Source organism: Sphingomonas sp. BE123, from assembly GCF_031456015.1.
In the GTDB taxonomy this organism is placed as follows: Bacteria; Pseudomonadota; Alphaproteobacteria; order Sphingomonadales; family Sphingomonadaceae; genus Sphingomonas.
The window spans coordinates 612,066-667,399 of the sequence record NZ_JAVDTW010000002.1; the positions used below are offsets into that span (position 1 = coordinate 612,066).

Genomic DNA, 55,334 nt, shown 5'->3' on the forward strand with positions numbered 1-55,334 from the left:
GCGCGCGCGGTCGCGGTCTATGAGGAGATCGAAGGCTGGAGCGAGTCGACTGCGGGTGCGCGCAGCTGGGCGCAGCTGCCGGCACAGGCGATCAAATATATCCGCCGGATCGAGGAACTGATCGGGTGCCCGGTCGCGCTGGTTTCGACCAGCCCGGAGCGTGAGGACACGATCCTGGTCCGCGACCCGTTCGCGGACTGAGCGTAACCGGACGCGGCACGCCGCCTCCGGTCATCTGAAGCGTCAGTAGTAAGTTGCGTTGGGCTCGGGGGCGGTATCGCTCCCGTTCTGGGTCGGGTCGCCCGGTTCTGCGCTCGGTTCGATATCGGTCGCATTGGACAGCGTGTCGGGCGCGGTCGTGTCGTCAGGCGCGACCTGGTTGGTCATGTCATTCTGCAGCGGCGGTTCGATCTGCGGCGTGCCGATCGCGGCGATGGCGGCGGACGATCCGCACAGGGCGATGAGGCTGAACAGCGTCTTGTGGCGCATGGGATACTCCTGGTTACACAGCGCGGATTGAACGCGCCTTGCTCGGCAGAAGTCGCACGCCGGTTCCTCGGCCCGTCGGCGATGACGCCCGGCTCGCCCCTCAGCTGCGCTGCCAGAGCGGCGGACCGATCAGCCGCACTGCGCGCGGTGCAGCAGCTTCTGGTCGGCCAGCACCAACGCCATCATCGCCTCCACCACCGGGACGCCGCGAATGCCGACGCACGGGTCGTGCCGGCCCTTGGTGCGGATCTCGGTGGCTTCGCCATCGCGGGTGATGGTTTCGACTGGGGTGAGGATCGAGCTGGTCGGCTTGAACGCGACGCGCACGCGCACCGGCTGACCGGTCGAGATGCCGCCCGCAATGCCGCCGGCGTGATTGGCGAGGAATTCCGGACCGTCTGCGCCCGGCCGCATGGCGTCGGCGTTCGCCTCCCCGGACAATGCGGCCGCCGCGAAGCCGTCGCCGATCTCGACGCCCTTGACCGCATTGATGCTCATCATCGCGCTCGCCAGTTCGCTGTCGAGCTTGGCATAAAGCGGCGCGCCCCAGCCCGGCGGAACCCCGGTCGCCTCGCACGCAATCACCGCGCCGAGCGACGACCCCGCCTTGCGCGCAGCGTCGACCAGTATTTCCCAGCGCGCCGCCGCATCGGGGTCGGGGCAGAAGAACGGGTTGTTGCCGATCTCCGCCGCGTCGAACTTCGCATAGTCGATCGCGTCGCCGCCGATCGCCTCGACCCAGGCGGTGATCGTGACCTCCGGAATCACCTTGCGCGCAACCGCGCCCGCCGCGACGCGCATCGCCGTTTCGCGCGCCGAAGAGCGCCCGCCGCCGCGATAGTCGCGAAAGCCATATTTGGCGTCATAGGCATAGTCGGCATGGCCGGGGCGATAGGCGCTCGCGACCTCCGAATAATCCTTTGAGCGCTGGTCGACATTGTCGATCAGCAGGCCGATCGGGGTGCCGGTGGTGCGCCCCTCGAACACGCCGGACAGGATGCGCACCTGATCCGGTTCCTGCCGCTGCGTCGTGAATCGCGACTGGCCGGGGCGGCGCTTGTCGAGGAAGGGCTGGATATCAGCTTCGCTGAGGTCGAGGCGCGGCGGGCAGCCATCGACCACCGCACCGATCGCGGGGCCGTGGCTCTCGCCGAAAGTGGTGAAGCGCAGGACGCGGCCAAAGGTGTTGAAGCTCATGGCGTCACCTCCTCGCTCAAAGCCACACGATTTGGAAGCAAGAAGGATCGCGGGTCGGGCAAAGCCGCTATGGTGTCATGCGTCCCGCGCGAGCGCTGCAAAGGCGCCCGCATGGGCGGCGACACCGCGCACGCCGCACGGAACCTTCCCGTCCTGCAGCGCGAGCGCCATCAGGTTGTCGCCGGCATAGGGCGAGTCGAACCCGCGCGCGAGGTCGGCGGCATAGCCGAAGCGGCCATAATATGCCGGATCGCCGAGCACGAAGCTGAGCAGGTAGCCGGCATCGCCGAGATGCCGGTGCCCAGCGGCGATCAGCGCCTCGGCCACGCCCTGCTGCCGATACGCCGCCGCGACCGCGACCGGTGCGAGCGCGACGGCGGCAAGGGCGACGTCGTTGACGCGCACATCCATCCGGCTGAACGCGACCATGCCTGCGAGCGCGCCGGTCTCCTCGTCATCCGCGACCAAGGTCAGCACCATGTCGCCATCGATGCACAGTCGCTGGACCAGCAACGCCTCATCCGCCGCAGGAAAACTGCGCCGGAGCAACGCATCGATCGCAGCGACGTCACCGCCGGTGGCGGGGCGGATGGCAATGGTCATTTGGTCCTCACCGGTCGATCCCAAACCAACGTCTGCTCGCAGCATCCTCCTCGCTTTTGTTCGGCCTGAGCCAGCGGTCTGTCAGGAAAAGCACAAGGCAACCGCCCAGCATCACCCCAAAAAACCAGTTTCCGTTGCGGGTCAGGAACGTCGCAACAACCGCCACGGTGAAAAGCCCCGTCACGATGCAGCCGGACCGGACGAGCGGTCGCACGATGCCGTTGTGGAAGTCGTCGGAGCGACTCACCGCTAGGCCAGCGCGATGTCCGGCGCGTCTTCGGCCTTCATGCCGATGACATGGTAGCCGGCGTCGACATGGTGGGTTTCGCCCGTGGTGCCGCTCGACAGGTCGGACAGGAAATAGAGGCCGGCGCCGCCGACATCCTCGATCGTCACGTTGCGCTTGAGCGGGGCGTTGAGTTCGTTCCACTTGAGGATCAGGCGGAAGTCGCCGATGCCGCTCGCCGCCAGCGTCTTGATCGGGCCGGCGCTGATCGCGTTGACGCGGATATTCTGCTTGCCGAGGTCGACCGCGAGGTACTGGACGCTGGTCTCCAGCGCCGCCTTGGCCACGCCCATCACGTTATAGTGCGGGATCACCTTTTCCGCGCCGTAGTAGCTGAGCGTCAGCAGCGATCCGCCGTTCGGCATCATCGCCTGCGCGCGCTTGGCCACCGCGACGAACGAATAGACGCTGATGTTCATCGTCATCAGGAAATTGTCGAGGCTGGTGTCGACATAGCCGCCGCGCAGCTCGTTCTTGTCCGAAAAGCCGATCGCGTGGACCACGAAGTCGATCGTCGGCCAGCGTTCCGCCAGCGTCGCGAAGGTCTTGTCGAGCTCCGTCATGTCGCTGACATCGCAGTCGATCAGGAAATCGCTGCCCAGTTCCGCCGCGAGCGGGCGCACGCGCCGCTCCAGCGCCTCGCCCTGATAGCTGAACGCCAGTTCCGCGCCATGTTCGCGCAGCTTCTTGGCGATGCCCCATGCCAGCGAACGATCGTTGGCGAGCCCCATGATCAGCCCGCGTTTACCCTGCATCAATCCGGTCACGTCTTAACCTCCGGTCCCTTCTTGCGGCTTCTCTAGCCCGTTCTCGGGCGTTTCCGCCAGCGCCGCGTTAAGCTCGGCGCCGATAACGACGCCAAAGCCGATGAGAAAGAAGAAGATGAGCGCGACCATCACCCCGGCAAGGCTGCCATAGGTCAGGCCATAGCCGCCGAACGCGCCGATCACCTTGGGCAATGCCGCGGTGCAGCTCATCCACCAGATCGTGACGAACGCCGGGCCGGGCCATTTGGGGCAGCGTGCCTTGCGATAACGGGTCGGGGTCAGCGTGTAGAACAGGATGTACATCGCACCGAACAGCGCGATGCCCGGGGCGACCTTGGTCAGCGAGATTATGCGCGCCGCATCCGACGCGAACGGGATCACGCGCAGAATGAACTGCTCGACGCCGCTCAGCACCAGCTGGAAGCTGAACGCCATCATCGCCAGGATGACCGAGGCGATGACCATGCCGATCGTCGCCAGCTTCAGCCGCCAGAACGGCGTGCCGGACGGGATGCCATAGGCCTGGCGCAGGATCGCGCGCACCGTTTCGACAAAGCCCGACGTGGTCCACAGCCCGACCAGCGCACCCAGCCACAGCAGCGAGCCGGAGCGCGCCTCGAGCACCTCCAGAATCGCGGGGCGCAGCAGGTCGGCAACCTCGGGCGGGACGGTGCGCAGGAATGCGGCAACCGCCTGAAGCCCATCGCCCGTCCGTCCGACCAGCCGCGCGACCGCGGTCGCAACGATGAAGAAGGGGAACAGCGTGACCAGGCTCAGATAGGCAAGGTTGCCGGCATGGGTGAAGCCGTCGTTGAACGCGCCGACCGCCACCCGCTTGGTCACCTCGATCGCCCGGTCGGTAACGCCCAGATCCGACAGCCTTTTGTGAAAGCCGTGGCGCCGTGCCTCGGGCGATTCGGGGGAAACGGGATCGGTCACAATGCCCGTTCAGACGCCCAGCCGGGCGCGCGGGTTCCCCTGATCGGTCCAGCCGGCGACAAACTCGGCAAGCTTCGCGTCGCTTCCCGGAATCTCGATCATCAGCGTGACAAGCAGGTCGCCGCGCGTGCTCTTGCCGTGAAAGCCGCGATCCTTGAGGCGCAGCGTCTTGCCCGAACTCGATCCGGCCGGGACCTTCAGATTCACCGGACCCTCGGGCGTCGGTACGCGCACGCTCGCCCCCGCCACCGCTTCCTTGAGCGTGATCGGCAGGTCGAGGCGGATATGGTCGCCGTCGCGCGTGAAATAGCGGTGCGGCTCGACCTCGATCGTCACGATCGCGTCGCCATTGCCGCCCGGCCCGGCATCGCCCTTGCCCGCAAGGCGCATCTGCGTACCGGTTTCGACGCCCTTGGGCAGTTTCAGGTCGATGGTCGATCCGTCGCGCAGCTGGATCCGCTGTGGCTTGAGCGCGGCGGCATCCTCGAACGGGACGCGCAGGCGATAGGCGACATTGGCACCCTTGGGCGGGGGCGGACGGCGGCCAAAGCCGCTCGAAAACCCGCCCGGCTGGCCGCCGGCGCGGCCGCCGAACAACCCTTCCAGGATATCCTCGAACCCGGCCTCGCCACCGCCGCCGCCGAAATCGAACCCGCTGCCGCCGGGGCGAAACCCGCCCTGCGGGCCGCGTGCGCCACCGAAGCCGGCGCCGCCGAATCCGGCCCCAAAGGGCGATGCGGGATTGCCGTCGCCATCGATCTCGCCGCGGTCATAGCGCGCGCGCTTGTCCTTGTCGGTCAGCAGGTCATAGGCCTGCGTGACCGTGCTGAACTTCTCCGCCGCCTTCGGATTGTCCTTGTTGCGGTCGGGGTGGAGTTCCTTGGCGAGCTTGCGATACGCCTTCTTGATCTCGTCCTCGCTGGCCCCGCGCGAGACTCCCAAGGTTGCGTAAGGATCGGCCACGTGTTTCCCCGGTTGGTCTGGTGTTCGTGTATTGCACCGCTACATCGGTATAAGTGCCGGTGGATGCAAGTCAGCTGCGTGTTTCGAGCGGCGCGACGTCGACCGACACCGTCATATTCTGTGCGCCCGATCCCAGCACGATGCCGTCGATCGGGGCGATGTCGGAATAATCGCGGCCGATCGCGACGACGACATGATCGCTCGCCATCCAGATGCCGTTGGTCGGATCGACCCCGACCCAGCCGCGCTCCGGCCCGCACCACAGCAGCACCCAGGCATGGGTCGCGTCCGCCCCGACCAGCCGCGGCTGGCCGGGCGGGGGGAGCGTGCGCAGATAGCCCGAGGCATAGGCGGCAGGAAGACCGGCGGCGCGCAGGCCGGAAATCATGATCTGCGCGAAGTCCTGACACACGCCGCCGCGCTTCAGGAACGCCTCACGCGGGGGCGTATCGACCAGGGTCGCGGTGGGATCGAAGTCGAATTCATTCTGGATACGACGGGCAAGGCCGATCGCAGCGTCGAGCGCGCCGCGCTGCGGGTCCAGTTCCTGCGCGCACCATTGCGCGATGTCGCGGTCGAGCGGGATCAGCGGCGAGGGGAAAAGATAGGATGCCGGGCTGGCCGGCCCCGCGTCGCGGCTGGCGCGCGCGTCAGCCGCAATCTGTGCCAGCGTCGGGTCGTCGGCGGCAGGCACGGGTACCGGGCGATCTACGGTGATCGTGCAGCAGCTCTCGATCGTCAGGCTCCGCACCGGCTGCGTCACCACCAGCCGTACGACATTGGCGAGGCCCGCCTCGGCCCGCGCCGGGGCGGTGTCGCCGCCCGGCTCGACGCTCAGGTGATAGTCATGGATGGTCTGCCCCGACCAATGGATCGGCCGCAGCCGCAGGTTGCAGCGGGCAAACCCGACCGGCTCGGCATAGTCGAACCGCGTGACATGGCGAATGGCATAGCGCATCAGCCGACCACCAGCCCCTCGGCCCGCAGCGCTTCCGACCCATGGAGGAAATAGCGGCGCGCCACCGCGTCGGACAGCGCCGCCAGCTTGGCGGAGAGGGCAAGCAGCGTGTCCGTGCCGACCTGCGGCGCCGATGCGGTCGTCACCATCGCGGCCAGCGCGCGGGCCAGCGCCTGTTGCGGTTCGTCCAGCCCGTCGTCGGACAGGCGCGGCAGGGCGTCGAGATGCGCGGCGATCGCCGCGACCTGGAACGCCACCCCGCGCGGGTTGCCGGGGTCGAGCGCGACGAGGTCGATGACCGCAACCCGCGCCATTCCGGTCAGATAGCGCTGACGATAGCTGATCTGGCTGTCCGCAAGGTCGAGCAGTGCCGACAGGTCGTCGCTGGTCGCTTCGTCATGCGCCAGCGCCAGCAGCGCATAGACGGTCGCCATGGCGCGTTCGATGCGGCGGCCCAGATCGTGGAAGCGCCAGGCATCGGTGCGGCCCATATGCTCCGACGACAGTCCGGCCAGCGCCGAATAGCGCCGCTGCAGCGACCCCGCCCGGTCGAGCGCGCTGCCGCGCGTCGGATAGGGTGCATCGAGTAGCCGGATCATGTCGGCGGACAGCCGGTCGCGGCTGACCGCGCCGATCGCCCGCGCCTGCCGGTTGATCGCGCGGACGCTGTTCCAGCCATCGGTCGCGTCCATTGCCGCTTCGGCAAAGCGGGACAGGTGGGCGCGTCCCAGTCCGCCTGGCGCGGGCGCGGCACCGGCGTTGACGACCAGTCCGACCAGGCGCTGAACCGTATCGGCCGCGAGTGCGGCACCGCTGTCCGCGCTGATCGAATGGCCGAGCAGCGCGCGGATCACCCCCAGTCGCGCCTCGCCGCGCTCCAGATAGCGGCCGAGCCAGAACAGATTGTCGGCAGCGCGGCTGGGCAGGGTGCCGGGGTTGCGGCGCAGCCGGATGCTGTCCGCCGACTGCAGCAGCGTGACCGGCGCCACCGGGGCGGACCCATGCACCACGACATCGGCGGACCAGGTCCCGGTTCCCATCACCGCGGCGCGGGCATCCGGGGTGTCGCCGATGCGTGCGAACCCGCCTGGCATCACCTGCCAGCGCCCGTCCGCGTCGCGCGCGGCGAACACGCGCAGGGTAAAGGGCCGCGCCTCGAGCCGCCCTGCGCTGACCAGCGGCATGGTCGACAGGTGGATCACTTCCTGCCCGACATAGTCCTGCGGCCGCCGTGCCAGATCCGCCACCAGTTCGGCGCGTTGCGCGGCGGGCATGGCCGATCCCAGCAGCGCGGTACCATCGGCCAGCACATTGGTTGCCACGCCGAACGCGGGGGCGATGACCATATTGTCGAGATCGCCGGCCACTTCGGCGCATTCCTGCGGCTGGCCGCACCACCAGGTCGCGATGTTGGGCAGTTTCAGGCTCTCGCCGGTCAGCCGGGTGCACAGGCGCGGCAGGAATGCGGCAAAGGCAGGTGCCTCCAGCATGCCTGCGCCCGGGGAATTGGCGATCACCACCTCGCCCCGCGCCATTGCATCGATCAGGCCGGGGACGCCGATCGCCGAATGCGAATCGAACGCAAGCGGGTCGATCAGCCGCGGATCGACCCGGCGCCACACCGCATCGACCCGCTTCAGGCCGGCGATGGTGCGCAGATAGACGCGGTCGTCGAGCACGGCGAGGTCGGGCCCCTCGACCAGCACAAAGCCCAGATAGCGCGCAAGGTGCGCCTGTTCGGCATAGCTCGCGTTCAGTCGCCCCGGGGTGAGCAGCGCGATGCGTGGATCGCTGCGCCGGCAGCGCGCGGCAATGCCGTCGCGAAACGCCGCGAAAAACGGCGCATGGCGCTCGATATTGAGCCGCAGCTGAAGCCCGTCGAGCATCCGCGCGATGGCAAGGCGGTTCTCCAGCGCATAGCCGGCGCCGGCCGGCGCACGCAGATGATCGGCAAGAACGCGCCACGTGCCGGTCGGACCGCGGCACAGGTCGAACGCAACGAAATGGAGATGGCAGCCCCCCGGCGGCGCCAGCCCCATCATCGGCCGCAGGAAATAGGGGCTGCCGGTCAGCAGGCTGGCCGGCAGGCTGCCCGTGCGCACCAGCGTCTGGTCGCCATAGCAATCGGCAAGCACTGCTTCGAGCAGGTCGGCGCGTTGCGCGACCCCCTCGGCAATCCCCTGCCACTCGTCCTTTTCGATCAGCAGCGGAACCGGGGAGAGCGGCCATGGCCGTTCCTCGCTTTCGCCCGGGATGCGAAAGCCGGTGCCGATATCCTCGGCATGCCGCTGCGCCTTCTCCCGCGCCGCGATCAGGTCGTCGCCGGCCCGCTCGGCCAGTTCTTCCAGCACTGCGTTCCACGCGGGATCGGCAGGGCCCGCTGCATGCAGCACATCGGTTGCCGGGGTGGCAGCGCGATAGTCGGTCAGCCAGCGCCGCGCGACCGCCGCTGTGTCTTCCCCGGTGTCCGCCGCCGCGCTCGCCATGCTTTGCCCCCTTTGCGGGTCATTCTGTGACGGGCCGCGCCGGTGCGCGCAACACGCTTTCGGTTCTGGCGGCTAAATGTCGGGCAGCACCTGATCCGCCTGCCCCCAACCCGCCAGCGCGCGGCCGGTTGCGCGGTCGAGCAGCGTCGCGGCGTCGCGGACGCTGAACCGTTGCGCGCTGTCGACATCGCGCAGCTCGCTCCAGTTCAGCGGCACCGATACCGGCGCGCCGGCGCGCGCGCGGGCGACATAGGGCATCACCGCCGTGCTGCCGCGCTGGTTGCGCAGATAGTCGATGAAGATGCGGCCCTTGCGCTCGGCTTTCTTGAGGTTCGCCGTGAACCGCTCCGGCTCGGCCTGTGCCAGCGCGCGGGCGAAGCGTTCGGCAAAGCTTTTCGCGGCGGGCCATTCCGCCTGCGGGGTCAGCGGCACGATCACGTGCACGCCCTTGCCGCCGGTCAGCATCGGGAAGCTGGTGAGACCCAGATCGGCGAGATGCCGGTTCAGATCCGCCGCCGCCTTCCTCACCTTGGCGAAGTCGAGCCCTTCATCTGGGTCGAGGTCGAACACCAGCCGGTCGGGCTTTTCGACATCCTCCACCCGGCTGCCCCAGCCGTGAAACTCGATCGTCCCCATCTGGACACAGGCGCGCACGCCATCGGCATCGTCGACCCACAGATAGGGTTCGACCGACCCGTCCTTTTCGCGAATGTCGACATGGTGGACATGGTCGCCGAAGCTGCCCGCGTCATGCTTCTGGAAGAAACATTGCTTGGCGCGCCCCTGCGGGCAACGCACCAGACTGATCGGACGGTGGCCGAGCCAGGGCAGCAGGATCGGCGCAACCGCGGCATAGTAATCGGCGAGCTGGCCCTTGCTGATCCCGGCTTCGGGAAAGATCACGCGGTCGGGGTGGCTGATCGCCACATCGCTGTGCGGCGCAGGGGGCGGGGCCGCGCGTTCGGTCACGACGTCATCGGCAGGCTTGTCGTCGCGCAGCGCAATGAAGCTGGCGTGGCGGACGACCCGTTCCGCAGTAAACTCGGCAAAGGCAACCTCCGCGACCAGCTTGGGCGAGACCCAGTGAGCGCCGCGTGCCGCAACTTTCGGCACATCGGCGGGCGGGGTCTTGCGTGCGATCCGCGCGAGCTTGTCCATCAATGCGGCGGAGTTCGATGCGTTAAACCCCGTACCGACCTTGCCCGCGTAATGCAGCGCGCCGTCTTCGTGCACAGCGAGCAGCAGCGATTTCAGCCCGCGTCCGCGCGCGCTGCTGGGCAGCCAGCCGATAATCACGAATTCCTGCCGCCGCGTGCATTTGATCTTGAGCCAGCTCTTGCTGCGGGTGCCGCGATAGGGGGCGTCGGCGCGCTTCGAGATCACGCCCTCATGCCCCTCGCTGCACATCGCCTCGAACAGTTTCTCACCTGCGCCGAGTATGTGTTCGGAGAAGAGCAGGCGCGGGTCGGCGCCGGCGATGAGTGTACGGAGCCGCTCCTTGCGCTCGATCTGGGGAAGGTCGCTCAGGTCCTCGCCATCCTGTTCGAGCAGGTCAAAGGCGAAGAAGGCGAGCGCGCCGCTGCCGTTCGAGAGTGCGTCCTGCAGGGTCGAGAAATCGGGCTTTCCAGCCTTGAACGCGACCACTTCGCCGTCGATGAGCGCGGAGGATGCCGGGAGGTCGGCGGCTGCCTCGGCGATGCTGGCGAACTTGTCGGTCCAGTCGAGCCCGCTGCGCGTATAGATGCGCGGTCCGCCTTTGCCCGTAGCGACGAGCGCGCGGTAGCCGTCATATTTCATCTCGTGCAGCCAGCCGTTTCCGCCGGGAACGCTGTCGACAAGGGTGGCGAGCTGGGGTGGGCGGAAAGCGGGGGGCTTTATTCCTCCCCGGAACGGGGAGGGGGACCGCCGCGCAGCGGTGTTGGAGGGGGCCCGAGGCAAGGGATTCCGGTGCCTCGGGCCCCCTCCACCAGCCTTCCCGTTCCGGGGCGGATTTTTGCCCTCGGCAATCTCCTGCATCGTGCGACCGGTCGCGACGCTGGTCAGGCCTGTTTCGACCAGTGCATCGGTCGCCCCGGCATAGGCGTCGTCGATCTTGCGCAGCAGCCAGTTTTCGCGCTTTTCCCCGGCCCGCGGCTTGAGGCGGATCAGCAGCCACTCGCCCTTCATCCGCTCGCCATCGAGGGTGAAATGGAGATGGCCTTTCTCCAGATCCTCCGCGCTCTTTCCCGGCACCGGCGCCCAGGTGCCCCGATCCCACAGCATCACCGTGCCGCCGCCATATTCGCCCTTGGGGATCGTCCCTTCGAACGTCGCGTAGGACATCGGGTGATCCTCGGTCCGCACCGCGAGGCGCTTCTCGTCGGGGTCGAGGCTGGGGCCGCGCGTCACTGCCCAGCTCTTGAGCACGCCGTCGATTTCGAGGCGGAAATCCCAGTGGAGGCGGGTTGCGTCATGCTTCTGGACCATGAAGGTCTGACCTTCACCCTTGCCGATTTCACCGCGCGGCTCCGCGGTTTTCGCGAAATCGCGCATCGCATTGTAGCGCGCGAGCGGATCAGTCTTGGCCATTACGCTTCCTGAAGGCGCGCTGCTCGATCCAGCCAAACAGCGTTAGCAGCAGCACCGACCCCAGCGTGCCGATTATCGCGATCGGATAGAGCCCGGCACCAAACGCGATCCCGATCGAGGCCGCGAGCCAGATATGCGCGGCGGTGGTGAGATTTTTGATCTCACCCTTGGCAAACACGATCAGCGCGCCGCCGATCACGCCGGCCATCGCCGCCGTGCCCTCGATCACGCGGAGCGGGTCGGCCTGGGATTCGGTGCCGCCGAGCTGGTAATAGAGGGCGAGCGCGGAGACGGTGATCAGCGCGGCGGAGAAGCACAGGATGGCATGGGTGCGCAGTCCCGCGCCATGGCCGCGTACTTCCCGGTCGAGGCCGAGCAGCAGTCCCGCGATGGCCGCGCCGCCCAGCCGGAGCCATGGGTCCCAGCCGAGCGCGGCGAAGGTGACCGGCGGGTTCAGCTCCATCGCGTCACGCCCGCTTGCGCGCCGGCGCCTTGGCCGCGGACTTGTTCGCCGGGGCCTTTTTCGCGGGCGTCTTGCTCGCCGACTTGGCCGCGCCGCCGGGTTTTTCGAGGCTCTTCTTGAGCGCTGCCATGAGGTCGACGACATTGGACCCGCGCGCATCGTCGCCGGCATCGCTGTCCTCGATGATCTTGCGCTTGCCCTTCTGCTTCTGCTTGCGGGCGATCAGGCCCTTCAGCGCATCGACATAGCGGTCGTGAAACTCCTGCGGGTCGAATTTCGCCGATTTCTTCTCGATCAGCGTCTCGGCGAGGTCCAGCAGATCCGCGTCCGGCTCGGCATCGGAAATGTCGCGGAAATAGCCCTGCGCCTTGTGCACCTCATCGGCATAGCGCAGCGTTTCGAGCACCATGCCGCGCCCGCATGGCTTGAGGCTGACCACATATTCGCGCCCGCGCATCGCCAGCTGGCCGAGTCCGACCTTCTTCGTCCGCCTGAGCGCCTCGCGCAGCACCACGAACGCCTCTTCGGCAAGATCGTCGGCGGGGACGACGAAATAGGGCTTTTCGTAATAGAGCACGTCGATCTCATGTGCGTCGACGAATTGGGTCAGCTCCAGCGTCTTCTTGGACTCGAGCTTGACCGCGTCGATCTCGTCCTGGTCGAGCAGGACATATTCGCCCTTTTCGACCTCGAACCCCTTCATGATCTCGTCGGTGTCGATCGGGCCGATGCCGGGTACGACCTTTTCATATTTGATGCGCTTGCCCGAGGGTTCGTGCACCTGGTGGAACGCCACCTGCGCGCCCGATTTGGTGGCGCTGTAGATTTCGACCGGAATCGAGACCAGCGCGAGACGGATCTGTCCCTGCCAATATGCGCGCGCTGCCATCGGACATCCTTGTTGTTGCGAGGCCGATTCAAAGCGTGAGGCGGGGAGTCGTTCCGTCATGGACAGCGACTTGCCGCGTGACCTCGGCAAAGCCTCTGCTACACCATCGAAATGATGCAGCATTTCGCCGCGCTCGACTGGCTGGTGGTCGGGCTTTACCTTGCCGTGCTGGCCGGGCTGTCCTGGCATTTCAACCGGGTCGAGACGCGCAATGCGGGCGACTATTTTCTCGCGGGGAACAGCGTTCCGGCGTGGCTGGCGGCGGTTTCGGTGCTGGCGACGCAGCAATCGGCCGCGACCTTCATTGGCGCACCCGATTACGGCTATCGCAGCGATTACAGCTATCTGGGCGCAGTGGTCGGCGCGGTGCTGGCGGCGTTCTTCGTCGCGCATGTGCTGATCCCGCGCTTTTACGCGCTGCGCGTCGCCACCGTCTATGAGCTGCTCGAGACGCGGTACGACGCACGGGCGATGCGCTGGGCGGGGGGCATGTATCTGGCCGGCCGAATCCTGTCGGGCGGCGCGCGCGTCTATCTGGCGGCGATCGCGATCGCGATGGTCGGGTTCAACGCGATCGATGCCGGGTCGATCATCCTGTCGGCGGCGGCAGTGATGCTTGCAAGCCTGGCCTTCACGCTGCGCGGGGGCCTCAAGTCCGTCATTTGGAACGATTTCGTCCAGTTCATCGTCTATGCCGGTGCAGCGGTCGCGGTGCTGATCTTCCTGCGCGCGGCAATTCCGCTCGACAATACGGCGCTGATCGATGCGCTGCGCACTGCGCCCGACGGCACCAACAAGCTGCGGCTGTTCGACCTGTCGACCGACCTGTCCAAACCGTTCACTTTGCTCGCTGCGGTCACCGGGCTGTTCCTGCTCAACACCGCCAGTGCCGGCCTCGATCAGGACACCACCCAGCGGCTGCTTGCCAGCCCCGACGCCAGGACCGGCGCGCGCAGCCTGATCCTCTCGGCGCTCGGCAGCGTGCCGATCATCGCGATTTTCGTGACGATCGGGCTCCTGCTGCACATCTTCTACGACCGGCCCGAGCTGATGGGCGCGACCAACAGCGTCTCGGCGAATTTCGCGGGCGAGAAGATCACGGTGTTCGTCCATTATATCCTGACCCAGCTTCCCCCCGGGCTGCGCGGACTGGTGACGATCGGGGTGATCGCGGCGGCGGTGTCGACCGTGACCTCGGCGCTCAATTCGATGGCGTCGGTGGTCGTCAGCGATTTCTATCGCCCGTGGCGCGAGGCGCATGGTGGCGCGGCGGACCGACATTATGTCCATGCCGGGCGCTGGGGAATGGCGGCGGTGGCGGTGGCGATGTTCGCGACCGCAGTGCTGAGCTATTATTGGCAGAAGCATAGCGACATGCCGCTGCTCGAATTTGTGCTGTCGGTGATGGCGTTCGCCTATGCCGGGCTGCTCGGCGTCTATGCCGTGGCATTGTTCACGAACCGGGGCAGTACCGCATCGGTGATCGCCGCATTGCTCACCGGGTTCGTCACGGTGTTCCTGCTCCAGCCCTTCGCGTTCGGATCGACCGCGCTCGCCTTCCCCTATCTGCTGTGCATCGGCACACTCGCCGCTGCCATCGTTGCCGCGATTCCACCCGGCAAAAAATCCGCTTGACGCGTGTCATGCTAACCTGACATATAGTCATTCGTGGATGACATAATGTCATGGAGCAGTGACGGCCTGTGAAAAACCGCCTGAAAGTGCTGCGCGCCGAACGCAACTGGAGCCAGGCGGAGCTTGGCGGCCATCTCGGCGTGTCGCGACAGGCGGTGAACGCGATCGAGACGGGGAAATATGACCCCTCGCTCCCGCTCGCCTTCCGCATCGCGCGACTGTTCGGATTGAGCATCGAGGAGATTTTCGATGACGCGGAGCATGACGATGGCGAATGAAGTGAAGGACGGCCTCGCCGCCGCCCGCGCCCGCACGCGGCGCCAGCGGATCATCCTGTTCACGCTGATGGGCGCCGGCGCGGTGGTCGGCTTTTTCTCGGCGCTGTTCGAGGTCGATGGCGGCGAATTTCTCGAAGGCATTCCCGCCGCCTGGGCGATTGCCGCATCGCTGATCAGCACGGTCGCGCTTGTTTATGGCGGCTGGCGCTACAACCGCGTCACCGACGAGCTGGAGCGGCGCGACAATCTCTGGGCGTCGGCAATCGCGCTCAACTTCTATCTCGCGCTCTACGCCAACTGGTATCTCTGGTGGCGCGGCGGGCTGGTGCGCGAGCCGCAGCATGAGGCGCTCGCGGTGGCGACCTTCGCGGTGATGATGCTCGCTTATGGCTACAAGAAACTACGTCCCTGAACCTGTCTCAACCCGTTAACATCGGAGAGTTTGTGATGATGAAGTACCTGCCTCGCGCAGCGACGGCGCTCGCCCTGTTGTTCGTCGCCCCCGCTGCCCTCGCACAACAGGCCCCGGCGCCCGCCCCGGCCACCCAGGTCAAGGACGCCGATCCGGCCCTGTGGGTGGTCAAGGATGAAGACACGACCATCTACATGTTCGGCACGATCCATGTGTTGCCCGCTGGGCTCAGCTGGTTTGACGAAGCGGTGCGCAAGGCGTTCGACGCCAGCGGCGAGATGGTCACCGAAATCGGCGAGATGCCGGACCCAGCCAGCGTTCAGCCGCTGATCATGAAATATGGGGTGAACCCGACCGGCCCCGCGCTGATCGACCGGCTCCCCGCCGACAAGCGTGCGGCGTTCGCCAAGGCGGTTGCCGATGCCGGCATCCCGGCCGAAAATTTTGCCCGGCTGAAGCCGTGGTTCGCGGCCAATCAGCTCTCGCTCGTCGCGTTGATGAAGGCAGGCTACAACCCGGCATCGGGCGCGGAGTCCGAACTCGCCGCGGCGGCCAAGGCGGCGAACAAGCCAGTGTCGGGCCTGGAAAGCATCGAGATGCAGTTCGGCTTTTTCGACGGCCTGTCCGAAGCCGCGCAGATCCAGTTCCTGACCGAAACGCTGGGGCAGCTCGGCAATGTCGGCCCCGAATTCCAGAAGATGGTCGACGAATGGTCGCAGGGTGATGCCGAAGGGCTGGCGGCGATCATGAACGAAGCGCTGCGCAGCTCGCCGGAGCTCAGCAAGATGCTGCTCGCCGATCGCAACGCGCGCTGGGCCGAATGGATCGATACGCGGCTCGACAAGCCGGGCGTGGTGTTCATGGCGGTCGGTGCTGGCCATCTGTCTGGCGCCGACAGCGTCCAGGCGATGCTGGAAAAGCGCAAGATCAAGAGCACGCGCATCGAATATTGATGCCTGATCCCCCTCTCTCGCGCGGGAGAGGGGGATGCGGAACAGTCTAGAACAGCTGCGGCTGGCGGACCGGCTTATATTCCGGTCCCCGGCCTCGGCGCCGTTCCAGCTCGACCTGTGCGGTGTAGCGAATGTCCTCGTCGCGATCCTGCAGAAAGGCATCGAGCGACTCATCGTCGATCTCGCTCCACTCCTTGCCCCGGTCCGGGCCGTAGCGGACACGCGGGAGCAGGCCGGGCAGCCTCGACCATTCGATCAGCTGGGCGACGCTCGCTTCGTTGAGCATGTCGCGCAGATGATGGGCGGTCACATAGGCATCGGGAAAGGCGCGATGGGCGGGCAGCCCGCGTTCATGCTCCAACCCTGCGGGCATGCGGTAGTAACGCAGGAACTGGTTGGAAAAGCCCGGGCTGTCGCGCCACAGCCGCAGCGCGCATTTATAGGTGCAGATCCAGTCGGCACCGCGTGTCAGCGATGCGGTGCAGAATTGTTCCTCGAAACTCGCCCGGTGTGCCGCCAGCGCCACCCGACGCGGCCACGGGTCCAGGATCGGGCGCGCGACATCGTGCCACCATGGCGCATCGGCAACGTCCTCGTCGCGGATATGGTGGATCGCCATGGTCAGCGGCGGGATCGGCCGCCCGGGATTGACCAGGCGCGCGCCGCCCTCGCCCTCCAGCGCCCAGCGCCCGTCCTTGCCCAGCGCGACGTCCTGCCACCCGATTTCGCACACGCCATGCTGCGGCGGCGCGCTGCCGGTGGTTTCAAGGTCGATGACGCGAATGATCTGGGGCGGGGCGGGAGCCATGCCCCCATGTGGAGGCATACCCGCGATTCCACCACCCCTGGAGTTGTTTTATGTAAGACCGCACCGGCCCGCGCCCCCACTCGGCCACCCAATGGCAGTGTATTTTATGGGTGGCCGGGTGGGGGGGGCGGGCCGGTGCCGCCTTCAAATCAATGCCCCGCCTGCGGCCCGCGCTTCAGCCCGCTGGCAGCAAGCTGCGCGTCGATCATGGCGAGGAGGCGCTCCAGCGCCGCCTCGTCCTTGGCCTCGGCGCGCGCGACCAGCACGTCCTGCGTGTTCGATGCGCGCAGCAGCCACCAGCCATCGGGGGTGTTGACCCGCGCGCCATCGGTATCATTGACGTCCGCGCCCTCGGCCTTGAGCCGTTCCAGCACCTCGTCGATCACCGCGAATTTGCGGCTTTCATCGACCTGAAAGCGCATTTCGGGCGTGTTGACGATCGCCGGCATCGCGCTGCGGATCGCGCTCATCGACTGGCCGATCAGATGGACCGCGTTGATCAGCTGCACCGCGGCATAATGCGCGTCGTCGAACCCGTAATAATCCTGCGCGAAGAAGATGTGCCCGCTCATCTCGCCCGCCAGCGGCGCGCCGGTTTCCTTCATCTTGGTCTTGATCAGGCTGTGGCCGGTCTTCCACATCAGCGGCGCGCCACCCAGTTCGGCAATGCGGTCATACAGCGCCTGGCTGGCCTTCACGTCCGCGATGATCGTCGCGCCCGGATCCTTGCGCAGCACCGGTTCGGCCAGAATGGACAGAAGCTGGTCGCCCCAGATGACGCGGCCCTGACCGTCGATCGCGCCGATCCGGTCGCCATCGCCATCGAACGCCAGCCCGAAGTCGAGATTCTTTTCCGCGACCAGCGCCTTGAGGTGCGCCAGATTCTTCTCTTCGGTCGGGTCGGGATGATGGTTGGGGAAATTGCCATCGACCTCGGTGAACAGCGTGTGATGCTCACCGGGCAGCAGCTTGACCAGCTTATCGATCACCGGTCCCGACGCGCCATTGCCGCAATCCCAGCCGATGCGGAAGCTGCCCCCGGCATAGCCGGCAAGCAGGCGGCCGACATAATCGTCAAGGATGTCGGCATCGCCGACCGTCCCTTCACCCGTGTCCCAGTCACCCTCTGCGGCCATCTTGCCCAGCGTCTGGATGTCCTGACCGAAGAACGGGCGGTGCTGGAACACCATCTTGAACCCGTTGTAATCGCCCGGATTATGGCTGCCGGTGATCTGGATGCCGCCATCCACCTCCAGGATTGCCTCGGCATAATAGAGCATCGGGGTCGAGCTGAGGCCGATCCGGACCACGTCGCACCCGCCTGCGGTCAGTCCCTCGACCAGCGCCGCCTCGAGCATCGGCGAGGAAATGCGCCCGTCGCGGCCCACGGCGACGCGGGTGCCACCGGCGCGGCGCAGCAGCGTGGCAAAGCCGCGCCCGATCGCGCGCGCGTCATCCGGCCCCAGCGTCTTGCCCACGATTCCGCGAATGTCATATTCGCGCAGCGAGGTCGGATCGAAACGATGGGTCATTGGGCCTCCCGGAAAAATCGACGCGCTTCATTTCGCGCGCGTTACGCAAAGTGCAACCGTCAAACGCGGCTAAAGCCAATGCGTTTCAGTTTTTCGGCCCGGGCTTCGGTTTCAGCAGCGTGTCGCGCGCCGCGTTGACCTGCCGCGTCAGCTCGGGCGATCCGCCGCGGTCCGGATGCACGCTGGCGATCAACCGGCGATGCGCTGCGCGGATCTCTTCGGGAGCGGCGCCGGGCGCGACGCCCAGCACGGCGCATGCCTCCGCCTCGGCCGGGTCGGGGCGGGGGGCGGGGGGCGGGATCGGCGTGCCGGGCAGGGGACGCCCCCAGCCATGCCACAGCCGCCAGCCGAGCCAGGCAAGCAGCACACCGATCAGGAATTTGAAGATCATGCGAACAGCGGCATCGTCGCCTCGACCTCGGGCAGCGCGAGGCCTGCCATCATCTCGCGCAATTCCTGCCGCGCGGCGACATGCGCCAGGCCCATTTCACCGAATTCGCGGCTGTCGAGCATGGTCAGGCCCTTGGGGAACAATTCGCGATAGATCACCCGCTCCGACAGGCCGGGGATCACGCGGAACCCGACGCGCTTGGCGAGCTGGTCGATCGCCTCCGACACGCGCTTCATGTTGCGCGCCTCAATATGCTGCATGCGGTTGCGCAGAACCACCCAGTCGATCGTCTGGCCGTCGGCCTTGGCGCGGCGCTTGCGCGAATCCCAGATCAGCTCGGAATAGAAACTGGGTCGGACCACCTTGAACGTGTCCGGATCGACCTGTCCGATCAGGTCGAAATCGACGAAGCTGTCGTTCATCGGCGTGACCAGCGTGTCGGCATTGGTGATCGCGATGCGCCCGAACTTGTCGTCGCGCCCCGGCGTATCGATGATCAGGAAGTCGGCGTCCTGCCCCAATCGCTCAAGGCTTTCGGAAAAGCGGGCGATATTCTCGCCATCATGCGTCTCGTACCGCGGCATCGGCAATGGCCGTCCCGCGCGGTTCATCGTTTCGAGGCGGTTGTCGAGATAGCGGCCCATGGTGCGCTGACGATGATCGAGGTCAAAGCACGAAACGCGCGCCCCCTTCATCGCCAGGGCGATCGCGGTATGCACCGCCGTGGTCGATTTGCCGGTCCCGCCCTTTTCATTCGCGAAGACGATCACGTGCAACGGGTTCGATGCGTCGGTCACTCAACTTCCCTGATTGAACAGCGGGCCTCCCCCCCATAGAAGGCCGCGCTCGTTCCATATCCAAGGCCTTGTACGCGTGCAAACCATCCGTCATCTCCCCGAGCTTCGCGATGCCATTTCGGGATTCCGCACCGCGGGCGAACGCATCGCGTTCGTGCCCACGATGGGCGCACTGCATGCCGGGCACATGGCGCTGGTCGCCGAGGCGAAGCTGGCGGGTCAGCGGGTCGTGGTCTCGATCTTCGTCAATCCCAAGCAGTTCGGCCCGACCGAGGACTTGGCGCGCTATCCGCGCAAGGAGCTGGCCGACTCGCGGATGCTCGCCGAGGCGGGCGTCGACGTGCTGTGGATGCCGCCGGTCGAGGTGATGTATCCCGAGGGGCATTCGACCAATATCGCGGTGTCGGGGGTCAGCGAGCCGCTCGACGGCGCCGCCCGGCCCGGTCATTTCGATGGCGTGGCCACGGTCGTCGCCAAGCTGTTCAACCAGGTGAAGCCCGATGTCGCGCTGTTCGGCGAAAAGGATTTTCAGCAGCTCGCGGTGATCCGGCGGATGGTCGCGGACCTGGATTTCGACATCGACATCCGCGGCGTGCCGACCCAGCGCGACGATGACGGCCTCGCGCTCTCCTCGCGCAACGCCTATCTCGCGCCCGAGGATCGCGCCGCAGCGGTGGCGCTGCCGCGCGCGCTGGGCGTCGCCGCGCGGGCGGTCGAGAAGGGCGACGATGCGCAGGCGGCACTCGCCACCGCGCGCGCGTCGCTGGAGGCGGCTGGATTCGCGGTCGATTATGTCGAGCTGGTCGACGCCGACAGCCTTGGCGCGCCGGTCGCGGGCAAGCCCCGTCGCCTGCTCGCCGCCGCCTGCATTGCCGGCACGCGCCTGATCGACAATATTGCGGTCGCGCCACCGGAATGACCGGATAACGCCGTTAACCTTTTGCTTACCATGAATGCCGCACTCTCGCTCCCATGATGAGAGCGATCAAAAGTGGGGCAAAGTCATGGGCAACAGCATTAAGAGCGCACAGTTCCTGATCGACAGCCGGCTGGCGGATGCGGCGCGCGGTAGCGCCGACGCGGCCTATGAGCTCGGGATGGTCTATTCGAGCGGCGCGTCGGGCGTCGACATGGACCTGATCGAAGCGCACAAATGGTTCAACATCGCCGCGCTCAAGGGCAGCGCGCACGCCCCCTATATGCGGGCCGAGATCGCGGAAGAAATGACCGCGCGCGAAATCATCGAAGCGCAGAAACAGGCGCGTGCCTGGCTGCAGATGACGACCCTGCGCGCGGCCTGACCCGCTACTTCTTTGCCGCTGCCTTTTTCGGCGCGGCCTTCTTTGCCGGCGCCTTCTTGGCCGGAGCCTTGCGTCCGCCCTTTTTCTTGGCGGGGCCGGCGGCAGCCTTGGCATCAATGAGCTGGACCGCCTCGTCGAGCGTCAGCGCGGCCTGATCGACCGCCTTGGGCAGCGTCGCATTGGTCGTGCCGTCGGTGAGATATGGGCCGTAGCGCCCCTCCATCAGCTTGATCTCCGCGCCCGATACCGGGTGCGCGCCCATCACCTTCAACGGTTCGCGCGACCCGCGCTGCGGCCGCCCGCCGCCGGCCGCCGCTTCGGCCAGCTTGACCACCGCGGCGTTCATCCCCGTCTCGAACACCTCGGTCGTCGAGGCCAGCCGCGCATATTTGCCGTCATGCGCCAGATAGGGGCCATAGCGGCCGATCGATGCCGTGATCGGCTTGCCGCTTTCGGGATGGTCGCCGATCGTCCGCGGCAGGTTGAGCAGCTTGACCGCCCAGTCCAGATCCAGCTCCGGAATGTCCTTGGGGATCGACGCGCGCGCCGCTTCCTTGCCCTCGCCGCGCTGGATATACGGCCCGAACCGGCCCGAACGGCGCGAAATATCCTCGCCGGTCTCCGGATCCTGCCCGATCACTTCGGGTCCGCTATCGCCGCCATCCTCGCCGCCCGGCTGGCCAAAGCGGCGGGTGAATTTGCAGTCGGGATAGTTGGAGCAGGCAACGAACGCGCCGAACTTGCCCCCACGCAGCGCCAGCTTGCCGACGCCGCAGGACGGGCACAGCCGCGGATCGGTGCCATCGCCCTTGTCGGGAAACAGATAGGGTTCGAGGAACTTGTCGAGCTCGGCAGTCACTTCGCTCGGCTTCTGCTCCATCACTTCCGCCGTGCGCGGCTGGAAATCGCGCCAGAAGGCGGCGAGCACCGCCTGCCACCCGGCCCGCCCGCCGGACACGTCGTCCAGCTCTTCCTCAAGCCCCGCCGTGAAGTCGTAATTGACGTATTTCTCGAAGAAGCGTTCGAGGAACGCCACCAGCAGCCGCCCGGTTTCCTCGGCAAAGAAGCGGTTTTTCTCGACCCGCACATAGGCGCGGTCCTTGAGCACCTGAATGATCGAGGCATAGGTCGAAGGGCGGCCGATGCCGAGTTCCTCGAGCCGCTTGACCAGCGAGGCTTCGGAGAAGCGCGGCGGCGGCTGGGTGAAATGCTGTTCGGCATCGACCCCCTTCTTCGCCGGGGTGTCGCCCTGACGGATCACCGGCAGGCGGCGCGAATCCTCGTCGCCCTCGTCGTCGCGGCCTTCTTCGTAGAGCGCGAGATAGCCGGGGAACAGCACCACCTGGCCGGTGGCACGCAGCGCGTCCTGGCCGGTCGGCTCCTCCAGCTCGACCGTGGTGCGCTCCATCCGCGCCGATGCCATCTGGCTCGCCAGCGCGCGCTTCCAGATCAGCTCATACAGCTTGGCGTGGTCGCCCGAACCTGCGCGATCCTTGCTGAAATCGGTCGGACGGATTGCCTCATGCGCTTCCTGCGCATTCTTGGCCTTGGTCTGGTACTGGCGCGGCTTGTCGGGGACGTACGCACCCGAATAGCGGTCATGGATCGCCTTGCGCGCGGCGTCGATGGCGCTGCCGTCCATCTGCACGCCATCGGTACGCATATAGGTGATCGCGCCATCCTCGTAGAGCGCCTGCGCGATCCGCATCGTGTGGCTGGCGGAAAAGCCGAGCTTGCGCGCCGCTTCCTGCTGCAGGGTCGAGGTGGTGAAGGGCGGCGGCGGGTTGCGCATCGCCGGCTTGGTCTCGACGCTGGCGACGCTGAAGCGGCCCTGTTCGACCGCGGCCTTGGCGCGCATCGCCACGCCCTCGGTACCGATCGACAGCCGGTCGAGCTTCTTGCCCTCGAACCGCACCAGCCGCGCGTCGAACGCGGTGCCGTCATGCTCGAGATGCGCGACGACCGACCAATATTCCTGCGGCTTGAACAGCTCGATCTCGCGCTCGCGCTCGACGATCAGGCGCAGCGCGACCGACTGGACGCGGCCCGCCGACTTGGCGCCGGGCAGCTTGCGCCACAGCACCGGCGAGAGGGTGAAGCCGACCAGATAGTCGAGCGCCCGACGCGCGCGATAGGCGTCGATCAGGTCGGTATCGAGCTGGCGCGGCGCGGCCATCGCCTGCGTCACCGCCGCCTTGGTGATCGCGTTGAAGGTGACCCGCTCGACCTCCTTGGGCAGCGCCTTCTTCTTCGCCAGCACTTCCTGAACGTGCCAGCTGATCGCCTCCCCCTCGCGATCGGGGTCGGTGGCGAGGATCAGGCGATCGGCCTTCTTGGCCTCGTCGGTGATCGCCTTGAGCTGCTTGGCCTTGTCGGGATAGGTTTCCCACTCCATCGCAAAGCCGTCATCGGGCTGCACCGACCCGTCCTTGGGCGGCAGGTCGCGGATATGGCCGTACGACGCCAGGACGCGATAGTCCTTGCCCAGATATTTCTCGATGGTTTTCGCCTTGGCGGGCGATTCGACGATGACGAGCTGCATGGGGTGTGGCGGTTCCTTACGTGTACGCGCGAGGATGGGGAGGCCCCATAGCCTGCGTCAAGCGCAACGCCACCCCCTCTTAACCTTCCGCCCCTATACAAGTCGCGACAGGAGGCAGCGTGGAATGATTTCGGTCGAGCGGCTGATCGATGAACATGCGCGGATCATGGCGCGCAGCGACGCGCTGCTGCGCGCGGGGAGCAGCGCGACTCCGACGATGCTGCGCACGATGATCGTGGGTCTCGATGCCGAAATCGCGGCGCATCTCGCGACCGAGGATATCGAGGTTTATCCGCATCTTCTGGCCAAGGGCGACATGGCGCAGCGCGAGGCGGCGGAGATCGCGATGGGCGATTTCGACCGGCTGGCCGGCGACTGGCGCGCTTATGTGAACGACTGGACCGCGGACGAAATCGGCGCCGACCGCGAATTGTTCATCGAATCGAGCAAGCAGATGCTGTCGGCGCTCGCGGCGCGCGTGCGGATCGAAAATGAAATCCTGTTTCCGCTGGCGCTGTCGTGCGGCACCGTCACGCTGCGCGAAAGCTATGCGCGGATGATCGCCGCCTGAAGTCCGGTTCCGCGCCCCTGATGGGGCAACCGCCTGTCGCCATCGCTGCCGCCACCAGATCGGTCGCGCTCACCGCAGGCTGACCCGCCCGCCGGCGTGGCGTTCCAGCCGCCCGGCCAGCTCGAGCTCCAGCAGCACGAGCTGGACTGCGGCTGCGGGCAATCCCGACTGGCGGATCAGCTCATCGACCGGCACCGCCACGGGGCCGAGCAGGTCTTCAATCCGGCTTCGTCCCGCCGCGTCGGGTTCGTCCGGGGGTTCGGCGCCGAACCCGGCAACCGGGGCGCGCACTGCCCGCGGGTCGATCGGGCGGATCATCTCGAGGATGTCATGGACATCCTGCACCAGCGTTGCGCCCTCCCGGATCAGCAAATTGCACCCCTGCGCGCGTGGGTCGAGCGGCGAACCGGGTACCGCCATCACCTCGCGCCCGGCTTCGGCGGCGATCCGGGCAGTGATCAGCGATCCCGATCGCGGTGCTGCCTCGACCACCACGGTTCCCTGGGCCAGCCCGGCGATGATGCGGTTGCGCGCGGGGAAATGCCGCGCCAGCGGCTCGGCGCCGACCGGCTGTTCGGCGATCAGCAGGCCCTGGCGCGCGACCGCCTCCTGCAGCTCGGCATTTTCCGGCGGAAAGGCGATGTCGATGCCGCTGGCAATGACCCCGACGGTCCCACTGGCCAGCGACCCGTGATGCGCCGCGGTGTCTATGCCGCGCGCCAGCCCGGACACGATCGTCGCACCCGCCTCGCCCAGCCCCTGGGCCAGCTGCCGGGCAAAGCGGCACGCCGCTGCCGATGCGTTGCGCGCGCCAACCATGGCGACGCACGGCCGCGCCAGCAGCGCGATGTCGCCGCGCACGATCAGGGCTGGCGGCGCATTTTCCAGCTCGGCCAGCAGCGGGGGATAGTCCGGATCGCTCAGAAAGACGTGGCGCGCGCCCAGTCGCGCGACCGCCGCCAGTTCGCGCCGCGCGGTGGCTGCGTCGGCAATGCTCGGTGCCGCGCCGCCGCCGCGCAGGGCGAGCGCGGGCAGGGCATCCAGCGCGGCTGGCGCGCTGCCGAACCGGGCGATCAGCTGGCGATAGGTGACCGGGCCGATCCGCGGCGACCGGATGAGGCGGAGGCTGGCAAGGCGCTCGGCCTCGTCAGCCATGCGACCTGCCGATCCGCGGCTCGGTGCCCGCCATCAGCCGCTCGATATTCTCGCGATGCTTCCACAGCACGATCAGCGCGAGCGCGACGAGCAGCAGGACCAGGTCGAACCGGTCCATCAGCGCGGCGCTGACCGGCGCGCTGATCGCCGCCGTCATGCCCGCGACCGACGAAATCCGCAGCGTCGCGAGCAGGCCGAGCCAGACGATCGCAAACACCAGCCCCGATGGCCAGTTGAGCGCGAGGACAATGCCCATCAGCGTTGCCACGCCCTTGCCGCCCCGGAACTTCAGCCACACCGGATAGCAATGCCCGACAAAGGCTGCCGCCGCCGCAACCAGCTCATGGCCCGGCCACAGCGCCTGGGCGATCCAGACCGCTGCGGCGCCTTTGAGCAGGTCGAGCAGCAGCGTCGCCGCCGCCAGCCCCTTGCGTCCGGTGCGCAGGACATTGGTCGCGCCGATATTGCCCGATCCGATCTGGCGCAGGTCGCCGGCGCCGGCGAGCCGCGTGAGCACGACCCCGAACGGAATCGCGCCGAGAAGATAGCCCAGTGCGATGGCCAGCATCGCGGCGGTTGAGATGAGGTCGGTCTGCATGGGTCCCTTGCTTGGACAAAGGCTAGGGGGTTCGGTAAGCGGGCGCAACAATCTCGATCAGCGGAACTCCCTCATGGCCGATGACCGGCCCCTTCTTTTCTTCGATTCGGGCGTGGGCGGCCTGTCGGTACTGGCTCCGACGCGCGCGCTGCTGCCCCGCGCACCGCTGGTCTACGCCGCCGACAGCGCCGGCTTCCCCTATGGCATCCGCAGCGAGGGGGAGATTGCCGCGCGCGTACCGGCCCTGCTCGGTCGGCTTGCCGAACGCTATCGCCCGCGCCTGATCGTGATCGCGTGCAACACCGCCTCGACCATCGCGCTCGGCCATGTCCGCGCCGCGCTCGACGTGCCGATCGTCGGGACCGTGCCAGCGATCAAGCCCGCGGCCGAACGCTCGCGCAGCCGCACGATCGGCGTGCTCGGGACCGAGGCGACGGTACGCCAGCCCTATGTCGACGATCTCGCCGCGCGCTTTGCCGCCGATTGCACGGTGTTGCGCCATGGCAGTGCCGAGCTGGTGCAGCTGGCGGAAGCGTGCCTGCGCGGTGCGGCGGTCGATCCGGCGCGGTTCGATGCGGTGCTGGCTGGGCTGTTCGACCAGCCCGGCGGGAAGGACATCGACGTCATCGTCAACGCCTGCACCCATTTTCCGCTGGTCGCGGACGCGCTGGGTGCAGCTGCGACGCGCGCGCTGGGCCGGACGGTCGCCTTTGTCGATGGCGGCCCCGGCATTGCCCGGCGAATCGCTGCGTTGACCGAAGGCCAAACCTGGCCGGATCTCGCGCCTCCAGGGACGGCGGTCTTCACCGCGGCGCCCGATCCGGCGCTCGCGCCCGCGCTTGGCCGCTTCGGCCTGACCGCGCTTGAGCAGCTATAGCGCGCGGGACGGATTCAGGGCGACAGCAAGGGGCGGCGACGCGATGCCGCCTTCAGCCGTTCGGCATAGATATCGGCCATCGCCTGATGCGCGTCCCGCACCATCGGGTCGACCGCACGGGCGGCGTTGACGCGCTCGATCTGTTCGCGCTCGGCGTAATAATCATAGTCGCTTTGACGCATCGCAAGGAACTCCATCGACGACAGCGGCAGCATCGCAACCCGTACCGGGGCGGAGTCGCTTCGAGTCTCGGCCCGCGGCATGCCCCGCTTATAACAGGTCCTGCGGCGTCCGCCCTGATCTGGAGCAAGCCGTGTCGTGCATGGCGGGGCGATCAGGCTGATCGAAACTCTGCGTAATTCCCCCCAGTGGCGCACCACGCAAAAACCCGCTAACGGGAGGCGCATGAGCAGCGAGGCAGGCCCGCGCGCGGTGGATTATTCCCGCGTCTTCAACCAGGCGATCGACCGGCTTCATGCCGAAGGCCGATATCGCGTCTTCATCGATATCCTGCGCAACAAGGGCATGTTCCCCAATGCGCGCTGCTTTGCGGGCCATAACGGTCCCAAGCCGATCACCGTCTGGTGCTCCAACGACTATCTCGCCATGGGTCAGCATCCCGCCGTGATCGCCGCGATGGAAGAGGCGCTGCACGATGTCGGCGCCGGATCGGGCGGCACGCGCAATATCGGCGGCAACACCCATTACCATGTCGATCTGGAAGCCGAGCTTGCCGACCTGCACGGCAAGGAAGCGGCACTGCTGTTCACCAGCGGCTATGTCTCGAACGAGGCGACGCTTTCGACCCTCGCCAAGGTGCTCCCCGGCTGCATCATCTATTCGGACGAGCTCAACCACGCCTCGATGATCGCGGGCATCCGCAATTCCGGCTGCGAAAAGCGTGTCTGGCGCCACAATGATCTGGCGCATCTCGAGGAACTGCTTGCCGCGGACGATCCCTCCGTGCCCAAGCTGATCGCGTTCGAAAGCGTCTATTCGATGGACGGCGACGTCGCCCCGCTGCACGCGATCTGCGACCTGGCGGACAAGTATAACGCGCTGACCTATCTCGACGAAGTGCATGCCGTCGGCATGTACGGCGCGCGCGGCGGCGGCATTTCGGAGCGGGATGAGGCAGCTGCGCGCCTGACCATCATCGAAGGCACGCTGGGCAAGGCGTTCGGCGTGATGGGCGGCTATATCGCGGCCGACCGCACGATCGTCGACGTGATCCGCAGCTATGCGCCCGGTTTCATCTTCACCACCTCGCTGTCCCCGGTGCTGGTCGCCGGGGCGCTGGCGTCGGTGCGCCATCTCAAACAGTCGAGCGAAGAGCGCGACGGGCAGCAGGCGGCCGCCGCGCGGCTCAAGACCATGTTCGCCGATGCCGGCCTGCCGGTGATGGACAGCGTCACGCACATCGTCCCGCTGATGGTCGGCGATCCGGTGCGCGCCAAGAAGATCAGCGACATCCTGCTTGCCGAATATGGCGTCTATGTTCAGCCGATCAATTATCCGACGGTCCCGCGCGGGACCGAACGGCTGCGCTTCACGCCGGGCCCTGCCCATGATGAAGCCATGATGGCCGAACTCACCGCGGCATTGGTCGAAATCTGGGGCCGCCTCGACCTGCGCCGCGCTGCCTGATTCCGGTTTCACGGCGGATCGTGGCAGTGCCGGCCGGGTCGCCGGCATTGGCCGTTGCGCCAACCGATGCTAGAGCATGGCCTCAACCGCGCCGCGGGCGGCATGCGCTTGCGCCGTGCGGTCGCACCATGAAGGAGATGGCGGATGCTGCGTGCGGCGACGATCCGGCGCAAACTGGGCGTGGCGTGGCGGCAGCCGCTCAGCGTCCTGCTGTGCCTGTTTCCCGCATGGCTGTTGATCGGGATTGCATCCGCGATGCTCGCGCTCGTCCCGTTCCGTCGCATCGCGCCCCTGCTCGGCGTCAATCTCGGCGCAGTGGCGCACCGCCCGGCCTGCACGGCGCGCCAGGCCATGCGCGCACGGCGTATCGGCGCCAGCGTCACCATCGCCGCACGCTACGCCCCGTTCCGCTCCAACTGCCTGCCCCAGGCGATGGCCGCGCGTGCGTTGTGCTGGCTGTTCGGGGTCCCGTGCGCGGTCTATCTCGGGGTCGATCGCGAAGCGGCGTCGCGCGAACTGCGCGCTCATGCCTGGACCAGCTGCGGCGAAGTGACGCTGACCGGCGCGGCGCGCTCCTTTGCCCATTATGCGCCACTCTCCTGCTTCGTTCCTGCGGCGGAGGCTGCGGCGTGGCACGCAGCGAACGACCAGCGGGTCAGCGCGGATCGCGACGCATCGTGACGAACGCTGCCCAGGGATCGTCCGGATCCGCGATAAAGCCCAGCCGCGCATAGAGCCGGCGCGCCGGATTGTCGGCCTGCACGTCGAGCGTCGCGACACGGCCTGACGCATCGGCGAGTGTCAGCCATGCGGCCAGCACGCTGCTGCCTGCGCCACCGCGCTGGTGTGCGGGCAGGATGGCAAGATCGATCAGATGCGTGCCATGCGCCGACCAGGCGATCCGGACATGGCCGATCGCTGTCCCCGCGCGCAGGATGATCGCATGGCTTGCATCGCGATGCGCGGCGTCATGTGCGCTGCGCTGCAACGCGGCCTGAGCGGCGATCATCGGTGCGGGCAGCGTACCGTGCAGCGGCGAACAGGCGATTGTGCAATCGAGCAGGAACTCTTCATCCTCCGCACGCCGCGCGCGCAGCGTCAGGGGCGGTGCCAACGCCGTCAGCGCTTCGGCGAGCGCGCAATCCCGGTCCTGATCCGGATTGTCCCCCGTACGCATCTTCACTGTCCCGATCCTGCAACAGGCTGGTTGATCCTGCCCCGAAACCTTATAGGATCGCGGTCATGACGACCGAACTCTTGCCTCGCCCGATGGTCATCGACGAATTTCAGCCGCATGTCGGCAAGATGTTTCGTCTCGACTGTGAACCGCGGAATGTCGACATCACGCTGATTTCGGCATCGCCGCTCGTCAACCATCGCCCATCGACGCGGCCGCCCTTTTTGTTGATGTTTCATTCGGCGCCGCAGGTTCAGCTCGCCGCGGGGATTTATACCATGCGGTGCGGGACTGGCTTTGGCCCGGACCTTGTCTATCTCGAACAGACCATGCCTCCGCCGGATTCGGCGCCCGGCAATTATTATCAGGCGATCTTCAACTGAGTTCTGCCGGGGCGCACCCGGCAGATCCCGTTCAGTTGCGCGACGGAAAGATGCCGAACAGGGCGATGCACTGGTTCAGCGTGGTATAGGGCTGCATCGTCGAAAAGGGGACGCTCGACCCGACCGGATCGGTGTTTCCGGCGACGTTGATCCCGGCCAGCGGGACCGACGTGCCCGACCCGCCCGACGCTGCCGGAATATAGATCAGCGGGATCATGTCCGGGTTGACCGCCGAATCGGTGCCCCGCGCCAGATAGCCACCGCTTTGCGGCGACTGTTCTGTGCCGATAACGTCGACCGCGTTCAGATGGCCGCTCTGGCTCATCACGAAATGGACATGTGCCGGCATCGTTGCCGTGTTCAGCGTCTGCTGCTCGGCGCCGCTGGCCTCGCCCATCACGCGCGGCGACAGGCCCGGCCCCTGGCCCTGGCCCATCACCGCGCGCCCACGCAGATCGGGCAGCTTGAAGGTCGTTACCCCATCCCCGCCATAGGTGGTGCCGATCAGCGCGTACAAGGCGTTGTTCTGGGCGATCGACATGGTCTGCCCTGCGCAAAATGCCCAGTCGCGCGGTGCGAAGGTGAACCCGACGGTCATGATCTGGCCAATGAACGGCGTCATACCAATCCCCATAATTGCGCGGACTGCGATCAGTCCGGACGTTAGTCTCGACTTCCGGCGTCACTGCATTCCGGCCCGGCACGCTGCCGGCCCGGAATGCCCCGGATCAGTTGCGCGACGGGAAAACGCCCTGCAGCGCGATGCACTGGTTGAGCACCAGATAGGGCTGCATCGTCGAGAACGGCACATTGCTGCCCGCGACCGACGTGTTGCCGGAAATGTTGACCCCGGCCAGCGGAACCTTGGGCGCGGGATTGCCCGTCGCTGCCGGGACATAGATTTCCGGGATCGAATCGGCGACCGGCGCCGAATCGATCGCACGGGCAAGATAGCCATTGGGCTGCGGCGCCTGTTCGGTGCCCTTGATGTCGACCGCGCTCATCGTGCCGGTCACGCCGGCCAGGCCATGGCTGTGGCTGGGCAGGTTCGCGCTGATGAGCGTCGTCGTCTCGGTTCCGGCCATCTGGCCGAGCATATAGTTGGACAGCCCCGGACCCTGGCCTTCACCCAGCGCGACGCGACCGCGCAGATCGGGAAGGCCGAACGTCGTCTGGCCATTGCCGCCATAGGTGGTGCCCAGCAGCGAGAACAACGCCGAGTTCTGCGCAATCGACATGATCTGTCCGGCGGCAATCGCATAATGCCGGGGTGCGAAGTTGAACCCGACAGTCAGAATCTGGCCAATGAACGGTGACATGCTGATCCCCCACTTCACCTTACGAACGGTCCCAGTGACCTGTCCGGTGCATCGATTGACTGGATCGTCACCGAAGTTGGCGACCCGTCACGATATTATCACTAGATGCGCATGTGTAACGACGTGGATGGGCGAGTCAACCGATGCGTTTTCTGTAATATATAGGATGAATTACTATCCAATATATTTACGGCGGGCCACCTCAATTCTGTCATAGGGGGCGGAAAGGTGGCGCGTGATCGCGGCGGCGATTGCGGGCGTCACGGCGGCACGCTTGCGCGCGCGATCGTCGGCATAGGCCTGATCGGGTGCCTTCGAATAACGCTGGGTCGCGGTCAGCATCGCGGCTCGTTCGGTCGCGCTGGGCGTGAAACCGAAATGCGCCGGGATCCGGCTTTCCATCGCTGCGGTCAGTTCGGCATAGTTGACCAGCATCCCGCTGGGATCCTCGGCCTGGGCGGTCGCGGCGTCGAGATAGCGGGCCAGCACGGCGGCGCCCTGGTCCTCGATCGACGTGATGGCCGGGGTGCTGCCCGGATCGGGCGCGATGCCCGGCGCCATCCCGGCCGAAAAATGCATGCCCGGCATCGCCATGTGCGACACCATCACTTCGCCGGGGTCGCGGTACAGAAAGATCCACGGCGTTGCGGGAAAGGCGGCACGGAACAGCGGCAGCGCGAGGACATGCCACGCATCGAGCTTGAGGAAATAGCGCGTCGCATCGCCAGCGCGCCGGCGCCCGATCGCCGCGACGATCGCCTGCAGCGCGGCGACCTGTTCCGCTGTCGGTACACCGGCGGTCAGCGCCCATTGCACCACCGCATCGACCGGCGCGGCTTCGGACGCGACAATGTGCTGCGGCACGGCGGCAAGCATCTGCGCGACCAGCGTCGATCCGCAGCGCGACATGTGGAACACAAGCCCGTCCGGCGCCGGTAGCTGCGCGTCGGCGGCGCCGGCGATCAGCGCGGCAAGGTCGGTACGGGTGCGCAGGATGCGGCTGAGCGGGCGCGATGCCATGCGGATCACGCTGTCTTCGAACAGTGGCTCGCTCAGCCGGCGATCGCCGAACCATGCCCAGTCGAACGCCGGGCCGGCAGCGCCGGGGACCGCGCGAACCGGCAGCCAGCCGGTGGCGGGCCAGCGATCGAGCGTGACCGGCGCTGCTTCAAACCGCGAGATGCCGAGCGGGTCGGGCCCGGGATCGGCCAGCGTCGTCAGCGCCGCGTCGGGGTCGAGGCCCAGCATGTCCGCGATGCTGCGCACCTCGTGCGCGAATGCTGCCGGATCTTCGTGCTGGCCGAGCCGCGCCTGAAGTGCCGGGCTGGCCAGCACCGCGTCCCGCACGCTGCGCGCGGCCACCGTCCCGCTGTGACTGTGCATCCCGTGTCTCCCCCGCCTGCGCCGCGGTCCGGCGCGATCCCTGTCGCTGTGTGCGGACGGAAACGCGATTCAGCAAGCCGCCGGTGCGGCGGCGGCAGCAGCCAGCTGATCGGCCAGCCAGTCATTGACGGTCGCGTCGATCACCAGATGCACCCGGCTGGCGCTGCCGCGATTGACCACCGCGTGCGGATCGCTCAGCCGCAGATACCAGACTTCGCCCGGCTGCATCGTCACCGGGCGCGCGTTGAGCAGAAAGCTGACATCGGGGTTGGTCGTGATCGGGATATGGATGCGCGCAGTGCCCAGTTCGACGGCAAGGTCGTGGTCGCGATGCGGCTTGATCACCGAACCGGGCGCCAGCCGCATCAGCCGCACTGCGGTCAACGGGCAGCGAAAGGCTGCCAGTACCGCGCGGAAATAGGGCGTTTTCTCCAGCAGCGCGCCGTCGACATAATCGTCGGTGGTTGGATCGGCATAGATCATCATCACCGGGTGCGTCGCCCCGGCCTTGTGCCGCAGCGGCAGCACCGACCAGTCGCCCTCGTAATTCTGGCGGACCAGATGGGCGATCCAGTCGCGGTCGATGTGCGCCAGGTCGGCCGCCAGCCGATCGGGGTCAAAGGCCATTGCCAGCTTGAGCCGGTCGGGGAGCGCAGGTGCCATCGGTGCCATTAAGCCCGGGATCGCCGGGCAAGGCGAGTCGGAACTTGGCCTTTCCGCCGTGCGCCGGTCAGTGAAAGTCGCGCGAGCGCACGGGAATCCGGTCCGCCGGGTCGCGCCAGTGGCTGCTGTCATAGGGCTGCGGCCAGCGCGGTCCGGCCTCGCGCGGGTCGGGGCCGCCGCCATGGCTGGCGCCATCGCCGGGCATGGTCATGCGCGGCAGGTCGATCTCGCCGATCTCGCGCAGCATGCCGGTCAGGTCGGTGATCGCGTCGGCAACGACGTGGATGACGATGCCTTCGCGCTGCACCCGCCCGCGAATGCCCAGCATCGTCGCGGTCATCACGGTGCGGCGATATTGCTCGAACCGGTCGGACCACAACACCGCATTGGCGATGCCGCTTTCATCCTCCAGCGTGATGAACACCACGCCTTTGGCGCTGCCCGGACGCTGGCGCACCAGCACCAGCCCCGCCACCTCGACCCGCGCGCCGTCCTTCATGCCGGTCAGGTCGCCGCACGGGCGGATGCCGCGCGCTGCCAGCGTGCCGCGCAGGAAGGTGAGCGGGTGGGCGCGCAGCGACAATTGCGTCGCGCGATAATCCTCCACCACCTCGCGCCCCGCAGTCAGCGGCACCAGCGCGACCGGCGCCTCGCTACTCTCGGCCCGCGTCCGCCCCTCGCGCAGGTCGGCGGCGGCGAACAGGTCGAGCGGTTTGTTGGCCAGCCCCTTTATCGCCCACAATGCCTGCCGCCGGTTGAGCCCCAGCGCCGCAAATGCATCGGCCCGCGCCAGCCGTTCGAGCGCGGCGGGCCGCACGCCCGATCGCCGCCACAGCTCCTCGATCCCCGTAAACGGCCCGCCGGCTGCCCGCGCCGCCAAGATCGCGCGCGCCTCCGCCTCGGCCAGCCCATGTACCATGCGCATCCCCAGTCGCAGCGGCATGAGCCCCGCCCAGCCCGCATCATCGCCCCAATAGGCCGCATGGCGCGGGCGGCGATTGGGCTGGCCTGTGATCAGCGCGGTATCCCAGTCGCTGGCGTTGATACACACGGGATGCACCTCCACCTCATGCGCGCGCGCATCGCGCACGATCTGCGCCGGAGCGTAAAATCCCATCGGCTGGGAATTGAGCAGCGCCGCGCAGAAGATGTCCGGGTGGTGGCACTTCATCCAGCACGATGCGACCGCGATCTTGGCAAAGCTCGCCGCATGGCTTTCGGGAAAGCCGTAATTGCTGAACCCCTTGATCTGCTCGACCAGCCGTTCGGCAAAGTTGCTGGCAATGCCGTTGGCCAGCATCCCTTCGATCAGCTTCGCCTCGAACGGCCCGATCCCCCCGGTCGATTTGAACGTCGCCATCGCGCGGCGCAGCCGGTCCGCCTCGCTCGGGCTGAACCCCGCGCCGACGATCGCCACCTGCATCGCCTGTTCCTGAAACAGCGGCACGCCCAGCGTCTTTTTCAGCACCGTCTCAAGCGCGGGGGAGGGATATTCGACCAGCGCCGGATTCTGTCGCCGCTTCAGATAGGGGTGGACCATATTCCCCTGGATCGGCCCCGGCCGCACGATCGCGACCTGGATCGCGATGTCATAGAAATTGACCGGCTTCATCCGCGGCAGCATCGACATCTGCGCGCGGCTTTCGATCTGGAACACGCCCAGCGTATCGGCCTGGCGGATCATGCGGAAGGTCGCCGGATCGTCCTCCTGCATCACCGGCGACGCCATCGTCAGGCGCACCCCCTTGTGCGCGGCGAGCAGATCGAAGCTGCGCCGCATGCACCCCAGCATCCCCAGCCCCAATATGTCGACCTTCATGAAGCCGAGATATTCCAGGTCCACCTTCTCCCACTCGATCACCTGTCGGTCGATCATCGCGGCCGGTTCGACCGGGACCAGTTCGTGCAGCGGATCGCGCGTCAGCACGAAGCCGCCCGGATGCTGCGACAGATGGCGCGGCGTCCCGATCAGCTCGCGCGCAAGGCTCAGCGTCAGCGCCAGCCGGTGATCGCCCGGATCCAGCCCCAGCGCGGCGACATGTTCCTCCGGCACCCCGTCGCTCGACCAGCCCCACACCTGGCTCGACAGCGCCCCGGTCAGATCCTCGGGCAGCCCCAGCGCCTTGCCCACCTCGCGCACCGCGCCGCGCGTGCGAAAGCGGCTGACCACTGCGGTCAGCGCGGCATGGTCGCGGCCATAGCTGTCATAGATCCACTGGATCACCTCCTCGCGCCGCTCATGCTCGAAATCGACATCGATATCCGGTGGCTCCTTGCGCTCGGTCGAAATGAACCGCTCGAACAGCAATTGATGCTTCACCGGGTCGATCGACGTGATGCCCAGCGCAAAGCAGATCACCGAATTGGCCGCACTCCCGCGCCCCTGGCACAGGATCTGCTGGCTGATCGCGAACTGCACGATCGAATTGACGGTGAGGAAATAGGGCGCATAGCCCATCTGCTCGACCAGCCCCAGCTCATGCTCGAGCAGGTCGAGATGCGCCTGTGACGGCCTGCCGCCGAAGCGCTGCATCAGTCCGCTGGTGGCCAGGATGCGCAGCGCCTGTTGCGGCGTCTGCCCTGCCAGCACCTCTTCCTGCGGATATTGGTGGCGCAATTCGCGCAGGCTGAAGCTGCACCGCTCGGCAATCGCCGCGCTCGCATGCACCGCATCGGGCCAGCGCGCGAAGCGCCGCGCCATCGCCTCGGGCGATTTGAGATGCCGATCGACGCTGCGTTCGCGCTTCAGACCCAGCGCGTCGATCGTGCAGCCTTCGCGGATCGCCGTCACTACATCCTGCAGCATCCGCCGGTCGGGATGGTGGTACAGCACATCCCCGGTCGCGAGCGGGGTCAGCCCAAAGCGCCGCGCCTCGGCATGCACGTCATTCAGCCGCACCGCCTCGTTCGGGCGGCGCAGTGCGGTCATGCAGACATGGCCGGACGCGCCGAACAGATCGGCCATCCACGCCAGATCACCCTCGACACCACGCGGCACCAGCGCACCGACCAGCCCGTCGCAATATCCGGCGACATCCTCCCAATGCAGGATGCACTGGCCCTTTTCGCCGCGCTGCGCATCGACCCGCGCCTTGCCGAGTGTCAGCAGGCGGGTGAGGCGGCTCCACGCGGCGCGGTCCTGCGGCCATACCAGCAGCGACGCCCCGTCGGCGAGGTCGAGGCGACAGCCATAGACCGGGCGGATCGCGATACCCTGCTGCGCCAGCTGGTCGCACGCGAACAGCGCCTGCACCACCCCGCCCAGCGAATTGCGGTCGGTGATGCCGAGTGTTCGATATCCCATCAGTGCGGCTGCGGCGAACAGCTCCTGCGGCGACGACGCCCCGCGCAGGAACGAGAAATGGGTGGTGACCTGAAGCTCGGTGTAGCTCACCCGAACAGTCCGTGGAGATACCAGCTGAGGTCGCCCGTCACCGCGCGCTCGCCATCGCCGCGGCGGAACAGCCAGTAACGGTGCCCGCCCTCATCCTCGACCCGGAAATAGTCGCGCACGGCATGCGTCTCGGCCGAACGCCGCCACCATTCGCCGGCGATCCGCTCCGGCCCGTCGGCGCGCACCACGCGCACCGTGCGCCCGCGCCAGGTGAAGCGGCGCGGCGGCTGGTCGGGCAGTTCGGCAAGGACATGGTCGAGCCGCTCGGGCCGCGCGAGCAGCCGCGCCGGGCGTGGCCAGTCGGGGCGCCACGGGTCCGGCGGTGCCGACGACTGCAGCTGGCGGACATCGTCCGGCTTCATCCGCATGGCGCCGCGGTCGGGAGGATCGAGGATCGCGTCGCGCCCGACACTGCGTTCGGGCACATCGCTTTCGACCGGACGGCTGCGCCATATCCGGCGCGGGCCGATGCGCGTGGCGAGCGTGTCGGCGAGCGGGGCAAGGTCGGGCTTGGCCTCCTCGTCCAGCCGCTCGTCGAACGGGCGTGCGGCCAGCGGCTCGGCGCGGCGGACGTGCAATGCGATGGCGTCGATGCCATAGCCCGGCTCCACATCCTCGATCCGCCGCGCGATCAGGCGGGTGAGGTGCAGCGCGTCACGGCTGGCACGGGCCAGGCCGATGCGGATGCGCTGCGGCACCCCATCGACCCGGTCGGCAACCAGCTCGACCGCGCGTGCGCCGAGCCCAGCGGCCTCCAGCGCGACGCAGAGTTCGGGAACCAGCGCACCGATCCAGTGCGCAATTCCCTCGGCGGTCGCGACCGGTTCGGCAAAGCGCCGCTGCACCGCGATCGCCTCACGCGGAACCACCGGATCGAGCGGTTCGGGCAGGGTGCCCAGTGCCTGTTCGAGCCGGGTGACCAGCGCTCCGCCGAACCGGCGGGCAAGCGGCGCACGCGGCATTGCGGCGAGCGGCCCGATCCGCTCGACCCCCAGCCGCCGCAGCAGCTCGACCGCCGCCGGATCGACGCGCAGCGCGGGGATGGGGAGCGGGGCGAGTGCGTCGGCCTGCTGGCCGGGCGCGCAGATCAGCACGGCATCGCGCACCGCGAAATGCGCCAGCGCCCAGGCCGCACCCGGCGTATCGGCAATGGCGATCCGTGCGCGATAGCCGCGCCGCGCCAGCAGCCGCACAATGCGCCGCGCCATCCGCGCCTCGCCACCATGCAGATGCGCGACACCGGTCAGGTCGATCAACAGCGTGTCGGCCCCCTCGACCGCGACGCTCGGCGCCCAGCGCCGCGCCGCCAGCAGCGCCAGGCTGTGCAGTGCAGCCAGATCGCCCGCCGGATCGGCCGGGCGAATGTCGAGCCCGGACATCAGCGCCCGCGCCTGGGTCACCGCCATTCCCGGCACGATACCCAGCGCGCGCGCGGCCGGGCAGGCGGCGGCAACCAGCACGCGATTGCCGGTGCGGATGGAGGTGACGAGGGGAATCAATTCCTCCCCGGAACGGGGAGGGGGACCGCCGGCGAAGCCGGTGGTGGAGGGGGCCCACCCCGAAGCGGATCGCCTGCCTGGGGCCCCCTCCACCAAGCCGCTTCGCGTCTTGGTCCCCCTCCCCGTTCCGGGGAGGATTTTTGCGGGCGGCTCCCCCGCGGGAACCTGGCTGCGCACCTCATCCGACTGCATCGGCCGAAACGGATTCCCTGCGGCTTCGTCACGCCGCCCAAGTTCGCGCCGTGTCGGCTGCTGATGCGCGGGGAGCGCGGCAATCTGGCGCGCGCGCTCCTCGCGCGCCCAGCGCGCGCCGGGGCGCCAGCCACCGCCGCGCGGGACCGAACATGCCTGTTCCTGTTCCGCCGCCGCCGCGTCGCTCAACATGCCCAGCGTCGCGTCCAGCGCGATGCCGGGCGTGGTTTCAGGCGGCAGCGGCGGTCCGGTTCGCTCCGCCTGCCACAGCCGTTCGATGGGCCAGTCGGGCAGGTAGAGCGCAGCGACCCGTTTCATCGCACGCCTCCACTTGGATTTCGAAAGGATCGCCCCCCTTTTGCCGGGCCAGGCTCAGCTGCCAGCGCGCGCGCCCGACGCCTTCGACGGGCAGCGGAGAGGACGGCGCACAGCCTACGCGCCAGCGCGTCACCGCCGCCGATGGGGCGGCCAGCGGGTCGCCGCCCTGGCGCGGATGGCGCTTCATCAGCAGCGCGATGGTGCGCCCGCCCTCGGCCGCCAGCTGCAGCCGCCGGGTCGCCGGCATCGCCACGCGCTGCGCTTCGCCCACCACCGCGCCCAGCCCGCGATGGCGCAGCCCTTCCTCCATGATCGCCAGCAGCTCGTCATCGTCCTTCGCCTCGGCATAGAGGACGCGCTTGGGGGCCAGCCCCGCCTGATACAGGCCCGGCGCGAACAGGTCGCGCCGCCGTACCACCCACAGCACCGGCCCCCAGGCGCGCGCGGCGATCCCCGCCACGAACAGGGTCGCGGCGGCATCGTCGGTCAGGTCCGCGCTCGCCCCCGCTACCTCGTGCAGCGCATCGAGCCGCAGGCCACCATCGGCCAGCCGCGCGTCGAGCCGCTGCATGCCGAACGGCAGCACCGGGCGACGGCGAAAGCCGGTGCCTTCGATTGCGCTCAGCGTTTCGCGCAACTGGCTGATGATCGCGGGATCGGCCATGATCCGGGTACAGACTCCGACTCGGGGAATATGTTCCTATTTTGTTCTAACCGTTCGTCGAGTCAAGCTTGCCAATCGGCGATCGTGCCGTATCAATTGGCTATCACACCATCTCCCAGGGGAAGTTCATGAAGCCCGTATCCGGCGCGATTCTGCTCGCCACCGCCTCGCTCCTGTCGATCCTGCCCGCCGCTGCCCAGACCCCGGCGGCCAAGTCTGCGCCCGCCACCGTCGATGCGACGCCGATGCTCGCCCCGTGGCCCGGCCCGTTCGACGGGGTTCCGCAGTGGGACAAGGTGACCCCGGCGATGTTCCCGGCGGCGTTCGAAGCGGCGATGGCGGAAGCGCGCGCCGCCTTCATTAAGGTGCGCGACAACCCCGAGGCGCCGACCTTCGCCAACACGATCGAGGCACCGGCCAAGGCGACGACGTCGCTGTCGCGCGTCTTCCCGGTGTGGGGTGTCTATACCAGCAACCTCGCCAGCCCCGAGGTGCAGAAGATCGCGCGCGAATGGAGCCCGAAGCTGTCGGCCTTCTCGACCGAACTCAGCCTCGATCCCAAGATGTTCGCGCGCGTGAAGACGCTCTACGACAAGCGCCAGACGCTCGGCCTCAATGCCCAGCAGATGCGCCTGCTCGAGCGCACCTATCGCGATTACGTCACCTCGGGCGCGCTGCTGAACGAGGCGCAAAAGGCCGAGATCAAGCGCATCAACGGCGAATTGTCTGTCGCCTATACCGAATTCAGCCGCCGCGTGCTGGCGGATGAAGAAACCGCGATCATCATCGATAACGAGGCGGACCTCGCCGGCCTGCCCGACAGTTTCAAGGCGAGCCTGGCGGAAGAAGCCAAGGCGCGCGGGCAGGCTGGCAAATGGGCGGTCAAGAACACGCGCTCGTCGATGCAGCCCTTCCTGATGTACGCCACCAACCGTGCGCTGCGCGAGAAGGTCTATAACGCGTACATCAACCGCGGCGACAATGGCGGCGCCAACGATACCAACGCGATCATCGCCAACATCCTGAAGCTGCGGCAGGAACGCGCCAAGGTGCTCGGCTTCAAGACCCATGCGCATTACCGCATGGACGACACGATGGCGGAAACGCCGGAGAATGCGACCAAGCTGATGATGTCGGTCTGGCCCGCAGCGGTCGCGCGCGTGAAGCAGGAAGTCGCCGACATGCAGGCGCTGGCCGATGAGGAGGCGAAGGCGGGCAAGGGGCCCAAGATCAAGATCGAGGGCTGGGACTATCGCTACTATGCGGAAAAGGTCCGCAAGGCGAAATACGACCTCGATGAGAGCGAGGTGAAGCCGTATCTTGAACTCAACAACATGGTCAACGCCATGTTCTATGCCGCAGGGCGGCTCTACGACCTTGAGTTCAAGGAAAATACCGGCGCGATCCCGGTGTTCCAGGCCGATGTCCGCACGTTCGAAGTCAAGCGGTTGGGCAAGACGATCGGCGTCTTCTACCTCGACAATTTCGCGCGCGCGGGGAAGCGTTCGGGGGCGTGGGCGACCAGCTATCGCAGCCGTTCGGGGCTGCGCGGCGACGATATCGTGCTGGCGTCGAACAACAACAACTTCACCAAGGGCGGCAATGGCGAGCCGACGCTGATCAGCATCGACGACGCCTCGACCTTGTTCCACGAATTCGGCCACGCGCTGCACAGCCTGCTCGGCCAGGTCTATTATCCGGGCCTCGCCGGCACGCCGCGCGACTTTGTGGAATATCCCAGCCAGGTGAACGAAAACTGGCTGCTCACCCCCGACGTGCTCAACCGCTTCGCCAAGCACTACAAGACCGGCGAGGTGATTCCGGCGGCACTGGTGGAAAAGATCGAGAAGGCGTCGACGTTCAATCAGGGCTTCGACACGGTCGAGTATCTTTCATCCGCCATTGTGGACATGCAACTCCACAATCGCGAAACCCCGGTGACCGATCCCGACGCGTTCGAACGCGACACGCTCGCTTCTTTGGGTATGCCAAAGGAAATCGTGATGCGGCACCGCCTGCCGCAATTCAATCACCTCTTCTCTTCCGACGCCTATTCGGCGGGCTATTATTCCTACCTCTGGTCGGAAACGATGGACGCCGACACCTGGGCCGCGTTCGAGGAAAGCGGCAATGTCTGGGACAAGGGCGTGGCGGACAAATTCCGCACGATCCTGCTGGAAACCGGCAACGAAACCGACCGCAAGGAAGCGTACAAGGCCTTCCGCGGTCGCGACCCGGACGTCAACGCACTGTTCAAGCGCCGCGGCTTTCCGACTGGAAACTAAGGGGATTTGGGCGCTGCCGGGCTATTCCGGCAGCGTCACCTCCCAGTCGATCGGCTTGAACGACCCGTTGTTCGACTGCAGCGCCGAACAGGCGGTCAGTCCGATCACCAAATCCTCCATGGCCCGAAACACGATCCGGTCCCCGGCCTTGCTGAGCGGCGGATCGACGCGCAATTCGCCCGTTTCTCCATCAACCGGCACGTTCATGAAACAGTTGAACGCGGTCGGGATTGCATCCTCCTCGATCCCATAGGGCGCAAGCGCGGCGGCGAGGTTGCCAAAGCAACCGCGATGCGGATCGGTGTCGCCATAGATGATCCGAAACGTATCTTTCGAACACGGCGTCAGCAGAAAATCATGCCGCCCGACATCGTCCGCGACGATCTCCAGCAGCACGTTGCTGCGATTCGAATAGAGCTTGTCGCCCGTCGTCAGATAGATGCGGCTGGCATAATCCAGCGTCCGGCCGGACGAGATCACCTCGCCGACATCGCCTTTGCGATAGGCGAGCAGGTCGGCAACCTGTTCACCGGTCGGATCGGTGACGGTGAGCAAGGCGCCCTTGGGCAATTCGAATGCGACGCCTGAGCGCGGCTCGATCCTATGCGGCATCCTGGGCACCTCCGCGTCCGCGAAACGGGCAGCGCCATGCGAGGTCGACTGCCCGCCCGCTATATTGCCGGGCTTCCGAAACGGTGCCGTGCTGCGCCAGCATCGGATTGGGCGCGCCTGCCAGTGCGACATCGCGTGCGATGATCGAGTCGCGCAACTTCTCGTACCGCCCCTGCGCGCGCAGCTGTTCGAACTGGTCGTGCAGGTTGAACACCAGCGCCGGGCGCTCGAACCGGCGTGCGGGCCGGCTTGCCTGCGGGTGCAGGCCGACGACGAAAAACGCCTCTCCGCCGAAGCTGAGCGAGAAATGCGGGTCCTCCGGGTCATGGCTGACCCGCGGATCGGCTTGCTGCCCGAGCCATTCGTCCTTGTCGGTCAGCGACTGCAGCCGCGCCCACAGGTTCGCCTCGAATGTCGGCTCATCCAGCGCCCTGTCCTGCTCGAACAGCACGACGAGCGACTGGAACAGCTCCGGCTCGGCGCGATAGCTGGCGGCCAAGTCGTGCAGGTTGGGCAGAATGCGCAGATCGTCCCAGGCCGACCCGATATCCTTGCCGACGACGAAGCGCATGCGATCCCGGCTCAGCGCCGACTTCGCGCCGACGCATGGGAAATCGGGAGATTTGACGAACGCCCGAAAGCGCTCCGCCAGCGGATGTGCGGAATCATTACAGGGTCTCAGCATGTCCGCCCAACGCGCGAATAGCCAATTTGTTCAAATAGAAAGGGCCGGCCCCGTGAGGAGCCGGCCCTTATTCACACCATCACGCGACGGGATTAGCGGCGGCAATAGCCCGGGCGGTCGGCCCGATCGATTTCGCGGCCCGCCAGCGCGCCGACGACGCCGCCGAGCACGGTGCCGAGCGTCTTGTCGCCGCGTCCCGCCAGCGCATTGCCAGCCAGGCCGCCGGCGATCGCGCCGACGATAGTGCCGCCATCACCGTCGCGGCAGCGATCGGCAGTCCGGCCGCGATAGGTATAGCGACGGTCACCGCGCCGATAGTCGCGATACCGTTCGCGCTCATAGCCGCGACCATCGCGATAACCGCTGCGGTCATAATCGCGATAGTCGCGCGTTTCATACCGGCTCTGTGCGGCGGCTTGCGTCGCGGGGACCAGCGCCGTCCCGGTCATCGCCAGTGCCGCGCCGATCAGGGAAAGCTTCTTGAACATGTCAGTCTCCTTGGTCCGGATGTCAGATGCCGGGTCAGGGACTCGGCCAGTCGATAAGCGGGGTTTCGCACGGCGCCGCTGATAGGTTCCTGAACGGTCCGGTTAGGCGCGGTTCATCTCGACCGATGGAGTCTGACGGCAACGCTGCGCGTGCCAGTGCCACAATGGGGGAGGGGGCCGGTGCGCCCGGAGCGCCCAAGGGGGGAGTGCCAGCATCCCGATACGCTACACGGGAATTGTGGCAGGGCGTTCGGATCGCACCGGCATGTCGGGCAGGTCCGCACCAGGTGCGGATCAAGCTTGGCTGACGGTTAGATGAACGGGATTGAGCGCTGGCTGAACGGAATTGTTATGCAAGGTTCAGCTTTGCGGCGGGAATGCGGCGGCTATGAAGGATGCGATGCGTATTTTGTGGTCGGTCCTGCTGCTCCTGCTCTTGCTGCCCGATTGGTCGGGCGAGCCGCGCTTGCCGCTGTTACCCGCGGTCGGAACGGTAACCGCGTCGCCCGTTCCGCTCGATGCTGCCGCGCCCCAGCGTCGTCGCATCGGCGCCCTCACCTATCTTGGCGGCGTGCAGTTACGGGGTCCGCAGCCCGCATTCGGGGGCTTTTCCGCGCTGCGTGTGGAGGGCGATCGTTTCACGCTGCTCAGCGATGGCGGCAATGTCGTGCAGTTTTCGATGGGGAAGGACTGGGTCCCGCGCGCGGTGCGCTTTTCCGAACTGCCCGCTGGCCCGGGGCGGGGATGGCACAAGCGCGAGCGCGACAGCGAATCGATGACGCACGATCCTGCGACCGGCCAGGTGTGGATCGGCTTTGAACGTGCGAATCAGATCTGGCGCTATGCTCCGGGCCTGGCCCGCGCCGAGGCGCATGGCACGCCTGCGGCCATGGCCAACTGGCCCAGCAATGGCGGTGCCGAATCGCTGGTGCGTTTGCGCGACGGCGCTTTCCTGGTGCTGGCCGAGGATCGTCGCGGCCGGCGCCGCGGCACGGTGCGCGGCTGGGCCTTTGCCGGCGATCCGACGCAGGAGTCGCGCGCGCGCTTCGGCTTCAGCTACCGCCCGCCCGCCGGGTTCGAGCCGACCGACATGGTCGAGCTTCCCGACGGCCGGCTGGCCATTCTCAACCGACGCTTCCGGCCGCCCGTGCGCTTCAGTGCGGTGCTCACGCTTGTCCCGCGCAGCGCCATCCGGCCGGCGGCAATCGTGACCGGACAGGAAATTGCCCGATTCGACGGCACGGTCATCCGCGACAATTTCGAGGCACTGGCCGTCAGCCGTTCGGGCAGTGACACGATCCTGTGGATCGCGTCCGATGACAATCAATGGGGCCTGCAGCGCTCGCTGCTGCTCAAATTCCGCCTCGATGGGGTTCCGCGAAGCGACGATGGACGCTGATCGCGCCCAACGCGAAACGGCCCGCATCCCGGATCGGGAGCGGGCCGGTTCGAACCGTCACGCCGAGGCGATCAGGCTGCGGCGGTCGCCTTGACGATCTCGCGCTTCAGGCGGCGTGCACGCAGCGACAGCTTCGCATCGCTGGTCTTGAGCAGCCAGTTGTCCAGGCCGCCATTGTGCTCGACCGAGCGCAGGCCGTGCGTCGAGACGCGCAGGCGCACCGACCGCTCGAGCGACTCGGACATCAGCGTCACATTCTGCAGATTCGGCAGAAAGGTCCGCTTGGTCTTGTTATTGGCGTGGGAAACATTGTGTCCCACCTGCCGGCCCTTGCCGGTCAGCTCGCAAATGCGCGACATCGAATCGTTCCTAGGTTTCAGCCTGTCCGGCGGTGCCGGGAAAGAGCGGCCCGATAACGGGACAGGGCGGTTGCGTCAACCATGCATCGCCTTGTTTCGCCGGAGCCGTGCAACCCCTATGGTGAATGACGCGTTATTTCGCAAACGATTCGAATAGGGAGATCGGACCGATGCGTGGACTTCTGGCGATACTGGGCCTCGCGGCCGTCGCGATCGTGGTGTTGATGTCGCTTGGCATGCTGAGCATCCAGATGCAGCCGGGGGCATTCCCCACTGTAACATTCGAAGGCGGCAAGGCGCCGGGCATTGCCGCCGATGTCGGCGATGTCGGCATGGGCACCACCAACAAGACCATCCAGGTGCCGACGATCACCATGGAAAACAAGACGATCCAAGTCCCGACCGTCGAGGTCGAAAAGGCCGAGCCGACCCCCGCCGCAGCGGCAAAGTAAGCGCATGCCCCGCGTCGTCCCGGCTGGCGGGGCGGCGCGGGTTGGCGCATAGCGGTGCCATGTTTCCACTGCCCGAACCGATGCGCGTCGCACTCGACGCGGCGCGCGCTGCTGCCGAGACGAGCGAGGTGCCCGTCGGTGCGGTGGTGATGCAGGGCGCACGCGTGGTCGCGGTCGCGGCCAACGCGCCACGCACGTTGCACGACCCGACGGCGCATGCCGAAATACTGGCGATTCGTGCGGCTGCCAAGGCGCTGGAGCGCGACCGGCTCGAAGATTGCGACCTGTGGGTGACGTTGGAGCCGTGCGCGATGTGCGCGGGCGCGATTGCGCACGCGCGAATCGGCCGGCTCTATTATGCCGCCGCCGATCCCAAGGGTGGCGCGGTCGAACATGGTCCGCGTTTTTTCACTCAGCCGACCTGCCATCACCGTCCTGAAGTCTATTCGGGAATCGGTGAGGGCGAGGCCGCAACACTCCTGCGCGATTTTTTCGCCGCGCGGCGTTGATGTCCCTCTCCCCGCACGCGGAGGGAGGGACATGCATCAGCGCCGCATATCGCTTTCGCGAATCGGCACGATCTTGATCTCGACGCGGCGGTTCTGAGCGCGACCCTCGACCGTATCGTTCGACGCAATCGGCTGCGTCTCGCCATAGCCCAGCGTCTCGAGCCGGGCCGCCTCGACTCCGCGACCGACCAGATAATCGGCGACCGCGACTGCGCGGCGTTCCGACAGCCCCTGGTTATACGCGTCGGATCCGGTCGAATCGGTGTGGCCGTACACATCGACATAGGTCTGATTGTAGCGGTCGAGCACGTCGGCAACCTTGTCCAGCGTCGGACGGAACTGCGCCTGCACCGTCGCGCTGTCGGTGGCGAAGGTGATGCCCGACGGCATCGAGAGGATGAGGTCGTCGCCGCGCCGGATCACTTCCACATCGGTGCCGGCGGTCCGCTCGCGGATTTCACGCTCCTGCCGGTCCATATAGGCGCCGATCCCCGCGCCAGCGACAGCGCCGATGCCGGCGCCGACGATCTTCTCGGTCCGGTCGCGGCGCCCGCCGACAATGTCGCCGAGCAGATAGCCGCCGAGCGCGCCGCCGATCGCGCCGATGCCGGCCTTGGAAATGGTGCGGTCACCGGTCACCGGGTCGGTGACACAGGCGCCCGTCAGCGCCATTGCGGCGAGCGCTGGGATAAGGGGCCAATTGGCTGGAATACGCATCGATACCTCCTTGAAACTTGCGCGCGTCAAACGGATCGGACCCGAACCTTGTTCCGCCTGCGCACCGACACGGTGGTAATCTTCCGTTGTGAAACCGAGCTGAATAAGCCAAAGGGGGCGCAGGCCAATGGACCCGCTTCCCCCTTTTCCCTGGATCGACGTTGCGATTATCCTCGCGCTGGTCGCGCTTAACGGCGCCTTCGCCATGTCGGAGCTGGCGATCGTGTCGGCGCGCAAGGCGCGGCTCGATGCGCTGGTGCGCGCGGGCAAGCGCGGCGCGCAAACCGCGCTCGACCTCGCTGCCGACCCCGGCAAGTTTCTCTCGACCGTCCAGATCGGCATCACCCTGATCGGCATCGTCGCCGGCGCCTATTCGGGTGCCAGCCTCGGCACCCCGACCGCGGCACGGATCGCGGCGCTGGGCGTGGAGGCCGAACTGGCCGAGACGATCGGCTTTGCCATTGTCATCGCGCTGACCACCTATGCCTCGCTGATCGTCGGTGAGCTCGTGCCCAAGCAATTTGCGCTACGCTCGCCCGAGCCGATCGCGGTGCTGGTCGCCACGCCGATGCTGTGGCTGTCGCGGATCACCGCGCCGATCGTGTGGCTGCTCGACCGCAGCAGCGCGCTGGTATTCCGCCTGGTCGGCCTCAAACGCGAATCGGAAAATCGCGTCACTGCCGAAGAACTGCACATGCTTGTCGCCGAAGCCACGCATTCGGGCGTGATCGAAGAGCATGAGCGTTCGATCATCTCCGGTGTGGTGCGGCTGGCCGACCGACCGGTGCGTGAGGTGATGACCCCGCGCACCGATGTCGACTGGATCGACGCGAACATGGATGAAGCGGCGATCCGTACCGCGCTGGCCGCAACCCCGCACACGCGGCTGCCAGTGGCGGACGGGTCGGTCGATGCAGTCATCGGGGTGGTGCAGGCCCGCGATGTCGTTGCCGCCTTGATCGAGGGGCGTCCGCTCGACCTGCGCGCACTGGCCCAGCAGGCGCCGGTGCTGCCGGATCAGGTCGACGCGATGGACGCGCTGGGCGCGCTGCGCCGCGCGGCGGTTCCGATGGGCTTCGTTCACGACGAATATGGCCATTTCGAGGGGATTGTTACCCCGGCCAACCTGCTCGCCGCGATTGCCGGTGAGTTCGCGTCGGACGCCGACCCTGGCGATCACCCGGCGATTACGGTGCGCGACAACGGGTCGCTGCTCGTGTCGGGGCAGCTCGCGGCCGATGTGCTGGCCGAGCGGATCGGCATCGACCTGCCCGAGGACCGCGATTACGCGACCGTCGCAGGGCTCGCGCTCGCGGTGCTCAAGCGCCTTCCCGAGGAAGGGGAGAGCTTTGTCGAACAGGGCTGGCGCTTCGAAGTCGTCGACATGGACGGGCACAAGATCGACAAGCTGCTGGTCAGCGAGCAGGCCTGACGCGGTCCGCCCGCTGGCTGCGTCGACGTCCCGCTGTTCAGCCGCGTTCGCGGGCCACTTCGCGCCAGCCGATGTCGCGCCGGGCAAAACCGCTCGGGAAATCGATCGCGTCGACCGCGCGATAGGCCGCGGCCTGCGCGTCGGTCACCGAGGCGCCGGTTGCCGTAACGGTCAGCACGCGCCCGCCCGCTGCCAGCAGCTGCCCACCGTCGCGCCGGGTCCCCGCCTGGAACACCTTGGCCCCGGTCGCTTCCGCAGCCGCGATGCCCGCGATCGTGCCGCCACTCTCGGGGGTGCCGGGATAGCCGCGCGCGGCCATCACCACCGTCAGCGCGGTGTCGGCCGAGAAACGCGGCGCCGCGCGCCCGGCCAGCGCGCCAGCCTCGGTTGCCAGCATCAGCTCGAGCAGATCCTCTTCAAGTCGCATCATCAGCACCTGGCATTCGGGATCGCCGAACCGGGCATTATATTCGATCAGCTTCGGTCCGGTGCGGGTCAGCATCAACCCTGCATAGAGCACGCCCGAATAGGGCGTTCCGGCCTTGGCCATGCCGGCGATGGTCGGCTTGATGATCGTCTCGATCGCCTCTGCTTCCAGCGCGGGGGTGAGCACCGGAGCAGGGCTGTACGCCCCCATGCCGCCGGTATTGGGGCCGGTGTCGCCATCGCCGACGCGCTTGTGGTCCTGCGCCGACCCGATCGGGAGAAAATTCACGCCGTCGGTCAGGACAAACAGGCTCGCTTCCTCGCCGTCCAGAAACTCCTCGATCACCGCTTCGCCGCCCGGCTTTTCGAAGATCGCGGCGACCGCGGCCTGTGCTTCCTCCTCACTCATCGCGACGGTCACGCCCTTGCCTGCGGCCAGGCCATCGGCCTTGATCACCACCGGGCGCCCGAAATCGCGCGCCAGCACCGCGCGGGCGGTGTCGAGGTCGCTGACCCGGACATAGCCGGCGGTCGGAATATTCTCGCGTGCGCACAGATCCTTGGTGAAGCCCTTCGACCCTTCGAGCTGGGCGGCGGCCTGGGACGGGCCGAACACGGGCAGGCCGGCGGCACGCAGGCTGTCGCTCAGGCCATCGACCAACGGCGCCTCAGGACCGACCACGACAAAGCCGATCGCGTGGGCGCGGCAGAAGTCGATCACCGCCGCGTGATCGGTCAGCGGTACATCGTGGCAGGTTGCATGTTCGGCGATTCCGGGGTTGCCGGGGATCGCATGCAGGCTATCGAGCCTGGGCGATTGCGCGAGCTTCCAGGCCAGCGCATGTTCGCGGCCACCCGACCCAAGCAACAGGACGTTCATGTCAGACCCCTTCGACGATAGCGATATGCCGCGGCTCGTAGCCGAGGGGCGGGAAGGGGACAATGACGCGCCGCTCAGCATCGGCGAATTGTCGCACCGGCTGAAGCGGATGGTCGAAGGCGAATTCGGCCATGTCCGGCTGCGCGGCGAAATTTCGGGCTTCAAGCGCGCGGCGTCGGGCCATGTCTATCTGGCGCTGAAGGATGCCGACGCGGTGATCGACGGCGTGATGTGGCGCGGCGCTGCCGACCGCCTGCCGTTCCGCCCGCAGGACGGGATCGAGGTGGTCGCGACCGGCAAGCTCACCATCTACCCCGGCCGCTCCAAATATCAGATCGTGATCGAGCGGATGGAACTGGCCGGCGAGGGCGCCCTGATGGCGCTGTTCGAGCGGCTCAAGGCGCAGCTGGCGGGTGAGGGCCTGTTCGATGTCGCCCGCAAGCAGCCTCTGCCGTTTGCGCCGCGCGTGATCGGCGTCGTCACTTCGCCCACTGGTGCCGTGATCCGCGACATCCTGCACCGCCTCGCCGATCGCTTCCCGACCCGCGTGCTCGTCTGGCCGGTCAAGGTCCAAGGCGATGGCGCGGCGGCAGAGGTCGCGGCGGCGGTGCGCGGGTTCGACACCATGCCCGAAAACGGCCCGGTGCCGCGCCCGGACCTGGTCATTGTCGCGCGCGGCGGCGGCTCGATCGAGGATTTGTGGGCGTTCAACGAGGAGCCGGTGGTGCGCGCAGTTGCGGCCTGCCGCATTCCGATCATCTCGGCCGTGGGGCATGAAACCGACACCACCTTGTGCGATTTCGCCGCGGACGTGCGTGCCCCGACCCCGACGGCGGCTGCCGAGATGGCGGTGCCGGTGCGCGCGGACCTGTCCCACCATGTCGCGACGCTGGCGCTGCGCACCGAACGCTGTGCGCGGCGCTATCATGAGCGCGGCGCTGAACGCTTGCAGGCGCTGGTGCGCGTCCTCCCGCGCCGCGATGCGCTGCTCGGGCCGCAGCGGCAAAAGGCCGATGACCTCGCTGCCCGGCTCGATCGCGGGCTGGAGCGGCGCGTGACGGTGGCGCGCGGGGTGCTCGACCGCGCCGGCGGCGCGCTGCGTCCGGCGGTGCTGGAGCGCAAGCTGGAGGGGCTGCGCCACCGGCTCGAGGGTGCGGGCAAGCTGCTCGACGCGGTCAATCCCGACAATCTGTTGCAGCGCGGCTATGTCCGGGTCGGTGCCAAGGCGAGCGGCAAGGTGATCGCCAGCGCGGCTGACGCTCGCGCCGCCGGCGCGCTGCTGCTGCATTTCCGCGACGGCACGGTCGAGGCGCGGGTTGAGCGGGGCGGGGGCAAGGCCTATGCTGGAGACCAGCCCGAACAACCGGGCCTGTTCTGATCCGGTTCCGAAGCAAAGAGTGAGCGTAGCCATGCTGATGTCGTCCAACACCTCCCGCCCGGCGCGGCTGCACTATATGGCGAATGGCTTTCGCGTGCTCACCTCGGGCGATCATGTCGTATGCGCGTCGAGCGGGGCGAAGATCCCGCTTGATGCACTGCGCTACTGGAGCGTTGCGCACCAGGAGGCCTATGCCTCGGCCGAGATTGCGACGGAGGCCATGGCGGGACGATGACTCCTGCCGGCAAATGGATCGCGGCAGCGGTGCTCGCGGTGCTGGGCGCGGGTGGCGCCGCATCGCTGGCGCTCGCATATCAGGCGGCGCCCCAGCGCAACCAGTTCCGCTTCGACGGGCCGATGATCCAGGGCGGTGCGGTGCTCGGCACGGCGCCGGCGCTGACCAGCCGCCTGACGCTTGACGGACAGGCCGTGGCGATGGCCGCCGACGGGCGGTTCCTGATCGCGTTCGATCGCGATGCCCAGCCGGTGGCCGAACTCGTCGCGACCCGCGTGGATGGCAGCGTGGTCCGTCAGCGCCTGTCGGTTCAGCCCCGCGCCTGGCGGATCGAGCGGCTCGACCGCTTGCCGCGCTTTGCCCAGCCGAGCGCAGAGTTTCAGCGGCGACGCCCCGCGGAACTGGCCCAGATCAATGTGGCCCGCACGAAGTCCCACGATGTGCATGGGTGGCGTCAGGATTTCCTGTGGCCGGTCACGGGCCGGATTTCCGGCCTGTTCGGATCGCAGCGCATCTACAAGGGTGAGCCCGGCGCCTATCATTCCGGGGTCGATGTCGCACGCCCGAGCGGAACGCCGATCATCGCGCCCGCCGATGGCGTCGTGATCCTCGCCGCGCAACAGGACTTCACGCTGGAAGGCAAGCTGCTGATGCTGGATCACGGCATGGGGCTGAACAGCGCGTTCCTGCATTTGTCGCGGATCGATGTGAAGGTCGGGGATGTGGTGCGGCGCGGCCAGCGGATCGGCGCGATCGGCACCACCGGCCGTTCGACCGGCCCGCACCTCCACTGGGGGATGAAATGGGGGGCGGCACGCATTGACCCGCTGCTCATCGCCGGGGCGATGCCGGTAGTGGCGGACTAGCAGGCCCGGATCACTCGACGCGCATCATCCGGACCGACCGCGCGCCGTTGAGCGAACCGAGGAAGCTGCCCATTGCCGCGCGCTTGATCACCAGCGTGTCGCCCGAGCGCGGGCCGCGCAGGCGAAAATCCTCAAGCGTCGTCCAGGTCGAGCCATCGTCCAGCTTGATGCTCCAGCGCGCATAGTCGGTGCGCCGCGCCGACGTCACCTTGGCGGTGATCGATTGGACCGCCTCGCCTTCGTCCACGCCATCGCCGAACAGCTTGATCTGCGGCAAAGCGATGCCGAACAGCCGCCGGCGGGTTTGCTTGACCGTTTCCTTGCTCATCACGATCAACTCGCGTCGGTCGCGCGCGGACTGCAGTGCGGCTGCTGCCTTGTCATAGCAGGCGAGCCGGGCGGTGGTGTCGGCGACGCTGCGGCATGCGGCGATATCGTCGACCAGGGCGGACGATCCGTCGCCCTGTGCCTGCTGCGCCAACGCCGGTCCGGCAAGCCCGATGCCGATAGTCAGAAGGGCCAGGGCGCGCATCATGTCGGTTCTCCTCGCGTAATTATGTAACGCGCGACGCGGGGTGGCGCATCATCAAATGCGCGTGGTGCGCTGCAGCATGACCGAATGTGTCGGATATGTCACAGTGGTTACGAAACAAAGACAGTTGCGTGATTGCGCATTGCCGCGCGGGATCGGCGGGATTTAGACATCACGCTAGCGCCGGAGTCCGTCCGGCCAAGCATGCAATGGCCATTCCGGTCAGACTTAGGGGGTTTGAACGTATGCAATCCACTTTCCGCACGCGCCTGATGGCGTCGACGCTGCTGATCGGCGTGTCGATGGCGGCGTCGCCTGCCTTCGCGCAGGACGAAGCCGCACCTGCCGACAGCCAGGAGGTCGTCATCACCGGCACCCTGATCAAGAACCCCAATCTTGAGCAGGCCACCCCGGTCGCCGTGATCGGCGCCGACGAAATCGATCTGCAGCAGGCAAACGTCGCCGAAGAGCTGCTGCGCGAGCTGCCGGGTGTCACCCCGTCGATCGGCTCCGCGGTCAACAACGGCAACGGCGGCGCTTCGTTCGTCAACCTGCGCAACCTCGGTTCGAACCGTAACGTCGTGCTGCTGGACGGTGTGCGTCTCGCGCCGGCCGAACTCAATGGCCGCTTCGACCTCAACAACGTTCCGCTCGCGCTGATCGAGCGCGTTGACGTGCTGACCGGCGGCGCGTCGACCACCTATGGTGCGGACGCCGTGTCGGGCGTGGTCAACTTCATCACCCGCCGCAATTTCTCGGGCATCGAAGCCAACATCTCGAACCAGATCACCGAGGAAGGCGACGGCCACACGCTGCGTGCCGACGTCACGATCGGTGCCAATTTCGACGACGGCCGCGGCAACGCCGTGTTCAGCGTCGGCTATCAGGAATCCGATGCGGTCTATCAGGGCGCCCGCGACTCCGGCATCAACGCACTGAGCTCGACCTCGGGCGGCGGTGGCGGCTCGGGTACCGCGGTTCCGTCGCGCTTCTCGCTGCCGGGCCTCGGCACCAGGCAGATCAACGCCGCCGGCACCGCGTTCAACCCGACGACCGCATTCACCGCGTTCAACTTCAACCCGTACAACGTCTATCAGACCCCGTTCGAGCGCTACAACATGTACGGCGCAGCGAACTACGAGGTCAGCGACGCGGTTGAAGTCTATACCCGCGGCATCTTCTCGAAGAACACGGTCGAAACGATCATCGCTCCGTCGGGTTCGTTCGGTATCGCGGTTGCGATTCCGCTGAACAACCCGTTCCTCACCTCGTCGATCCGCGACACCTTCTGCTCGGCGAACGGCATCGATGCGGCGACCTGTCTTGCGGCTTCGAACCCGGCGCTGCGTCCGGGCGATGCTGCCTATCGCACGGTCACCAGCTCGCTGTTCCGGCGTGCGACCGAAGTGGGTCCGCGTATCAGCGAATATAGCACGACCTATTTCGACTATCGCCTCGGCATGCGCGGCGGCATCACCGACTCGATCGACTGGAACGTGTTCGGCAGCTACGGCGAGTCGGAGAATCTCCAGCAGATCAAGGGTTACACGCTCAACTCGCGCGTCCGTGACAGCTTCCTCGCGGCAAACACCACGAGCTGCTTCTCGGGCACCGCAGCGGGCTGCGTTCCGATCAACTGGTTCGGTCCGGAAAACAACAGCAGCTGGACGGCGGATGCGGTTGACTTCCTGAACGAAGTTTCGACCGTTCGCACCAAGGTCTCGCTGGCTCAGGCACATGCCATGGTCAGCGGTGACTTCGGCGTCGCGAGCCCGTTCGGATCGGACCCGATCGCCTTCGCGGTCGGCGGCGAGTTCCGTGAATACACCGCATCGCAGGCATCGGACACGCTTGCGGCCGGTGGTGATCTGGGTGGCGCCGGCGGCGCGGCTCCGAACATCAATGGCGGCTACAACGTCTATGAAGCGATCGGCGAACTCATCCTCCCGCTCGTTCAGGACCGTCCGTTCTTCCAGAACCTAACCATCGAAGGCGGCATCCGTTATTCGTCCTATTCGGTCGATGCACCGGGCAACCCGTCCTACAACACCACCACCTGGAAGGTGGCGGGTAGCTGGAGCCCGATCGAGGACATCAAGTTCCGCGGCAACTACGCCCGCGCGGTCCGCGCCCCGAACATCGCCGAGCTGTTCTCGCCGGTGAATACGGGCCTGACCAACCTGACCGATGACCCCTGCGCCACGTTCAACGACGCGGGTGCACGGATCCGGCCGAACCCGACCGGTGAACTGCGCGCGATCTGCCTTGCGCAGGGTGCAACCACGGGCAACATCGACTCGATCGCCCAGCCGATCGCCGGTCAGGCGAACTCGACCGGCGGTGGTAACCTCAACCTGCAGCCCGAGGTCGGCAAGACCTGGACGGTCGGCGCGATCCTGACGCCGAGCTTCCTGCCGAACTTCTCGCTGTCGGTCGATTACTACAACATCGAGATCACCGGCGCGATCACCTCGCCCACCCCGGGCGATGCGATCACCGCGTGCTTCGGCAGCAACCCGCTGAGCCCGCCGACCGGCGCCGCCGGAACCGCGGCGTGCACCTCGATCCGCCGCGATCCGCTGACGGCCGGCCTCAACGGCGACCCGAACACGACCCCGGGTCTGTTCCTGTCGACGTCGAACCTCGGCATGCTGAAGACCAGCGGTATCGACGTCCGCGTCGACTATTCGCAGGATGTGGGCTTCGCCAAGCTGAGCCTGGCGGGCGCGCTGAACTGGCTCGAGCAGTCGAAGTTCCAGGCGGTCCCGGGCGGCTTCATCCGCGACTGCGTCGGCTATTATTCGTCGAACTGCGGCCAGCCGATCCCCGAATGGACCTGGTCGGTCCGCAGCACGCTGGCGTTCGACATGTTCGACGTCTCGCTGCTGTGGCGCCATATCGGCGGAACCGTGTATGAAGGCCAGGCTCCGGACTTCGCCGCGCGTGGCTTCGCGCCGACGACCCGCAACCTGTTCAGCGGTT

Annotated in this window: 56 protein-coding genes (2 of these 56 cut by a window edge); 21 read left to right on the top strand and 35 right to left on the bottom strand. The window is 67.0% G+C overall.

Features of this window, described 5'->3' with window-relative positions:
• Positions 1-201, top strand: partial view of an adenylosuccinate synthase gene (locus J2Y54_RS11160; RefSeq protein WP_310039610.1) — the final stretch only. It extends 1,089 nt beyond the left edge of the window; the window shows 201 of its 1,290 coding nt (coding positions 1,090-1,290); its start codon lies beyond the left edge, outside the window; its stop codon occupies positions 199-201.
• A 42-nt stretch (positions 202-243) separates the two neighbouring features.
• Here J2Y54_RS11160 and J2Y54_RS11165 read toward each other — a convergent pair whose 3' ends face one another.
• The 12 genes from J2Y54_RS11165 to J2Y54_RS11220 all read right to left on the bottom strand — a co-directional run bounded on the left by J2Y54_RS11165 (position 244) and on the right by J2Y54_RS11220 (position 12,608).
• Positions 244-489, bottom strand: coding sequence for a hypothetical protein (locus J2Y54_RS11165; protein ID WP_310039612.1), 246 nt, complete (start codon positions 487-489; stop codon positions 244-246).
• Between the two features lie 129 nt (positions 490-618).
• The gene (gene aroC, locus J2Y54_RS11170; protein ID WP_310039613.1) at positions 619-1,686 is read right to left on the bottom strand and encodes a chorismate synthase; all 1,068 of its coding nucleotides are present in this window, start codon (positions 1,684-1,686) and stop codon (positions 619-621) included.
• 75 nt (positions 1,687-1,761) lie between these two features.
• Positions 1,762-2,289, bottom strand: a complete 528-nt coding sequence (locus tag J2Y54_RS11175; RefSeq protein ID WP_310039614.1) for an N-acetyltransferase — start codon at positions 2,287-2,289, stop codon at positions 1,762-1,764.
• A gap of 7 nt (positions 2,290-2,296) precedes the next feature.
• Entirely contained in the window at positions 2,297-2,536 is a 240-nt protein-coding gene (locus J2Y54_RS11180) for a hypothetical protein (protein ID WP_310039617.1), read from the bottom strand.
• A gap of 2 nt (positions 2,537-2,538) precedes the next feature.
• Positions 2,539-3,342, bottom strand: coding sequence for an enoyl-ACP reductase FabI (gene fabI / locus J2Y54_RS11185; protein WP_310039619.1), 804 nt, complete (start codon positions 3,340-3,342; stop codon positions 2,539-2,541).
• 3 nt (positions 3,343-3,345) lie between these two features.
• On the bottom strand, positions 3,346-4,281 hold the full coding sequence (locus J2Y54_RS11190; RefSeq protein WP_310039622.1) for a YihY/virulence factor BrkB family protein: 936 nt from the start codon (positions 4,279-4,281) through the stop codon (positions 3,346-3,348).
• A gap of 9 nt (positions 4,282-4,290) precedes the next feature.
• A complete protein-coding gene (locus J2Y54_RS11195) occupies positions 4,291-5,244 on the bottom strand; it encodes a DnaJ C-terminal domain-containing protein (RefSeq protein WP_310039625.1) in 954 nt (317 codons plus the stop codon).
• A gap of 70 nt (positions 5,245-5,314) precedes the next feature.
• Positions 5,315-6,202 (bottom strand): transglutaminase family protein, encoded by an 888-nt coding sequence (locus tag J2Y54_RS11200; RefSeq protein WP_310039628.1) that lies wholly within the window; start codon positions 6,200-6,202, stop codon positions 5,315-5,317.
• Entirely contained in the window at positions 6,202-8,688 is a 2,487-nt protein-coding gene (locus J2Y54_RS11205) for a circularly permuted type 2 ATP-grasp protein (protein ID WP_310039631.1), read from the bottom strand. The genes J2Y54_RS11200 and J2Y54_RS11205 overlap by 1 nt, the downstream gene beginning before the upstream one ends.
• Before the next feature lie 72 nt (positions 8,689-8,760).
• A complete protein-coding gene (gene ligD, locus J2Y54_RS11210; RefSeq protein ID WP_310039633.1) occupies positions 8,761-11,256 on the bottom strand; it encodes a DNA ligase D in 2,496 nt (831 codons plus the stop codon).
• Entirely contained in the window at positions 11,243-11,719 is a 477-nt protein-coding gene (locus J2Y54_RS11215) for an MgtC/SapB family protein (RefSeq protein ID WP_310039636.1), read from the bottom strand. The genes ligD and J2Y54_RS11215 overlap by 14 nt, the downstream gene beginning before the upstream one ends.
• A gap of 4 nt (positions 11,720-11,723) precedes the next feature.
• Complete coding sequence (locus J2Y54_RS11220) at positions 11,724-12,608, bottom strand: Ku protein (protein ID WP_310039638.1); 885 nt, start codon at positions 12,606-12,608, stop codon at positions 11,724-11,726.
• Positions 12,609-12,722: 114 nt separating this feature from the next.
• On the opposite strand from J2Y54_RS11220, the gene J2Y54_RS11225 reads away from it, so the two are divergent.
• The 4 genes from J2Y54_RS11225 (at position 12,723) to J2Y54_RS11240 (ending at position 15,886) form a co-directional block, all read left to right on the top strand.
• Complete coding sequence (locus J2Y54_RS11225) at positions 12,723-14,243, top strand: sodium:solute symporter family transporter (RefSeq protein ID WP_310039641.1); 1,521 nt, start codon at positions 12,723-12,725, stop codon at positions 14,241-14,243.
• Between the two features lie 68 nt (positions 14,244-14,311).
• Positions 14,312-14,521 (top strand): helix-turn-helix transcriptional regulator, encoded by a 210-nt coding sequence (locus J2Y54_RS11230; protein WP_310039644.1) that lies wholly within the window; start codon positions 14,312-14,314, stop codon positions 14,519-14,521.
• Complete coding sequence (locus J2Y54_RS11235; RefSeq protein WP_310039647.1) at positions 14,493-14,933, top strand: hypothetical protein; 441 nt, start codon at positions 14,493-14,495, stop codon at positions 14,931-14,933. Before J2Y54_RS11230 ends, J2Y54_RS11235 begins: the two co-directional genes overlap by 29 nt.
• Positions 14,934-14,971: 38 nt before the next feature.
• On the top strand, positions 14,972-15,886 hold the full coding sequence (locus J2Y54_RS11240; RefSeq protein WP_310039649.1) for a TraB/GumN family protein: 915 nt from the start codon (positions 14,972-14,974) through the stop codon (positions 15,884-15,886).
• A gap of 46 nt (positions 15,887-15,932) precedes the next feature.
• On the opposite strand, the gene J2Y54_RS11245 is transcribed toward J2Y54_RS11240, so the two are convergent.
• From J2Y54_RS11245 to J2Y54_RS11260, 4 genes are all read right to left on the bottom strand, one after another.
• A complete protein-coding gene (locus J2Y54_RS11245) occupies positions 15,933-16,694 on the bottom strand; it encodes an exonuclease domain-containing protein (RefSeq protein WP_310039652.1) in 762 nt (253 codons plus the stop codon).
• A 149-nt stretch (positions 16,695-16,843) separates the two neighbouring features.
• Positions 16,844-18,226, bottom strand: coding sequence for a phosphoglucomutase/phosphomannomutase PgmG (pgmG, locus tag J2Y54_RS11250; protein WP_310039654.1), 1,383 nt, complete (start codon positions 18,224-18,226; stop codon positions 16,844-16,846).
• 85 nt (positions 18,227-18,311) lie between these two features.
• Entirely contained in the window at positions 18,312-18,617 is a 306-nt protein-coding gene (locus J2Y54_RS11255) for a DnaJ domain-containing protein (RefSeq protein WP_310039656.1), read from the bottom strand.
• Positions 18,614-19,414: a division plane positioning ATPase MipZ gene (locus tag J2Y54_RS11260; RefSeq protein ID WP_310039657.1), complete on the bottom strand. Its 801-nt coding sequence runs from the start codon at positions 19,412-19,414 to the stop codon at positions 18,614-18,616. Before J2Y54_RS11260 ends, J2Y54_RS11255 begins: the two co-directional genes overlap by 4 nt.
• A 76-nt stretch (positions 19,415-19,490) precedes the next feature.
• Between J2Y54_RS11260 and panC the strand changes: the two genes are divergently transcribed.
• Together panC and J2Y54_RS11270 are read left to right on the top strand one after the other, a co-directional pair.
• On the top strand, positions 19,491-20,333 hold the full coding sequence (gene panC / locus J2Y54_RS11265; RefSeq protein ID WP_310039659.1) for a pantoate--beta-alanine ligase: 843 nt from the start codon (positions 19,491-19,493) through the stop codon (positions 20,331-20,333).
• A gap of 85 nt (positions 20,334-20,418) precedes the next feature.
• Complete coding sequence (locus tag J2Y54_RS11270) at positions 20,419-20,715, top strand: hypothetical protein (protein ID WP_310039661.1); 297 nt, start codon at positions 20,419-20,421, stop codon at positions 20,713-20,715.
• A 4-nt stretch (positions 20,716-20,719) separates the two neighbouring features.
• On the opposite strand, the gene topA is transcribed toward J2Y54_RS11270, so the two are convergent.
• Positions 20,720-23,257, bottom strand: coding sequence for a type I DNA topoisomerase (gene topA, locus J2Y54_RS11275; protein WP_310039664.1), 2,538 nt, complete (start codon positions 23,255-23,257; stop codon positions 20,720-20,722).
• A gap of 124 nt (positions 23,258-23,381) precedes the next feature.
• On the opposite strand from topA, the gene J2Y54_RS11280 reads away from it, so the two are divergent.
• Positions 23,382-23,828: a hemerythrin domain-containing protein gene (locus J2Y54_RS11280; RefSeq protein ID WP_310039667.1), complete on the top strand. Its 447-nt coding sequence runs from the start codon at positions 23,382-23,384 to the stop codon at positions 23,826-23,828.
• 69 nt (positions 23,829-23,897) lie between these two features.
• Here J2Y54_RS11280 and dprA read toward each other — a convergent pair whose 3' ends face one another.
• Together dprA and plsY are read right to left on the bottom strand one after the other, a co-directional pair.
• Complete coding sequence (gene dprA, locus J2Y54_RS11285; RefSeq protein WP_310039669.1) at positions 23,898-24,983, bottom strand: DNA-processing protein DprA; 1,086 nt, start codon at positions 24,981-24,983, stop codon at positions 23,898-23,900.
• Positions 24,976-25,581: a glycerol-3-phosphate 1-O-acyltransferase PlsY gene (plsY, locus tag J2Y54_RS11290; RefSeq protein WP_310039672.1), complete on the bottom strand. Its 606-nt coding sequence runs from the start codon at positions 25,579-25,581 to the stop codon at positions 24,976-24,978. Before plsY ends, dprA begins: the two co-directional genes overlap by 8 nt.
• 73 nt (positions 25,582-25,654) lie before the next feature.
• Between plsY and murI the strand changes: the two genes are divergently transcribed.
• Entirely contained in the window at positions 25,655-26,458 is an 804-nt protein-coding gene (gene murI, locus J2Y54_RS11295) for a glutamate racemase (protein ID WP_310039674.1), read from the top strand.
• A 14-nt stretch (positions 26,459-26,472) separates the two neighbouring features.
• Here the strand turns inward: murI and J2Y54_RS11300 are convergent, their stop codons facing one another.
• Positions 26,473-26,640 carry a hypothetical protein gene (locus J2Y54_RS11300; protein WP_310039677.1) on the bottom strand — a complete coding sequence of 56 codons (168 nt, stop codon included), beginning with the start codon at positions 26,638-26,640 and terminating at the stop codon, positions 26,473-26,475.
• A gap of 223 nt (positions 26,641-26,863) precedes the next feature.
• Here J2Y54_RS11300 and hemA point away from each other — a divergent pair, with 223 nt between their 5' ends.
• Together hemA and J2Y54_RS11310 are read left to right on the top strand one after the other, a co-directional pair.
• Entirely contained in the window at positions 26,864-28,105 is a 1,242-nt protein-coding gene (hemA, locus tag J2Y54_RS11305) for a 5-aminolevulinate synthase (RefSeq protein WP_310039679.1), read from the top strand.
• A 144-nt stretch (positions 28,106-28,249) separates the two neighbouring features.
• Positions 28,250-28,786 (top strand): lasso peptide biosynthesis B2 protein, encoded by a 537-nt coding sequence (locus J2Y54_RS11310; RefSeq protein ID WP_310039682.1) that lies wholly within the window; start codon positions 28,250-28,252, stop codon positions 28,784-28,786.
• Here the strand turns inward: J2Y54_RS11310 and J2Y54_RS11315 are convergent.
• Positions 28,761-29,282, bottom strand: a complete 522-nt coding sequence (locus J2Y54_RS11315; RefSeq protein WP_310041292.1) for a GNAT family N-acetyltransferase — start codon at positions 29,280-29,282, stop codon at positions 28,761-28,763. The two genes, J2Y54_RS11310 and J2Y54_RS11315, sit on opposite strands and share 26 nt — an antisense overlap.
• A gap of 65 nt (positions 29,283-29,347) precedes the next feature.
• On the opposite strand from J2Y54_RS11315, the gene J2Y54_RS11320 reads away from it, so the two are divergent.
• On the top strand, positions 29,348-29,665 hold the full coding sequence (locus J2Y54_RS11320) for a DUF6916 family protein (RefSeq protein ID WP_310039685.1): 318 nt from the start codon (positions 29,348-29,350) through the stop codon (positions 29,663-29,665).
• A 31-nt stretch (positions 29,666-29,696) separates the two neighbouring features.
• Here J2Y54_RS11320 and J2Y54_RS11325 read toward each other — a convergent pair whose 3' ends face one another.
• The 7 genes from J2Y54_RS11325 to J2Y54_RS11355 all read right to left on the bottom strand — a co-directional run bounded on the left by J2Y54_RS11325 (position 29,697) and on the right by J2Y54_RS11355 (position 39,097).
• A complete protein-coding gene (locus tag J2Y54_RS11325; RefSeq protein ID WP_310039686.1) occupies positions 29,697-30,287 on the bottom strand; it encodes a tail fiber protein in 591 nt (196 codons plus the stop codon).
• Positions 30,288-30,393: 106 nt separating this feature from the next.
• Positions 30,394-30,984 (bottom strand): tail fiber protein, encoded by a 591-nt coding sequence (locus J2Y54_RS11330; protein WP_310039689.1) that lies wholly within the window; start codon positions 30,982-30,984, stop codon positions 30,394-30,396.
• A 174-nt stretch (positions 30,985-31,158) separates the two neighbouring features.
• The gene (locus J2Y54_RS11335) at positions 31,159-32,367 is read right to left on the bottom strand and encodes a sulfotransferase (protein WP_310039691.1); all 1,209 of its coding nucleotides are present in this window, start codon (positions 32,365-32,367) and stop codon (positions 31,159-31,161) included.
• 69 nt (positions 32,368-32,436) lie between these two features.
• On the bottom strand, positions 32,437-33,030 hold the full coding sequence (locus J2Y54_RS11340) for an aspartyl/asparaginyl beta-hydroxylase domain-containing protein (RefSeq protein ID WP_310039692.1): 594 nt from the start codon (positions 33,028-33,030) through the stop codon (positions 32,437-32,439).
• 67 nt (positions 33,031-33,097) lie between these two features.
• Positions 33,098-36,424, bottom strand: coding sequence for an error-prone DNA polymerase (locus J2Y54_RS11345; protein WP_310039694.1), 3,327 nt, complete (start codon positions 36,422-36,424; stop codon positions 33,098-33,100).
• Positions 36,421-38,433 (bottom strand): DNA polymerase Y family protein, encoded by a 2,013-nt coding sequence (locus tag J2Y54_RS11350; RefSeq protein ID WP_310039696.1) that lies wholly within the window; start codon positions 38,431-38,433, stop codon positions 36,421-36,423. Before J2Y54_RS11350 ends, J2Y54_RS11345 begins: the two co-directional genes overlap by 4 nt.
• Entirely contained in the window at positions 38,345-39,097 is a 753-nt protein-coding gene (locus tag J2Y54_RS11355; protein WP_310039699.1) for a protein ImuA, read from the bottom strand. The genes J2Y54_RS11350 and J2Y54_RS11355 overlap by 89 nt, the downstream gene beginning before the upstream one ends.
• 128 nt (positions 39,098-39,225) lie before the next feature.
• On the opposite strand from J2Y54_RS11355, the gene J2Y54_RS11360 reads away from it, so the two are divergent.
• A complete protein-coding gene (locus J2Y54_RS11360; protein ID WP_310039702.1) occupies positions 39,226-41,382 on the top strand; it encodes a M3 family metallopeptidase in 2,157 nt (718 codons plus the stop codon).
• A 21-nt stretch (positions 41,383-41,403) separates the two neighbouring features.
• On the opposite strand, the gene J2Y54_RS11365 is transcribed toward J2Y54_RS11360, so the two are convergent.
• The 3 genes from J2Y54_RS11365 to J2Y54_RS11375 form a co-directional block, all read right to left on the bottom strand.
• Positions 41,404-41,994, bottom strand: a complete 591-nt coding sequence (locus J2Y54_RS11365; RefSeq protein WP_310039706.1) for an urea carboxylase-associated family protein — start codon at positions 41,992-41,994, stop codon at positions 41,404-41,406.
• The gene (gntA, locus tag J2Y54_RS11370) at positions 41,984-42,679 is read right to left on the bottom strand and encodes a guanitoxin biosynthesis heme-dependent pre-guanitoxin N-hydroxylase GntA (RefSeq protein ID WP_310039708.1); all 696 of its coding nucleotides are present in this window, start codon (positions 42,677-42,679) and stop codon (positions 41,984-41,986) included. Before gntA ends, J2Y54_RS11365 begins: the two co-directional genes overlap by 11 nt.
• A 92-nt stretch (positions 42,680-42,771) precedes the next feature.
• Positions 42,772-43,167, bottom strand: a complete 396-nt coding sequence (locus J2Y54_RS11375; RefSeq protein WP_310039711.1) for a glycine zipper 2TM domain-containing protein — start codon at positions 43,165-43,167, stop codon at positions 42,772-42,774.
• 400 nt (positions 43,168-43,567) lie between these two features.
• On the opposite strand from J2Y54_RS11375, the gene J2Y54_RS11380 reads away from it, so the two are divergent.
• Entirely contained in the window at positions 43,568-44,566 is a 999-nt protein-coding gene (locus J2Y54_RS11380; RefSeq protein WP_310039714.1) for an esterase-like activity of phytase family protein, read from the top strand.
• 71 nt (positions 44,567-44,637) lie between these two features.
• On the opposite strand, the gene rpmB is transcribed toward J2Y54_RS11380, so the two are convergent.
• Positions 44,638-44,925 carry a 50S ribosomal protein L28 gene (gene rpmB, locus J2Y54_RS11385; RefSeq protein ID WP_310039715.1) on the bottom strand — a complete coding sequence of 96 codons (288 nt, stop codon included), beginning with the start codon at positions 44,923-44,925 and terminating at the stop codon, positions 44,638-44,640.
• 170 nt (positions 44,926-45,095) lie between these two features.
• Here rpmB and J2Y54_RS11390 point away from each other — a divergent pair, with 170 nt between their 5' ends.
• Together J2Y54_RS11390 and J2Y54_RS11395 are read left to right on the top strand one after the other, a co-directional pair.
• On the top strand, positions 45,096-45,377 hold the full coding sequence (locus J2Y54_RS11390; RefSeq protein ID WP_310039717.1) for a hypothetical protein: 282 nt from the start codon (positions 45,096-45,098) through the stop codon (positions 45,375-45,377).
• A 59-nt stretch (positions 45,378-45,436) separates the two neighbouring features.
• Positions 45,437-45,886, top strand: a complete 450-nt coding sequence (locus tag J2Y54_RS11395) for a nucleoside deaminase (RefSeq protein WP_310039718.1) — start codon at positions 45,437-45,439, stop codon at positions 45,884-45,886.
• A gap of 36 nt (positions 45,887-45,922) precedes the next feature.
• Here the strand turns inward: J2Y54_RS11395 and J2Y54_RS11400 are convergent, their stop codons facing one another.
• Entirely contained in the window at positions 45,923-46,603 is a 681-nt protein-coding gene (locus J2Y54_RS11400; RefSeq protein WP_310039719.1) for an OmpA family protein, read from the bottom strand.
• Between the two features lie 127 nt (positions 46,604-46,730).
• On the opposite strand from J2Y54_RS11400, the gene J2Y54_RS11405 reads away from it, so the two are divergent.
• Positions 46,731-48,035 (top strand): hemolysin family protein, encoded by a 1,305-nt coding sequence (locus J2Y54_RS11405; protein ID WP_310039720.1) that lies wholly within the window; start codon positions 46,731-46,733, stop codon positions 48,033-48,035.
• 37 nt (positions 48,036-48,072) lie between these two features.
• Here J2Y54_RS11405 and purD read toward each other — a convergent pair whose 3' ends face one another.
• Positions 48,073-49,341 carry a phosphoribosylamine--glycine ligase gene (gene purD, locus J2Y54_RS11410; protein WP_310039721.1) on the bottom strand — a complete coding sequence of 423 codons (1,269 nt, stop codon included), beginning with the start codon at positions 49,339-49,341 and terminating at the stop codon, positions 48,073-48,075.
• On the opposite strand from purD, the gene xseA reads away from it, so the two are divergent.
• From xseA to J2Y54_RS11425, 3 genes are read left to right on the top strand one after another with little or no spacing between them, the layout of a single operon-like run.
• Positions 49,340-50,719, top strand: coding sequence for an exodeoxyribonuclease VII large subunit (gene xseA / locus J2Y54_RS11415; RefSeq protein ID WP_310039723.1), 1,380 nt, complete (start codon positions 49,340-49,342; stop codon positions 50,717-50,719). The genes purD and xseA overlap by 2 nt on opposite strands.
• Positions 50,720-50,750: 31 nt before the next feature.
• Complete coding sequence (locus J2Y54_RS11420; RefSeq protein WP_405052911.1) at positions 50,751-50,954, top strand: DUF2093 domain-containing protein; 204 nt, start codon at positions 50,751-50,753, stop codon at positions 50,952-50,954.
• Positions 50,951-51,820, top strand: coding sequence for a M23 family metallopeptidase (locus tag J2Y54_RS11425; protein WP_310039724.1), 870 nt, complete (start codon positions 50,951-50,953; stop codon positions 51,818-51,820). The genes J2Y54_RS11420 and J2Y54_RS11425 overlap by 4 nt, the downstream gene beginning before the upstream one ends.
• 10 nt (positions 51,821-51,830) lie before the next feature.
• On the opposite strand, the gene J2Y54_RS11430 is transcribed toward J2Y54_RS11425, so the two are convergent.
• Positions 51,831-52,355: a hypothetical protein gene (locus tag J2Y54_RS11430; RefSeq protein ID WP_310039725.1), complete on the bottom strand. Its 525-nt coding sequence runs from the start codon at positions 52,353-52,355 to the stop codon at positions 51,831-51,833.
• A 242-nt stretch (positions 52,356-52,597) separates the two neighbouring features.
• Between J2Y54_RS11430 and J2Y54_RS11435 the strand changes: the two genes are divergently transcribed.
• Positions 52,598-55,334, top strand: the 5' portion of a protein-coding gene (locus J2Y54_RS11435; protein ID WP_310039727.1) for a TonB-dependent receptor domain-containing protein. It continues 266 nt past the right edge of the window; only the first 2,737 of its 3,003 coding nucleotides appear in the window; the start codon lies at positions 52,598-52,600; the stop codon falls past the right edge of the window.

Bases quoted from the DNA above. Each gene is read 5' to 3' on its own strand.
- J2Y54_RS11165 (WP_310039612.1), bottom strand. From the start codon at position 489: ATGCGCCACAAGACGCTGTTCAGCCTCATCGCCCTGTGCGGATCGTCC.
- aroC (WP_310039613.1), bottom strand. From the start codon at position 1,686: ATGAGCTTCAACACCTTTGGCCGCGTCCTGCGCTTCACCACTTTCGGC.
- J2Y54_RS11175 (WP_310039614.1), bottom strand. From the start codon at position 2,289: ATGACCATTGCCATCCGCCCCGCCACCGGCGGTGACGTCGCTGCGATC.
- J2Y54_RS11200 (WP_310039628.1), bottom strand. From the start codon at position 6,202: ATGCGCTATGCCATTCGCCATGTCACGCGGTTCGACTATGCCGAGCCG.
- J2Y54_RS11205 (WP_310039631.1), bottom strand. From the start codon at position 8,688: ATGGCGAGCGCGGCGGCGGACACCGGGGAAGACACAGCGGCGGTCGCG.
- ligD (WP_310039633.1), bottom strand. From the start codon at position 11,256: ATGGCCAAGACTGATCCGCTCGCGCGCTACAATGCGATGCGCGATTTC.
- J2Y54_RS11215 (WP_310039636.1), bottom strand. From the start codon at position 11,719: ATGGAGCTGAACCCGCCGGTCACCTTCGCCGCGCTCGGCTGGGACCCA.
- J2Y54_RS11220 (WP_310039638.1), bottom strand. From the start codon at position 12,608: ATGGCAGCGCGCGCATATTGGCAGGGACAGATCCGTCTCGCGCTGGTC.
- J2Y54_RS11225 (WP_310039641.1), top strand. From the start codon at position 12,723: ATGCAGCATTTCGCCGCGCTCGACTGGCTGGTGGTCGGGCTTTACCTT.
- J2Y54_RS11235 (WP_310039647.1), top strand. From the start codon at position 14,493: ATGACGCGGAGCATGACGATGGCGAATGAAGTGAAGGACGGCCTCGCC.
- J2Y54_RS11240 (WP_310039649.1), top strand. From the start codon at position 14,972: ATGAAGTACCTGCCTCGCGCAGCGACGGCGCTCGCCCTGTTGTTCGTC.
- J2Y54_RS11245 (WP_310039652.1), bottom strand. From the start codon at position 16,694: ATGGCTCCCGCCCCGCCCCAGATCATTCGCGTCATCGACCTTGAAACC.
- pgmG (WP_310039654.1), bottom strand. From the start codon at position 18,226: ATGACCCATCGTTTCGATCCGACCTCGCTGCGCGAATATGACATTCGC.
- J2Y54_RS11255 (WP_310039656.1), bottom strand. From the start codon at position 18,617: ATGATCTTCAAATTCCTGATCGGTGTGCTGCTTGCCTGGCTCGGCTGG.
- J2Y54_RS11270 (WP_310039661.1), top strand. From the start codon at position 20,419: ATGGGCAACAGCATTAAGAGCGCACAGTTCCTGATCGACAGCCGGCTG.
- topA (WP_310039664.1), bottom strand. From the start codon at position 23,257: ATGCAGCTCGTCATCGTCGAATCGCCCGCCAAGGCGAAAACCATCGAG.
- J2Y54_RS11280 (WP_310039667.1), top strand. From the start codon at position 23,382: ATGATTTCGGTCGAGCGGCTGATCGATGAACATGCGCGGATCATGGCG.
- dprA (WP_310039669.1), bottom strand. From the start codon at position 24,983: ATGGCTGACGAGGCCGAGCGCCTTGCCAGCCTCCGCCTCATCCGGTCG.
- plsY (WP_310039672.1), bottom strand. From the start codon at position 25,581: ATGCAGACCGACCTCATCTCAACCGCCGCGATGCTGGCCATCGCACTG.
- murI (WP_310039674.1), top strand. From the start codon at position 25,655: ATGGCCGATGACCGGCCCCTTCTTTTCTTCGATTCGGGCGTGGGCGGC.
- J2Y54_RS11300 (WP_310039677.1), bottom strand. From the start codon at position 26,640: ATGCGTCAAAGCGACTATGATTATTACGCCGAGCGCGAACAGATCGAG.
- hemA (WP_310039679.1), top strand. From the start codon at position 26,864: ATGAGCAGCGAGGCAGGCCCGCGCGCGGTGGATTATTCCCGCGTCTTC.
- J2Y54_RS11310 (WP_310039682.1), top strand. From the start codon at position 28,250: ATGCTGCGTGCGGCGACGATCCGGCGCAAACTGGGCGTGGCGTGGCGG.
- J2Y54_RS11315 (WP_310041292.1), bottom strand. From the start codon at position 29,282: ATGCGTACGGGGGACAATCCGGATCAGGACCGGGATTGCGCGCTCGCC.
- J2Y54_RS11320 (WP_310039685.1), top strand. From the start codon at position 29,348: ATGACGACCGAACTCTTGCCTCGCCCGATGGTCATCGACGAATTTCAG.
- J2Y54_RS11325 (WP_310039686.1), bottom strand. From the start codon at position 30,287: ATGACGCCGTTCATTGGCCAGATCATGACCGTCGGGTTCACCTTCGCA.
- J2Y54_RS11330 (WP_310039689.1), bottom strand. From the start codon at position 30,984: ATGTCACCGTTCATTGGCCAGATTCTGACTGTCGGGTTCAACTTCGCA.
- J2Y54_RS11335 (WP_310039691.1), bottom strand. From the start codon at position 32,367: ATGCACAGTCACAGCGGGACGGTGGCCGCGCGCAGCGTGCGGGACGCG.
- J2Y54_RS11340 (WP_310039692.1), bottom strand. From the start codon at position 33,030: ATGGCACCTGCGCTCCCCGACCGGCTCAAGCTGGCAATGGCCTTTGAC.
- J2Y54_RS11350 (WP_310039696.1), bottom strand. From the start codon at position 38,433: ATGAAACGGGTCGCTGCGCTCTACCTGCCCGACTGGCCCATCGAACGG.
- J2Y54_RS11355 (WP_310039699.1), bottom strand. From the start codon at position 39,097: ATGGCCGATCCCGCGATCATCAGCCAGTTGCGCGAAACGCTGAGCGCA.
- J2Y54_RS11360 (WP_310039702.1), top strand. From the start codon at position 39,226: ATGAAGCCCGTATCCGGCGCGATTCTGCTCGCCACCGCCTCGCTCCTG.
- J2Y54_RS11365 (WP_310039706.1), bottom strand. From the start codon at position 41,994: ATGCCGCATAGGATCGAGCCGCGCTCAGGCGTCGCATTCGAATTGCCC.
- gntA (WP_310039708.1), bottom strand. From the start codon at position 42,679: ATGCTGAGACCCTGTAATGATTCCGCACATCCGCTGGCGGAGCGCTTT.
- J2Y54_RS11375 (WP_310039711.1), bottom strand. From the start codon at position 43,167: ATGTTCAAGAAGCTTTCCCTGATCGGCGCGGCACTGGCGATGACCGGG.
- J2Y54_RS11380 (WP_310039714.1), top strand. From the start codon at position 43,568: ATGCGTATTTTGTGGTCGGTCCTGCTGCTCCTGCTCTTGCTGCCCGAT.
- rpmB (WP_310039715.1), bottom strand. From the start codon at position 44,925: ATGTCGCGCATTTGCGAGCTGACCGGCAAGGGCCGGCAGGTGGGACAC.
- J2Y54_RS11390 (WP_310039717.1), top strand. From the start codon at position 45,096: ATGCGTGGACTTCTGGCGATACTGGGCCTCGCGGCCGTCGCGATCGTG.
- J2Y54_RS11395 (WP_310039718.1), top strand. From the start codon at position 45,437: ATGTTTCCACTGCCCGAACCGATGCGCGTCGCACTCGACGCGGCGCGC.
- J2Y54_RS11400 (WP_310039719.1), bottom strand. From the start codon at position 46,603: ATGCGTATTCCAGCCAATTGGCCCCTTATCCCAGCGCTCGCCGCAATG.
- J2Y54_RS11405 (WP_310039720.1), top strand. From the start codon at position 46,731: ATGGACCCGCTTCCCCCTTTTCCCTGGATCGACGTTGCGATTATCCTC.
- xseA (WP_310039723.1), top strand. From the start codon at position 49,340: ATGTCAGACCCCTTCGACGATAGCGATATGCCGCGGCTCGTAGCCGAG.
- purD (WP_310039721.1), bottom strand. From the start codon at position 49,341: ATGAACGTCCTGTTGCTTGGGTCGGGTGGCCGCGAACATGCGCTGGCC.
- J2Y54_RS11420 (WP_405052911.1), top strand. From the start codon at position 50,751: ATGCTGATGTCGTCCAACACCTCCCGCCCGGCGCGGCTGCACTATATG.
- J2Y54_RS11425 (WP_310039724.1), top strand. From the start codon at position 50,951: ATGACTCCTGCCGGCAAATGGATCGCGGCAGCGGTGCTCGCGGTGCTG.
- J2Y54_RS11430 (WP_310039725.1), bottom strand. From the start codon at position 52,355: ATGATGCGCGCCCTGGCCCTTCTGACTATCGGCATCGGGCTTGCCGGA.